The organism is Phytobacter sp. RSE-02, from assembly GCF_040578655.1.
GTDB classification, from domain to species: domain Bacteria; phylum Pseudomonadota; class Gammaproteobacteria; order Enterobacterales; family Enterobacteriaceae; genus Phytobacter; species Phytobacter diazotrophicus.
Window position 1 is genome coordinate 1 of sequence record NZ_JBEULY010000001.1, and the last position, 57,671, is coordinate 57,671.

At 53.5% G+C, this 57,671-nt stretch carries 49 protein-coding genes and 2 rRNA genes (1 of these 51 running past the window's edge); 31 read left to right on the top strand and 20 right to left on the bottom strand.

All coding sequences use genetic code 11. From position 1 onward, the window contains the following. From ABU190_RS00005 to ABU190_RS00020, 4 genes are all read left to right on the top strand, one after another. A 23S ribosomal RNA gene (locus ABU190_RS00005) occupies nt 1-239 on the top strand; the annotation flags it as partial. 189 nt (nt 240-428) lie between these two features. Beyond that, nucleotides 429-544: ribosomal RNA gene (gene rrf, locus ABU190_RS00010) — 5S ribosomal RNA — on the top strand. A 292-nt stretch (nt 545-836) separates the two neighbouring features. Further along, nucleotides 837-1,292 carry a DUF4385 domain-containing protein gene (locus tag ABU190_RS00015; RefSeq protein ID WP_354690047.1) on the top strand — a complete coding sequence of 152 codons (456 nt, stop codon included), beginning with the start codon at nt 837-839 and terminating at the stop codon, nt 1,290-1,292. A 123-nt stretch (nt 1,293-1,415) separates the two neighbouring features. Further along, nucleotides 1,416-2,717 carry an MFS family transporter gene (locus ABU190_RS00020; RefSeq protein WP_354690048.1) on the top strand — a complete coding sequence of 434 codons (1,302 nt, stop codon included), beginning with the start codon at nt 1,416-1,418 and terminating at the stop codon, nt 2,715-2,717. On the opposite strand, the gene ABU190_RS00025 is transcribed toward ABU190_RS00020, so the two are convergent. The 5 genes from ABU190_RS00025 to trxC all read right to left on the bottom strand — a co-directional run bounded on the left by ABU190_RS00025 (nt 2,714) and on the right by trxC (nt 8,434). Then, nucleotides 2,714-3,037: a YfiM family lipoprotein gene (locus tag ABU190_RS00025; RefSeq protein WP_039079773.1), complete on the bottom strand. Its 324-nt coding sequence runs from the start codon at nt 3,035-3,037 to the stop codon at nt 2,714-2,716. The two genes, ABU190_RS00020 and ABU190_RS00025, sit on opposite strands and share 4 nt — an antisense overlap. Before the next feature lie 48 nt (nt 3,038-3,085). Beyond that, complete coding sequence (gene pssA, locus ABU190_RS00030) at nt 3,086-4,441, bottom strand: CDP-diacylglycerol--serine O-phosphatidyltransferase (RefSeq protein WP_354690411.1); 1,356 nt, start codon at nt 4,439-4,441, stop codon at nt 3,086-3,088. 114 nt (nt 4,442-4,555) lie between these two features. Continuing rightward, a complete protein-coding gene (gene pat, locus ABU190_RS00035) occupies nt 4,556-7,216 on the bottom strand; it encodes a protein lysine acetyltransferase (protein ID WP_107224242.1) in 2,661 nt (886 codons plus the stop codon). Between the two features lie 32 nt (nt 7,217-7,248). After that, nucleotides 7,249-7,947 carry a tRNA-uridine aminocarboxypropyltransferase gene (locus ABU190_RS00040; protein ID WP_132439091.1) on the bottom strand — a complete coding sequence of 233 codons (699 nt, stop codon included), beginning with the start codon at nt 7,945-7,947 and terminating at the stop codon, nt 7,249-7,251. A 67-nt stretch (nt 7,948-8,014) separates the two neighbouring features. Next, nucleotides 8,015-8,434, bottom strand: coding sequence for a thioredoxin TrxC (gene trxC, locus ABU190_RS00045; RefSeq protein WP_296441657.1), 420 nt, complete (start codon nt 8,432-8,434; stop codon nt 8,015-8,017). Nucleotides 8,435-8,637: 203 nt separating this feature from the next. Between trxC and ABU190_RS00050 the strand changes: the two genes are divergently transcribed. Continuing rightward, the gene (locus tag ABU190_RS00050; protein ID WP_193794135.1) at nt 8,638-9,717 is read left to right on the top strand and encodes a tRNA/rRNA methyltransferase; all 1,080 of its coding nucleotides are present in this window, start codon (nt 8,638-8,640) and stop codon (nt 9,715-9,717) included. 85 nt (nt 9,718-9,802) lie between these two features. Here the strand turns inward: ABU190_RS00050 and ABU190_RS00055 are convergent, their stop codons facing one another. The 8 genes from ABU190_RS00055 to ABU190_RS00090 all read right to left on the bottom strand — a co-directional run bounded on the left by ABU190_RS00055 (nt 9,803) and on the right by ABU190_RS00090 (nt 17,947). After that, nucleotides 9,803-10,219, bottom strand: coding sequence for a desulfoferrodoxin family protein (locus tag ABU190_RS00055; protein ID WP_354690049.1), 417 nt, complete (start codon nt 10,217-10,219; stop codon nt 9,803-9,805). Between the two features lie 142 nt (nt 10,220-10,361). Next, nucleotides 10,362-12,032: a medium-chain fatty-acid--CoA ligase gene (gene fadK / locus ABU190_RS00060; RefSeq protein WP_354690050.1), complete on the bottom strand. Its 1,671-nt coding sequence runs from the start codon at nt 12,030-12,032 to the stop codon at nt 10,362-10,364. A 29-nt stretch (nt 12,033-12,061) separates the two neighbouring features. Beyond that, a complete protein-coding gene (locus tag ABU190_RS00065; RefSeq protein WP_354037210.1) occupies nt 12,062-13,393 on the bottom strand; it encodes an aromatic acid/H+ symport family MFS transporter in 1,332 nt (443 codons plus the stop codon). 62 nt (nt 13,394-13,455) lie between these two features. Continuing rightward, a complete protein-coding gene (locus ABU190_RS00070) occupies nt 13,456-13,740 on the bottom strand; it encodes a ferredoxin family protein (protein ID WP_079496138.1) in 285 nt (94 codons plus the stop codon). Further along, nucleotides 13,737-15,029 carry an FAD-dependent oxidoreductase gene (locus ABU190_RS00075; RefSeq protein WP_354690051.1) on the bottom strand — a complete coding sequence of 431 codons (1,293 nt, stop codon included), beginning with the start codon at nt 15,027-15,029 and terminating at the stop codon, nt 13,737-13,739. Before ABU190_RS00075 ends, ABU190_RS00070 begins: the two co-directional genes overlap by 4 nt. Before the next feature lie 42 nt (nt 15,030-15,071). Beyond that, a complete protein-coding gene (locus ABU190_RS00080; RefSeq protein ID WP_354690052.1) occupies nt 15,072-16,007 on the bottom strand; it encodes an FAD-binding protein in 936 nt (311 codons plus the stop codon). Nucleotides 16,008-16,025: 18 nt separating this feature from the next. After that, complete coding sequence (locus ABU190_RS00085; RefSeq protein WP_354690053.1) at nt 16,026-16,790, bottom strand: electron transfer flavoprotein; 765 nt, start codon at nt 16,788-16,790, stop codon at nt 16,026-16,028. A gap of 11 nt (nt 16,791-16,801) precedes the next feature. Next, nucleotides 16,802-17,947: an acyl-CoA dehydrogenase gene (locus ABU190_RS00090; RefSeq protein ID WP_354690054.1), complete on the bottom strand. Its 1,146-nt coding sequence runs from the start codon at nt 17,945-17,947 to the stop codon at nt 16,802-16,804. A gap of 494 nt (nt 17,948-18,441) precedes the next feature. Between ABU190_RS00090 and ABU190_RS00095 the strand changes: the two genes are divergently transcribed. From ABU190_RS00095 to ABU190_RS00110, 4 genes are all read left to right on the top strand, one after another. After that, entirely contained in the window at nt 18,442-19,608 is a 1,167-nt protein-coding gene (locus ABU190_RS00095; RefSeq protein WP_039079556.1) for an acyl-CoA dehydrogenase family protein, read from the top strand. A 124-nt stretch (nt 19,609-19,732) separates the two neighbouring features. Continuing rightward, nucleotides 19,733-21,091 (top strand): MFS transporter, encoded by a 1,359-nt coding sequence (locus tag ABU190_RS00100; protein ID WP_354690055.1) that lies wholly within the window; start codon nt 19,733-19,735, stop codon nt 21,089-21,091. Continuing rightward, nucleotides 21,088-22,302 (top strand): CaiB/BaiF CoA-transferase family protein, encoded by a 1,215-nt coding sequence (locus tag ABU190_RS00105; RefSeq protein WP_354690056.1) that lies wholly within the window; start codon nt 21,088-21,090, stop codon nt 22,300-22,302. The genes ABU190_RS00100 and ABU190_RS00105 overlap by 4 nt, the downstream gene beginning before the upstream one ends. A gap of 140 nt (nt 22,303-22,442) precedes the next feature. Continuing rightward, nucleotides 22,443-23,354 (top strand): helix-turn-helix domain-containing protein, encoded by a 912-nt coding sequence (locus ABU190_RS00110; RefSeq protein WP_354690057.1) that lies wholly within the window; start codon nt 22,443-22,445, stop codon nt 23,352-23,354. Nucleotides 23,355-23,402: 48 nt separating this feature from the next. Here ABU190_RS00110 and ung read toward each other — a convergent pair whose 3' ends face one another. After that, nucleotides 23,403-24,092, bottom strand: coding sequence for a uracil-DNA glycosylase (ung, locus tag ABU190_RS00115; RefSeq protein WP_071193442.1), 690 nt, complete (start codon nt 24,090-24,092; stop codon nt 23,403-23,405). Nucleotides 24,093-24,407: 315 nt separating this feature from the next. On the opposite strand from ung, the gene grcA reads away from it, so the two are divergent. Next, nucleotides 24,408-24,791: an autonomous glycyl radical cofactor GrcA gene (gene grcA, locus ABU190_RS00120; protein WP_039079560.1), complete on the top strand. Its 384-nt coding sequence runs from the start codon at nt 24,408-24,410 to the stop codon at nt 24,789-24,791. A 45-nt stretch (nt 24,792-24,836) separates the two neighbouring features. Here the strand turns inward: grcA and srmB are convergent, their stop codons facing one another. Next, on the bottom strand, nt 24,837-26,171 hold the full coding sequence (srmB, locus tag ABU190_RS00125; RefSeq protein WP_039079561.1) for an ATP-dependent RNA helicase SrmB: 1,335 nt from the start codon (nt 26,169-26,171) through the stop codon (nt 24,837-24,839). 130 nt (nt 26,172-26,301) lie between these two features. Here srmB and ABU190_RS00130 point away from each other — a divergent pair, with 130 nt between their 5' ends. Further along, nucleotides 26,302-27,039 carry a tRNA1(Val) (adenine(37)-N6)-methyltransferase gene (locus tag ABU190_RS00130; RefSeq protein WP_354690058.1) on the top strand — a complete coding sequence of 246 codons (738 nt, stop codon included), beginning with the start codon at nt 26,302-26,304 and terminating at the stop codon, nt 27,037-27,039. Here the strand turns inward: ABU190_RS00130 and nadB are convergent. Further along, nucleotides 27,024-28,643 (bottom strand): L-aspartate oxidase, encoded by a 1,620-nt coding sequence (gene nadB, locus ABU190_RS00135; RefSeq protein WP_039079563.1) that lies wholly within the window; start codon nt 28,641-28,643, stop codon nt 27,024-27,026. The genes ABU190_RS00130 and nadB overlap by 16 nt on opposite strands. A 426-nt stretch (nt 28,644-29,069) precedes the next feature. Here nadB and rpoE point away from each other — a divergent pair, with 426 nt between their 5' ends. The 6 genes from rpoE to lepB all read left to right on the top strand — a co-directional run bounded on the left by rpoE (nt 29,070) and on the right by lepB (nt 34,710). After that, nucleotides 29,070-29,645, top strand: a complete 576-nt coding sequence (rpoE, locus tag ABU190_RS00140) for an RNA polymerase sigma factor RpoE (RefSeq protein WP_000003307.1) — start codon at nt 29,070-29,072, stop codon at nt 29,643-29,645. Between the two features lie 31 nt (nt 29,646-29,676). After that, on the top strand, nt 29,677-30,327 hold the full coding sequence (rseA, locus tag ABU190_RS00145; RefSeq protein ID WP_039079564.1) for an anti-sigma-E factor RseA: 651 nt from the start codon (nt 29,677-29,679) through the stop codon (nt 30,325-30,327). Next, the gene (gene rseB / locus ABU190_RS00150) at nt 30,327-31,283 is read left to right on the top strand and encodes a sigma-E factor regulatory protein RseB (RefSeq protein WP_039079565.1); all 957 of its coding nucleotides are present in this window, start codon (nt 30,327-30,329) and stop codon (nt 31,281-31,283) included. Before rseA ends, rseB begins: the two co-directional genes overlap by 1 nt. Beyond that, nucleotides 31,280-31,750 (top strand): SoxR-reducing system protein RseC, encoded by a 471-nt coding sequence (rseC, locus tag ABU190_RS00155; protein ID WP_354690059.1) that lies wholly within the window; start codon nt 31,280-31,282, stop codon nt 31,748-31,750. The genes rseB and rseC overlap by 4 nt, the downstream gene beginning before the upstream one ends. A gap of 169 nt (nt 31,751-31,919) precedes the next feature. Then, the gene (gene lepA, locus ABU190_RS00160; protein ID WP_110294632.1) at nt 31,920-33,719 is read left to right on the top strand and encodes a translation elongation factor 4; all 1,800 of its coding nucleotides are present in this window, start codon (nt 31,920-31,922) and stop codon (nt 33,717-33,719) included. A gap of 16 nt (nt 33,720-33,735) precedes the next feature. After that, nucleotides 33,736-34,710 carry a signal peptidase I gene (gene lepB / locus ABU190_RS00165; protein WP_039079627.1) on the top strand — a complete coding sequence of 325 codons (975 nt, stop codon included), beginning with the start codon at nt 33,736-33,738 and terminating at the stop codon, nt 34,708-34,710. Between the two features lie 156 nt (nt 34,711-34,866). On the opposite strand, the gene ABU190_RS00170 is transcribed toward lepB, so the two are convergent. Then, the gene (locus tag ABU190_RS00170) at nt 34,867-35,034 is read right to left on the bottom strand and encodes a hypothetical protein (RefSeq protein WP_162303307.1); all 168 of its coding nucleotides are present in this window, start codon (nt 35,032-35,034) and stop codon (nt 34,867-34,869) included. Here ABU190_RS00170 and rnc point away from each other — a divergent pair. The 5 genes from rnc to acpS all read left to right on the top strand — a co-directional run bounded on the left by rnc (nt 34,978) and on the right by acpS (nt 38,618). Then, nucleotides 34,978-35,658: a ribonuclease III gene (rnc, locus tag ABU190_RS00175; protein ID WP_039079783.1), complete on the top strand. Its 681-nt coding sequence runs from the start codon at nt 34,978-34,980 to the stop codon at nt 35,656-35,658. The genes ABU190_RS00170 and rnc overlap by 57 nt on opposite strands. Further along, nucleotides 35,655-36,566, top strand: a complete 912-nt coding sequence (gene era / locus ABU190_RS00180; protein ID WP_039079628.1) for a GTPase Era — start codon at nt 35,655-35,657, stop codon at nt 36,564-36,566. Before rnc ends, era begins: the two co-directional genes overlap by 4 nt. A gap of 132 nt (nt 36,567-36,698) precedes the next feature. Then, nucleotides 36,699-37,406 carry a DNA repair protein RecO gene (gene recO / locus ABU190_RS00185; RefSeq protein ID WP_193796309.1) on the top strand — a complete coding sequence of 236 codons (708 nt, stop codon included), beginning with the start codon at nt 36,699-36,701 and terminating at the stop codon, nt 37,404-37,406. Between the two features lie 100 nt (nt 37,407-37,506). Beyond that, nucleotides 37,507-38,238 (top strand): pyridoxine 5'-phosphate synthase, encoded by a 732-nt coding sequence (gene pdxJ, locus ABU190_RS00190; protein WP_354690060.1) that lies wholly within the window; start codon nt 37,507-37,509, stop codon nt 38,236-38,238. After that, nucleotides 38,238-38,618 (top strand): holo-ACP synthase, encoded by a 381-nt coding sequence (acpS, locus tag ABU190_RS00195; protein ID WP_039079630.1) that lies wholly within the window; start codon nt 38,238-38,240, stop codon nt 38,616-38,618. The genes pdxJ and acpS overlap by 1 nt, the downstream gene beginning before the upstream one ends. 139 nt (nt 38,619-38,757) lie before the next feature. Here acpS and ABU190_RS00200 read toward each other — a convergent pair whose 3' ends face one another. Then, nucleotides 38,758-39,018: a YfhL family 4Fe-4S dicluster ferredoxin gene (locus ABU190_RS00200; protein WP_039079785.1), complete on the bottom strand. Its 261-nt coding sequence runs from the start codon at nt 39,016-39,018 to the stop codon at nt 38,758-38,760. 58 nt (nt 39,019-39,076) lie between these two features. After that, a complete protein-coding gene (locus tag ABU190_RS00205) occupies nt 39,077-39,925 on the bottom strand; it encodes a MurR/RpiR family transcriptional regulator (RefSeq protein WP_354690061.1) in 849 nt (282 codons plus the stop codon). A gap of 117 nt (nt 39,926-40,042) precedes the next feature. Here ABU190_RS00205 and murQ point away from each other — a divergent pair, with 117 nt between their 5' ends. The 4 genes from murQ to tadA all read left to right on the top strand — a co-directional run bounded on the left by murQ (nt 40,043) and on the right by tadA (nt 43,510). Then, nucleotides 40,043-40,936, top strand: a complete 894-nt coding sequence (gene murQ / locus ABU190_RS00210; RefSeq protein ID WP_354690062.1) for an N-acetylmuramic acid 6-phosphate etherase — start codon at nt 40,043-40,045, stop codon at nt 40,934-40,936. Between the two features lie 10 nt (nt 40,937-40,946). Further along, a complete protein-coding gene (locus tag ABU190_RS00215) occupies nt 40,947-42,305 on the top strand; it encodes a PTS transporter subunit EIIC (RefSeq protein WP_354690063.1) in 1,359 nt (452 codons plus the stop codon). Nucleotides 42,306-42,308: 3 nt separating this feature from the next. Then, nucleotides 42,309-42,944: a phosphatidylglycerophosphatase C gene (gene yfhb, locus ABU190_RS00220; protein WP_354690064.1), complete on the top strand. Its 636-nt coding sequence runs from the start codon at nt 42,309-42,311 to the stop codon at nt 42,942-42,944. A 62-nt stretch (nt 42,945-43,006) separates the two neighbouring features. Continuing rightward, entirely contained in the window at nt 43,007-43,510 is a 504-nt protein-coding gene (gene tadA, locus ABU190_RS00225) for a tRNA adenosine(34) deaminase TadA (protein WP_193794114.1), read from the top strand. Here the strand turns inward: tadA and mltF are convergent. Next, the gene (gene mltF / locus ABU190_RS00230; protein WP_079496144.1) at nt 43,503-45,062 is read right to left on the bottom strand and encodes a membrane-bound lytic murein transglycosylase MltF; all 1,560 of its coding nucleotides are present in this window, start codon (nt 45,060-45,062) and stop codon (nt 43,503-43,505) included. The genes tadA and mltF overlap by 8 nt on opposite strands. A gap of 256 nt (nt 45,063-45,318) precedes the next feature. Between mltF and purL the strand changes: the two genes are divergently transcribed. The 5 genes from purL to qseE form a co-directional block, all read left to right on the top strand. Continuing rightward, complete coding sequence (gene purL / locus ABU190_RS00235; protein WP_271849571.1) at nt 45,319-49,206, top strand: phosphoribosylformylglycinamidine synthase; 3,888 nt, start codon at nt 45,319-45,321, stop codon at nt 49,204-49,206. Nucleotides 49,207-49,330: 124 nt separating this feature from the next. Further along, on the top strand, nt 49,331-52,345 hold the full coding sequence (locus ABU190_RS00240; protein ID WP_354690065.1) for a hypothetical protein: 3,015 nt from the start codon (nt 49,331-49,333) through the stop codon (nt 52,343-52,345). Then, nucleotides 52,335-53,957, top strand: coding sequence for a hypothetical protein (locus tag ABU190_RS00245; RefSeq protein ID WP_354690066.1), 1,623 nt, complete (start codon nt 52,335-52,337; stop codon nt 53,955-53,957). The genes ABU190_RS00240 and ABU190_RS00245 overlap by 11 nt, the downstream gene beginning before the upstream one ends. A 318-nt stretch (nt 53,958-54,275) precedes the next feature. Continuing rightward, the gene (locus tag ABU190_RS00250; RefSeq protein WP_354690067.1) at nt 54,276-55,976 is read left to right on the top strand and encodes a reverse transcriptase family protein; all 1,701 of its coding nucleotides are present in this window, start codon (nt 54,276-54,278) and stop codon (nt 55,974-55,976) included. Nucleotides 55,977-56,482: 506 nt separating this feature from the next. Beyond that, nucleotides 56,483-57,671, top strand: partial view of a two component system sensor histidine kinase QseE/GlrK gene (qseE, locus tag ABU190_RS00255; RefSeq protein WP_193794108.1) — the 5' portion only. The gene runs 248 nt beyond the window's last position; the window shows 1,189 of its 1,437 coding nt (coding positions 1-1,189); it begins with the start codon at nt 56,483-56,485; its stop codon lies off the right edge, out of view.

A 57,671-nucleotide genomic window follows, 5' to 3' on the forward strand; every position in this document is an offset into this window, starting at 1 on the left:
CCGGAGTGGACGCATCACTGGTGTTCGGGTTGTCATGCCAATGGCACTGCCCGGTAGCTACATGCGGAAGAGATAAGTGCTGAAAGCATCTAAGCACGAAACTTGCCCCGAGATGAGTTCTCCCTTGGACTTTAAGTCCACTAAAGGAACGTTAAAGACGATGACGTTGATAGGCCGGGTGTGTAAGCGCAGCGATGCGTTGAGCTAACCGGTACTAATGAACCGTGAGGCTTAACCTTACAACGCCGAAGATGTTTTGGCGGATTGAGACGATTTTCAGCTTGGATTCAGAGTCCGAAGGATTTTGCGCTGAGACAAGGCGGCAAACGAGGCGATGGAAGGAGCATACAAAAGTATGTGACTGACACTCGCGAGAGCAGCCAACGCAGTATGAGCGCAAAAGACACAGGACGAGCACAAAGAATTTGCCTGGCGGCTTTAGCGCGGTGGTCCCACCTGACCCCATGCCGAACTCAGAAGTGAAACGCCGTAGCGCCGATGGTAGTGTGGGGTCTCCCCATGTGAGAGTAGGGAACTGCCAGGCATCAAATTAAAAGACCTGCACCAGTCTTCGGGGCAGTTCGCTACTCGACAGAGAGTAGGACAAAAGCGAGAGCTTTTGAACGTTGCGCAGCAACGGCCCGAAGGGTGAATCACAACGTGATTCATAAACTGCCAGGCATCAAATAAGTAAGAAGCTCATCCTCACGGATGGGCTTTTTGCGTTTTTATCCCCTGAAAACGATTTCCGATAATTTTCCTTCTCTGCAGCCTGTATAGCATTGCCTTTTAAATAGCCTATCCTTATCCATTCGAGATGTTTAAGGAGACGATAGTTGACCAGCCATTCCTTCAATTACCAGCAAGATTTCGCCAGCATTAATTTTCGTGATCATCCTGAGTGCTATCAGGTGGGACGTGGTGAACAAGGCGTTTTGTTGGTTGAGCCCTATAAGAGTGAAATCCTTCCCTGGTGGCGTTACAAAGATCCTGAATCCGCCACAACATCAGCTGAAAAAATTTACCAATTATTCGAAACCTATCGAGAGCAAAATGACTTTGTTGGCATGGATATGGCCCGCAAATTTATACAAATGGGGTATACCCGCGCCCGGCGTTACGCCAACTATAAAGGGGGTAAAAAGTATGCTGAGGACGGTAGCATTCAGCAAAGAGAAAATGACCCGGTAAAAGCAGCCGCAGCGGCGATCTTTAAAAAATGGTGGGATAAGATCCGCCAGGATAAAGATTATCTCCGACGCAAGCGCGAACATATCACACGCTGGGGTTAAGCGCATTCTTAGGCTAACATTCTGAAATGATAGCAGGCAAATCATTAACACTGTATTAACTTTTTACCCCGGCGTAATCTGATTTATATAAAAAATCGAAGATGTCCAATCAAAGGGGGAAATATGGCAGATGTCACCACTCGTCCTGAGCATAAAACAACCGATTTGACCGATGTACGTCGCAGAGTGTGGGCAATCGTTGGTGCGTCATCGGGAAATCTGGTGGAGTGGTTTGATTTCTATGTTTATTCATTCTGTTCGCTCTACTTTGCTCACATCTTTTTCCCTGCCGGAAATACAACGACCCAGCTACTTCAGACGGCAGGCATTTTCGCCGCCGGATTTCTCATGCGTCCGATTGGCGGCTGGCTGTTCGGGCGTATTGCTGATAGGCATGGGCGCAAAAAGTCGATGTTGATATCAGTATGCATGATGTGTCTGGGATCTCTGGTGATCGCTTGCTTACCGGGCTATGAAAGCATTGGTACGTGGGCCCCGGCATTGTTATTACTGGCAAGACTGTTCCAGGGGTTATCCGTGGGTGGCGAATACGGCACCAGTGCAACTTATATGAGTGAGATTGCCGTTGAAGGACGTAAAGGGTTTTATGCTTCTTTCCAGTACGTAACTTTGATTGGGGGTCAATTGCTGGCGCTTCTCGTGGTCGTTGTTCTTCAGCAGATCCTTGATGATGCTGAGTTACGTGCATGGGGCTGGCGTATTCCCTTTGCAATTGGCGCCGCACTGGCTGTAGTCGCGCTCTGGTTGCGTCGTCAACTGGATGAAACATCGAAAAAAGAGGTACGAGTATTAAAAGAGGCTGGGTCGCTTAAAGGGTTATGGCGTAATCGCCGGGCGTTTGTGATGGTGCTCGGCTTTACCGCAGGCGGTTCACTGAGCTTCTACACCTTCACGACATATATGCAAAAATATCTGGTTAACACGACCGGTATGCATGCCAATGTGGCCAGCATTGTGATGACCGTGGCGTTATTTGTTTTTATACTTATTCAGCCCCTGATAGGTGCCTTATCCGATCGCATTGGTCGCCGTGCTTCCATGCTCTGTTTTGGTGGGCTGGGGACGCTCTTCACGCTACCTATTTTAAGTGCGCTACAGTATGTCTCATCACCCTATGCCGCCTTTGCATTAGTGATGACGGCACTGCTCATCGTGAGTTTCTATACATCAATAAGCGGTATCCTGAAAGCCGAAATGTTCCCGGCACAGGTCCGTGCGCTGGGCGTGGGCTTATCTTACGCCGTTGCCAATGCGTTATTCGGCGGGTCGGCTGAGTACGTTGCGCTGTCGCTGAAATCGGCAGGTATCGAGACGGCCTTCTTTTGGTATGTCACTGCGTTTTGCGCACTGGCATTTATCGTTTCGTTGATGCTACACCGGAAAGGTAAAGGTATTCGTCTTTAGTGATTGGCTAGCTGCCAGACGGCGTAACCCGTGGTAGCGCCTGCAACATCCCAGGCAAAATCTTTCCAGCTCCAGCCGCTTCCTGCCGGGCGGCTGTCCCAAAACTCTTTTGATGCGCCAAGGCTAACAGAAAACATCAGGCCATAAACGGCACTGCGATCGCGACTAATTCCCTGATGTTGTGCATACTCGTTGCCCGCAGCGGAGAGCATGGCAGAAGCAATAAAATGCTGTGCTTTATCCTGCCCGCTCCATTGGTCATTTGCCATGTGCGCGCATCCGGTTAAACACAGTACACTCGTCAATATTAAGCATCGCATCATAGAGGAACCTGAAAAAAAAGCCCCATCAAATGACGGGGCCGGGTGTTACAGAATGCGGCTGATAAGTTTATCGATACGAATTCGACGTAAGCGGCGAATGAGCTTGCGTACTTTTACCGGATAGTCGGCGATACTTTGCAGATCGCGATAATGGTTAACTACCGTGGTATGGGTACGGATAAGATCCAGCTCTTTGTCACGCTGAGCCGCTAATTGATGTTTCGGGTCGTGGATCAGAATGGCATTTTCCAGATCCAGGCGCCAGGCACGCGGATTAAGGTTATTCCCCGTCAGCAGCACCCATTCGTCATCAACCCACATCCCTTTCAAGTGATAGCTGTTGTCGTCGTCTTTCCACAAGCGCACGACCAATTGATCGGTATTGACGTAATACTGCAGACGGCTCAGGAAACGGCGCAGGTTAATTTCATACAAATAAGGCAGGGCGCCAATAATTTTAAACGGTTGATCTTCTGGAATAAAAAAGTCATTAGCCGTTTTATCGCCAACGATAATTTCGACTTTTTTGCCTTCACGCAGGAGCTGAATAATATTGCGTACCAGCACAGCTGGCAGGTTGAAATAAGGTGTGCAGATAACCAGCTTCTCTTCCGCACAGGGCATCAAATGGAAAATGGTCTTATTCAGCAGGCTGGTTTTTCCAAGTCCAACTAATGGCGTAACCGAAAGCTGATCGTTATCGGCATCGCCCTCAAAATGATAGGCCGCGTCGCGTAATTCCTGACGATACAGACGAATATCATTTTTGATTTCAGGGCTTTTAGGACGTTGCGCGTTGTCGAGACGATTTACGCCGCGCCCTTCAATCAGGTTTTGTTTGACCCAGCCCAGCATGATATCGGCCATTTTGGGATTGCGGATAAGCTGGTAGCGGTCGTAGCGGTATTTATCGTGTTGGTGGAGATAGACATCGTTCAGGCTCGCGCCGCTATACAGCACGCTATCGTCGATAATGAAGCCTTTAAAATGCAGTACGCCAAGCGCTTCACGGGTATTGACTGGCACGCCGTAAACGGGAATATCAATGCCTGGGTTTTCCTGCGCCATACGGCAATACCAGTCGGCATTGGTGTTGGATGCTGCCGCGCCAATACGACCACGCTGTGCCCGGTGCCAGTCGACGAGCACGCAGATTTCAAGCTCAGGGCGCTGACGTTTGGCGTCATAGAGGGCGTTCAGGATACCTTTACCGCCATCATCCTGCTCAAGATAAAGAGCGATGATGCAGATACGGCGTGTTGCGCTGGCAATTTTTTCCAGCAATGTCTCCCTGAAAATAGCGGGAGAGTAGAAAAACTCTACATCATCAACTGATTGGGAAAGCTTGGGTAGTTGGGCAAGGTGTTGTTGATGTTTATTACGCTTAAATTTTGACAACATCACAGTGCGTTTCTTCTCTGTTTATTGAAAGGGCTTCTGTCCGATAACCCCGACAGAAGCGGACAATGATAACACCAGTACCTGTGAAAGTGGTCAACATTTCCAGTACCTTACTCAGGATTCACCGGTCTGCTTCAGATTCAGGGACAATCCAACGATCCCGTCCTCAAGCTGAATGTCGACCTCGAATCCCAGTTTACGCGCCAGAGTCACCATGCCGCGATTGTTTGGCATAGTAATACCATTCAAACGCTTAAGTCCGTGATCCCGAGTGTAACTGATGAGCTTTTCCAGTAACCGTCGCCCAAGACCCAATCCTTTCAAATCGGAACGAACCAACACAGCGAATTCGGCATCAATGTTATCCGGGTCAGAGATGGCGCGGGTTACGCCAAGGATCTCATCCTTTCCTTCTACCTGACGCACTGCAACAAATGCCATTTCCCGATCGTAGTCGATCTGCGTCATATTCGCTAAATCATCATGGGTAAATTCGTTGATCTCGCTGAAATAGCGGTAGTACAAATCTTCCTTTGTTACCCTGGCGATGAACGCCTGTAGCTGCGGTTCATCCTCAGGAAGAATAGGGCGGAAAAGCGTGGTCTCGCCGTTTTTTAGCTCAACGGTCTCTTCTAGCTGCTGCGGATAGGGGCGAACCGCGAGACGACTTTCACCGTTGCCGCTAAACGCCCCGACCGTGAGGGTGACATCAAGTGCGGTGAATTCATTGCCGGAGGCAAGCAGAGGATGAATGTCCAGGCGCTGAATTTCCGGACAGTGCACAATAAGGTTTGAGACCTGCACCAGGAATTGACTTAGCCCGGCGATATCCAGTGTGCGCAGTGCGCTACGCCCGCGGATCTTCTTATTTTTAATGGCCTGGATAACCAGATAACGCGCCAGATTCATATTCAGCGGTGGTAGCGCAACGGCGGCCTGCTCTTGCGCGCGCCACTCGACGCCGCCTTCTCCCAACATGATAAGCGGACCGAACACCGGATCGGATTCGACGACCACACGAAGTTCCTGTGCGCCGGCACGGTTTGCCATGCTTTGTACCTGCAAGCCGTGAACACGCGCCTGCGGCCAGTTCATTTTGACGCGGTCGATAATCGCATCTGCAGCCTGTTGGACCTCTGCCGCGGTGCGCAGGTAAAGCATAACCCCCTGGACCTCAGATTTATGCGGAATATCCGGCGAGCGTAATTTTAGCGCTACGGGGTAACCAATCTGTTCGGCAATATGTACCGCTTCGGCGCTATCACCAGCAATCCATGTCGGCAGTGTCTGGATACCCCAGGCGCTGAGTATCGGCTGCACTTCATGAGTATCAAGCGTGGTTGCCCCTTCTGTTATCGCCTGTTGCAGTAACTGATGGGCTTCGGCCGTATTGGCCGTCAGGTGAGTAGGTAAGGCGGGTGTTTCACGTAATTGCTTCTGGTTACGCCGGTACTCGACCATATGCATAAATGCGGTGATCGTCCCTTCGGGCGTACGGTAGGTCGGCAGGCTCGCTTCGCTGAATAACCGTCGCGCTTCCTGGGAAGAATACTCGCCACACCAGTTTGTCAGCACCGTAACGTATTTACCGCGCGGATGTTTTTTCAGCGCCTCAATGAGCGCCAGCGCGCTCTCTCTGCCGGGGGCGGCGGCGCTCGGAGAATGAATAACCATCAGCGCATCAAAATCCTGGCTGTCGAGCAGGATCTCAAGCGCGGTGGTGTAGCGATCATTGCTGGCATCATCGCGTAAATCCAGCGGATTACCCACATTGACATAATCGGGTAATCCATTGCGAAGCCTTGCCAGCGTATCGTCACTCAACTTTGCCAGTTTGCCATTACGTGACCACAGCTGATCGAGCGCCAGTGCGGCAGGGGCGGCACCGTTACTGATGATCATCAGCCGGTCGCCGCGAAGCGGACGCATGTGACTGAGCGTTTCGACGGCGGAAAACAGTTCGTGGGTATCTTGCACACGCAGCAGACCGGCACGCTGAATGGCGGCATCCCACGCCGGATCCAGCCCGGCACGGGTTTGTAAAAGCCGCTGGGCTTCGGGGCTACGGCCACTCTTGATAACCAGAATGGGTTTATTGCGTGACGCGCTGCGAGCCGCCGAGACGAACCGGCGCGCGTCGCTTAAATGTTCGAGATAGAGCAGAATGGCGCTGGTTTTGGTATCACGTGCCAGGAAGTCCAGCAGTTCATCGACGTCGATATCCAGGCTGTCACCCAGCGCAATAAAATAGGAAAACCCCATCTCACGTTGCTGAGCCCAGTCCAGGATGGTGTTGGAGACGGCGGCGGATTGCGAAATAAATGCAAGCTTGCCACGGGTAATCGGTACCGGGGAAAAGCTGGCATTAAGACCCTGCCAGGGCGCGAGTAACCCCATACTGTTTGGCCCGAGCAGGCGCATCTGGTAACGCCCTGCACAGTTCAGCAGTTCGGCGTGTTGCTCAGGGGTGGCAGAAAGAATAATGCAAGTTTTACAGCCCTTCTTGCCAAGCTCTTCCAGCAAAGGCAGATTACGTTTTGCATTGGTACAGAGCACGGCGAGGTCCGGCACATAGGGCAGGCTGGCGATATCGGGCCAGGCCAGTACACCAAGTACGGCTTTGTACGCGGGTGTCACGGGTAAAACCGGCCCGGCAAAACCGCCAGCCAGAAGATTGCGCATCATCAGGAAACCGGCGCGATCCGGTTTCATTGATGCCCCGATCACGGCGATCGACTTGGGACGTAACAACGCTTCCAGCCCACGTTGGCTCATACCGGCCTCCAGTAAAGAGTGACCTGATGATTTTAAACGTTTTCTGCTTCTTTTGCTGTGACGCTACGCTGATGATTCGCTTTACCCGCCAGGTAACGTTCGCGAAAGAGGGAAAAATGGGCGCCCAGACTTTTCGCGGCAGCTTGATCGCCTGCTAAATCGAGAAGCGCAATCGCGACTTCGGCGGTGCAGTACTGATCGTCGGCATGCGACTCGCGCAGACGATAGGCTGAAATCCGTGACAGATCGACAGAGATAACCGGCAGGGCGTCCAGATAGGGACTTTTGCGAAACATTTTGCGTGCTTCGGTCCAGGTCCCATCCAGCATGATAAATAGCGGCGGTTTTCCACAGGGCGGTGCGGATAATACCTGCCGTTCGTTTCCTGCATAGGATGCGGGAAAGACGACCATCGGCTGATAGTCTTCGCTGTTGCATAAATCAATAAGCGCCTGGGGTGGCTCAGTACGTGACCAGAGAAACGCCGTTGTGTCAGGCAGAATATCGGCGATAAGTCTGCCAGTATTGCTGGGCTTCATGGGTTCCGTATCGAACATCACCAGGCAGAACCGGCTGCGGGCCGTACTGGGTTGCAAGGTGTCGCACAGGCACTGTTGTTTTGGCAGCAGGCAGCGCTGGCAGCGAATAACGCGATTGCCTCGGGCGAGGAAAGGGCGAGTGGAACGAGCAATACGCATTGCCCGGAGCGTGAGTACGGCGTTATCAGTCATGAGAATCGCGTGAAAAACGCCATTGTCGCAGAGCTGAAAACGGGGCACAAGATGTGCCCCGCCAGGATTAGAGAGATTCGTTAAGCCAGCTATTAAAAGGGGCTTTGGGAACGGCGCCGCTTAAGATGTCGACAACCTCGCCATTTTTGAACAACATAATGGTTGGGATGCTGCGGATACGAAAGCGTGCGCTGAGTTCGCGTTCGGCTTCGGTGTTCACTTTGATGAAGCGAACTTTGCCGCTACGCTCTTCCGCCACGTCTTCAAAAATCGGCGCGAAGCTACGGCACGGACCACACCAGGGTGCCCAGAAATCGACAACGACCGGCAGGTCATCTTTCAGCAGTTTATCCAGTGTTTCGCCAGTGGCGTTAATCACATCGCCGTCGAACAGCTCATGTCCACAGCGTCCGCATTTTGCGACATCGCTAATGCGCGCTTCGGGGATGCGGTTAAGCGCCTGGCAGCTTGCACATACGGTATTCATAACTAACCTCGGGAGAGCAGTGGTACAGAGTGGCACAAGGCCGATATGTTTCTAATATGTTACATATTATTGATGAAGTGGTTTTAAACGACAACGCGTTTTATTCAATGAGTACAATAGTCGATAGCTTTTGAACGAATTAATGGCTAAGCGCCGACACATCAGGTAATCTGCGCGCTCGCGCAGCGCTGGTGGAGAAAAGCATGAACGATGAACTGAAAAACAAAAGCGGCAAAGTCAAAGTGATGTATGTCCGCAGTGATGATGATTCCGATAAACGCAGCCAAAACCCGCGTACCGGGAAAGGGCCTGCTCGTAGCGGATCGTCTCGTGCCGATGCTGGCCGTCGCCCCGCTCGCGAAGAGAAAAACAGTGGCCGCCGTCCTGCTCGCGAAGAGCGAAGCAATGATCGTGGTCGCGACCGTGACCGTCCACAGAGTGATTCCCCGTGGCGTACCGTTTCCCGCGCGCCGGGTGACGAGACGCCAACAAAGCCGGATCACGGCGGTATCAGCGGTAAAAGCTTTATCGATCCGGAAGTACTGCGTCGTCAGCGTGCGGAAGAGACCCGCGTTTATGGCGAGAATGCCTGTCAGGCACTGTTTGCCAGCCGTCCTGACTGCATCGTGCGCGCCTGGTTTGTTCAGAGCGTAACCCCGCGCTTTAAAGAAGCACTGCGCTGGATGGCGGCTAACCGCAAAGCCTACCATGTGGTTGATGAGGCTGAGCTGGCAAAAGCGTCCGGTACTGAACATCACGGTGGCGTTTGCTTCCTGATCAAAAAACGTAACGGTACCAGTGTTGAGCAGTGGGTGGCACAGGCCGGCGCCGAAGATTGCGTTCTGGCGCTGGAAGATGTGGGTAACCCGCATAACCTGGGTGCGATGATGCGCAGTTGCGCGCATTTCGGCGTGAAAGGCGTTCTGTTGCAGGATGCGGCCGTTATCGAATCCGGGGCGGCAGTTCGTACGGCGGAAGGCGGTGCGGAGCACGTGCAGGCCATTACGGGTGATAGCGTTCTCGAGGCGCTGGATGCTTTCCGCAAAGCCGGTTATGCCATTGTGACCACTTCCAGCCATAAAGGTACGCCGTTGTTTAGCGCCACGTTGCCGAAGAAAATGGTGCTGGTGCTGGGTCAGGAGCGTGACGGTCTTTCCGATGCTGCGCTAGATAACGCGGATCTGAGCATCTCGATTAACGGCACCAACAACGTTGAGAGTCTCAACGTGTCTGTAGCAACGGGTGTGTTGCTGGCAGAATGGTGGCGTCAAAACAAAGCCTGATAAAACCACGATCAGCATGCCTTCACGGCATGCTGATTTCTTCTCTCCTCTGTCTGTTCGCTTTATCCCCAGAGCAGATGCATCATCAAAATGAATGCTTCCATAACCCATGCTGATTGCACCAACTGTATGCGGTGAATCCTCGTTTACAGTTAAATTTGCATCGGCTGCCTTTACAGACCGGACGATCGCAGTAGACGTACGCATCGTTTTCGGCCAGTGCGAAGGTGGCTTCTGGCAGATCGCCAGGCCTGAGGAATTTAAACTGGCCACCCTGAAAGGTATAAACGTAGATCCACAGCAGGCGGTGATCGTCTGTCATCGGATGTGGCGTTATACCGATATTCACCGTCAGGGTATTTGATTCAAAGCCGCCGGAAATCGTCATCTGCGGCAGGTGGTCTTCTGCCAGTGCATCGTTTGTATTCTGCGGGGTTAATGCACTCAGCGTTTCGTCACAACAGCGTAGTTGTGTCTCGCCGCCGTTGTTATTAATGGTCACAAGAAATTGTCCGCACCGGGGACAGTGATAAAACGTAGGCTCCCCCTGGATAAAAGACGGCTTGGTGCTGTTTTTTATTCGTGTCGATGTTTTCGGCTGTGTTCTGCCGGAAAGGTTATTGTTAATAAGCACATTGGTATCCTTATTTGGATATGGCCTCGTCGAGTGCCGGGGATGCGTTTTCTCGGGAGGCAAGGGCCAGGCGCTGAACGATATCTTTGCGTAACATGAACTTTTTGACTTTCCCGGAGGCCGTTCGCGGTAAATTGTCGACCACCACCAGGTGCTCCGGATATTTATATTTAGCGATGCGTTTATGAGTAAAGAAACGGATGATGTCAGCCAGTACCAGAGGTTGTTCTTTATGGGTCAGTACTACATAGGCACATGAACGTTCTCCCAGCCGCTGATCTGGCATCGCGACGACGGCGGCGTCTCGAATATCTGGATGTTGCAACAGAATATCTTCCACTTCCCGGCTACTGATATTTTCACCGCCGCGAACAATAATGTCTTTTTTTCGCCCGGTAATTTTAAGATACCCTGCCTTGTCGACCCGGCAATAATCCCCGCTGTAATACCAGCCTTCATCATCAAGTGCCTGTGCCGTTAATTCCGGTTCATCGAAATAGCCGACAAACACATTGGGGCCGCGAGAAGCCTCTTCACCTTCGGTATATTCCGGCAGAGTGTTTCTCTTTTTATCGACGACTCTGATCTCCACTCCGTTCACCGCCGCTCCGTCCGTATTCACCTGGCGAATAAGCGAGTCTTCGGGACGGACGATGGCATGTGGCGCACTCTCCGTACTGCCATATACCCCCAGCAATGGAACTCCGGCTTTGTGGTAATCACGCACCAGTTTGCCCGGAATGGTGGTTCCGCCGCACAGAAAAAAGCGCAAAGAAGAGATATCGCACTGGCGGGCCTGCATCGCCTTAAGCAGGTCGCACGCAAACGGTGTTGCCCCCATAATGCAGGTGCATTTTTCCCGTTCAATGATCTCAAGGCACTGCTCCGGATTAAAAATATCCAGCAATACGCTGCGGGCACCCATCATAAACGGGGCGGTTACCCCATGCATAAAACCCGTGGCGTGGGCGAGTGGTGCTGGCATCAGCATAATATCCGTGCTGTTCAAATTAAGCGTTGCGCAGTAGGCCCGTTCGCTGGCGATGATATTATTGTGCGTCAGCATTACCCCTTTAGGGTGGCCCTCTGTACCGGAAGTGAACAGCAGTGCGGCCAGGTCATCGCTTTTTGTCGCAATGGCCTGAGCTAATGGTGGCGTGTTTGCCAGTATCTGGTTCAAAGACAATTCGTGCCGGGCGGGCTCGAGCTTATCGACCGCAATCACCTTCTCCAGCCAGGGAAGCAGCGGGCGCAGCGCGGGCAGCATTTGAATGGGACGAACATTTTTAAAGCGCGTTGCGGTAAAGAGAATACGAGCCTGACATTTGTTCATGATCCATGCCAGTTCAGACTCCCGAAATGCCGGGAGCAGCGGCACGACGACGGCGCCACATTTGAGACAGGCAAGATAGATAACGGTAAACTCACACCAGCCGGGAAGTTGCAGGGCGACCCGATCACCCGGCTGGATACCGTTTTCCACAAGCCACGTCGCCAGTGCGCCTGCTGCGTTATCGAGTTCACGGTAGGTATATGCTGTGCCGTGGTTGTCGCTGACGGCGATTTTATCCGCCGACGCCTTTGCCGACAGATGCCAGTAATCCGCCAGCGTCGCGTCACCCCAGTATCCTTGCTGTCGATAACGCATTTTCAGCGCCTCGTTGATTTTCATGGTTGTCATTCCGTCGTTGTCCCTGGACATAACCTGGCCTAATGAGTTTTGGCGATAGCCCTTCGTTGCTTTTTGCAATACAGCGCCAGCGCACCTGCCACCAGAGGAAGCGGCAGAAACATAAAGACTTCACTGAATGTCCAGCCCGCCGCCAGCATGGCTGAACCCGCGCCTGCGCTGGTTATGGCACCCAGACGGCCAACTCCCGTCGCCCAGCTCACGCCGGTGGCCCGAATGGACGTTGGGTAAAAATGGGCGGCCAGCGCATAACAACCGGGACTGATACCATTGACGGTAAACCCGAGCATCAGAACCAGAACACATAGCACCGGCAGTGACGGGATATGCATCCCCAGAATCAGTGCACTGCAGGCGCCCCCCAGCAGGGTCAGAATGATGGCGCAATGTCTGCCCCAGCGGTCCATTTCAATGCCGATGCAGAAATTGCCCATCATGCCGCCAATCTGAAATACAGAACCCATGATGACGGCCTGTGACAGCGTCATCCCGGTGTCCCTGACCATCAGCGGCAGCCAGCTTGATAACAGATAGACACAGAACAAACCGGCAAACAGTGTTAGCCACAGCGCGAGGGTGCCAAAGGTGTATGGCGGATGCAGAAGCGATCTGGCAGTACTGGCATGTGCTTTTTGCGGCTCAGAGGTATAAAAATGGGTCTTTTCGTCGGCAATGCCGGGGACGAATTTATTCAGCAAGTGCGTCAGACGCTGTTTATTCGCGGGGTCTTGAACCAGATATTGCATCGATTCCGGCAGGTAACGTATCAGGATCAGCGCGAATATTAATGGTAATACTCCGCCGGTAATTAAGACGGAACGCCAGCCAAAGGTACCGAGTAATTGCTGGCTGAGCAGACCGCCCAATGCCGCACCGGTATTAAAACCGCAGTGGATCACGGTTGCCAGGCGCGAGCGATAACGCCAGGGGGCATACTCTGCCACCAGCGTGGTGATATTGGGCATCGCAGCCCCCAGCCCCAGGCCGGTAATAAAGCGAAAAAAGGTCAGGCTGGATAAATTCCACGACCACGCAGAAAGCAGGCTGCTTGCACCAAAAAATATGACAGAGCCAATGATGAGTTTTTTACGCCCATAGTGGTCAGCCAGCGGCCCGGAAATAAGTGAACCGGCAGCCAAACCAAATAAGCCGCTCATCATCACCGGACCTAACATATGGCGGGATATCTGCCAGTCATCGATCAAGGCCGGAGCAATAAAACCTATTGCGGTAACATCAAAGCCATCAATACCTAATACAAAGAACCCTAAAAAAACTATCAGCCACTGGCGTCGGCTAATCGGGTGCTTATCCAGAACGGTACTGATATCAATTTTTTCCTGAGTTGACATAAATCCTCCCCGCACGGGAGAGTGACGTTCACCACAAAGGGTGACGCGAGCGAAAGAGGGGATCAGCCAAAACGAAATTCAACGCCGAAGTTCCCCTGCGGATATTCCCATTTCTCTAATATTGTCCCTTCGCACAACACACGACATGTGCCACATTCCAGACAGCCGGCATAATCAAAATGGATATTTCCTGCCTCATCCTCGCGATATAGCCCGGCAGGGCAGGCAGTGATCAATTTACGAAATTGCGCTTTGTCAGGGTCGGCCACAAGAATAATATGTGGGTTAGTTTCATCCACTCTGAATTTGTTGACGCCCAGTTTCACATCGACATTTACGGTGCTCATAATGCGCGCCCTCCAGCGATGCCGTCTTTTAATAAATTCATTAACCCGACGCGTTTTCCCTGTTTCAATATCGTCTTCCAGAAGGGCGTCGGTTTGGCGCCATCCACAGTGAAAAGTTCGGACATGATATTGGCCGCCATCTGTGGGTATTGCGTAAAGAGGCGCGGGTTTTCCATCAGGCCAGGCAACTTGCGATAGTGCCGCATATCCTGCAAGACGCAGCTTTTCTCCAGCGCCTGCGCGTATTTTTCAAGTCGGGTATAGCTGAAATCATTACTCTCTTTTGCGGCAATGATGGTTTGCGCTGCGATATTCGCGGCCTCAATCGCCAGATCCATACCCCGCACGGTAAAGCCGAGGTTCAGGCACATCCCGGCGGCATCGCCCACGACCAGCACGCCATCGCCCGCCAGTTTTGGCAGCATCTCGATTCCGCCTTCTGGTACCAGATGAGCGGAATACTCGAGCAGCGTTCCCCCTTCGATAAGGGGGCGAACCGCAGGGTGCTGTTTAAAATCCTCCAGCATCTGCGGAACCGATTTTTGCGCTTTTTCAATGCCCCCCAGGCCGCACACCAGACCCAGTGAAATGGATTCACGGTTGGTATAGAGAAACCCTCCGCCCATTAAGCCATCCGACGGGGAACCGGCAAACAGCCAGGCCGCGCCTTCGTCACCCGTTACGCCAAAGCGGTCCTGAATGGTTTGGGCTGGCAGCGAAATGAGCTCTTTAACCCCGACGGCGTAATGATGAGGGTTCGATTTTTGTACCAGTCCAATTGAACGACCTAACAGTGAATTTACCCCGTCGGCCAGCACCACCACGTTTGCCTCAAGGACATCCTCCCCGGCCTGAACTCCGGTTATCCGCCCCTGCTGGCGGATTAACGCATCCACCCGCACGCCTGTGATGAACTGTGCGCCAACCGCTTCGGCTTGTTCCATCAACCAGCTATCGAATCCATGACGCAGAACTGTCCAGGACGCTTGTTCTGGGTTCGCATCGCGAGACGGCGCCTGATAATCCAGCGTGACGGCGCTGTCATTGGTCAGAAAAGAGATCTTCTCTTTGGTGATTTTTCGTTCAATGGGGGCACTTTGCGCAAAACCGGGGATGATCTTTTCCAGACTGTGGGCATAGAGCCGCCCACCTGTCATATTTTTACTGCCTGCGGTATCCCCCCGCTCAATGACCAGTACGTCCAGCCCGGCTTTCGCCATCACATACGCGGCGGTGCATCCCGCCACTCCGGCCCCCACGATAATCGCGTCAAATTTTTCGTCCGCCATACTTTTACTCCATTGCCGCCATAAAGACTGGCGGCTTGCGTCTTATCGTTTTAATAATTCCGTTAACAGGGGGACGACCTTATAGATATCGCCCACCAGACCATAATCGGCGTACTGGAAAATCGGCGCGTTTTTATCTTTGTTAACGGCGATAATGGTTTTGGCGCCATTGCCACCGACCATATGCTGGATCTGCCCGGAAATGCCCAGGGCGAGATAGATATCGGATTTCAGCAGCACGCCGGAAACGCCAACGTAACGTTCGCGATCCATCCAGTGTTCGCCTTCGGCAATCGGACGCGAACAGCCCACTTCGGCATCCAGCACAGAGGCCAGATCCCAGACCATTTGCAGATCCTCTTTCGCCAGTAGGCCACGGCCAATACCGATGACACGGCGCGCTTTGCCAAGGTCGACGTTACTGGCCGTTTTTGACCGCCGTTCACGACAGAGAATTTCATTGGCGGGTGGGATGTAATCCACCTGAGTGAGTGGGGGAGTAGCGGCGTTTACTTCGGCCAACGGCTCATAAACACCGCTCGCCAGCGTGATGACGGCGACAGGGGTATTCACTTTTTCACGCCCAAATGCCAGCCCGCCATACATGCGATGTTCGGCGTACAGGTCGTCGCCGTTGCGTTCCAGCAGGGTCACGTCATTCACCAGCGCGGATTGCAGCAGCACGCTGAGTTTTGCCGCCAGGCCTTTGCCACGGCGTGTCGCGGCCAGCAGGATCAGCGTTTTGCCGTCTTCTTTTCTGATAAGAGAGGCGAATGTTTCCGCATAGTTTTCGACGCGCTGCTTATCGGTTTTGCCACACAGCAAACAGACCGCGTCTGCCTGTTTAACCTCAGTGACATCGCGCTCATCCCATATCACTGCGTTAACGTGTTCACCCAGTTGCCGTGCGCCAGCGAGCAGATCTGCATAGCGATCGGCACTGTCGCTGAATACCCAAACATTATTGATTTTGCCCATGATGCTTCTCCGCTGCCCTTAGCTCAACGCGTTGGTCAGATAATCACGCAGGCGAGAGACCTCTTCCTGCCCGTCGCCTTCAATGATGATGTGTTTGCGTTCTGTCTGTTGCGGCGCGTAGACGCCAGCTAATTCAGTCCGCGCTGAATCCGGTGCCCAGTCAATGTCACCCGCGCTCCATTGGGTGACGCTTTTCTTCCCGGCGCCGAGGATGGCTTTCATCGAGGGGATGCGTGGCAGGTTGATATCCGATGAGACGCACAGTACCGCCGGGAGTGGCACATCCAGCACTTCTATTTCATTTTCCAGCGTGCGCTCAACGGTGACGAAGCCCTCTTTGAGTTCAATTTTGCTGACGCCGTTCACCGCCGGGAGCTGCAATATTGCACCGACCAGCAGCCCGGTTTGCTGGGCGTACATATCGCCGGAACCTTCGCCACAGATCAGCAGGTCGAAGGCGATTTTCTGGCTCGCGGCAGCAATAGCGCGTGCGGTGTCATAGGGCAGGGAACTGGCCAGACGATCATCGCGAACCAGGTAAAGCGCATTGGGACCACGTGAAAGGGCGTCTTTACGCAATTTGGCGTTATCGAGCGCTTTTCCCCCTACGCTCAGGGCTACCACTTCATGGTTTTCCCCCGCGAGCTGAACGGCGGCCTCAATCGCATTGAGATCAAAGGGGCTGATTTTTTCCCCGGCCTTGTCTGTCGCCAGGGTTCTGTCAGCCGTGATAACGATATCCTGTTCCTCAGGAACCAGTTTGTAGCAGGCAATAAATCTCATGGCATATCCTATTATTTTTCATACTGTTTCAGGATCTGGCGAGCGGAGATGTAAACCATAATCTCGTCGGTGCCGCCGCCAATGCGGTTTACGCGGGTGTCGCGCCAGAAGCGGGATACGCGGCTGTCATCGGTGTAGCCGAGCCCGCCCAGAATTTGCATCGCATCGTCAATCACCTCGCAGGCCGACTGAGCGCAGTACAACTTGCACATCGGGGCGGACAGACGCATCGATAAATCGTTGTCGCACTCCCAGGCGGTGCGGTAGACCATGTTTTTCATGTTCTGAATTTTGACGGCCATTTGGGTCAACTTGAGCTGTATCATCTGGAACTGGCCAATGTTTTGGCCGAACTGAATGCGCTGATTGGCGTAGCGCGCAGCATCTTCGAAGGCGCATTCCGCCACCCCCAGCGAGTGAGCGGCAATGACCAGGCGTTCGATATCGAAGTTTTGCATCATATGGATAAAGCCATAACCTTCCCGGCCCACCATGTCGCTCTCTTCTAACTCAACGTTATCCAGAAAGACTTCGCAGTTGCTGACCATATGCCAGCCGACTTTATGCAGATTGTTGCGTTTGACGCCGGGGGAATTGGGATCCAGCCACCATAAGGTGAAACAGCGCTTAGGATCTTCCGGCTCGGGATTGCGTGCCAGCACCAGCATATAGGGGTAATCTTTTGCACCGGTGATAAAGGTCTTTTGACCATTCAGATACACTTTGCCGTTCTTACGGGTGTAGGTGGTGGCGATGCGATTGTTGTCTGAACCGGCCTGGGGTTCGGTAAATGCCAGAGAGTAGGCGGGGATCCCCGTCAGGCCCACCTCTGCGGTTTTGGCCAGTTGCTCTGCGTTACCAAACCGCTGCATGTTATGGATGCATTGCCCCTCGGTCATGATGTAGGCCGGGGCGCCCATGCGGGCAATCTCTTCGAGCACCAGTACCTGGGTCATCATATCGGCGGGCACGCCGCCCAGCTCTTCCGGAATGCCCAATAAACCAATGCCGCTTTCGGCTAAGGCATTGAAGAACTCGCGCGGGAAAGTCCGTGTCTCATCGCATCTTTTGAAATACTCTTCGGGAAAATCACGGGTAATCAACTCCCGAATACTTGCTAATAGTAATTCCTGTTCTTCGGTCAGGCTAAAGTCCATGACACATCCTCTTGATAGGTTCTCTGGTGGGGATTTATAAAATAAAGCACTCCCCGGCATTATTTATCGCCAATTATTCTGTCCGGTTCGCCAGCTTTTATAATTACTGGTGCGAATGTTGTTTTATCTTGGATAATAATTACAGGTGTTGTGATGATATATAGACATATCTCACTTGATCCTGGACAAAACGAACATTAAAGCCCGTTTTGTGATGCGTGTTGGTAATTTTTAAATTTTTTATCGCCTGATTATTTTATTTATCTGTTTGTTTTTATTGTTGTTTTGTGTGTTCTTGCTACATCATGTATGTTCGATTTGTCCAATGATTGGTCGGATATGTCAATATCAAGCCTTTGCGCCACTTTTTATAATCCCGGTGTCAGTTCGTGAAGAAAGACGAAAAGGGGCCCAGGATTTATTGCAACTTACATTGGTATCGTCTGAATTCTTCAATGGTTATTTAATCATTTAATATGAAGTGGGGTTGGTATATGGCTATATTATCTCAACAGCAACTGGAAGCACTGAAACAAAAAGTCAGAAAAGTCACGGAAACAGAGTTGGAGGAAATCCAACTGGTGGTTGAGCGAACTAATGTCTTCCCGGACTCCTATTACGATGTATGTCGCAAAAATGATTTATTTCGCCTGGCCATTCCTGAAGAGTTTGGCGGTCTGGGACTGAACTGCGAGCAATTCTTTTCCGTCATGGAGGAGTTCTGCCGTGGCCCTGGCGGTATGCGTATGAACCTGCACCATGCTAACGGCCTGAACTGGCGCATCATGTATGACCATGGCGCCCCCGACCTTCGCGCTAAATGGCTGCCGTTACTGGCCAATAAAGATGCTTACATCAACTTTGCACTGACCGAAGCAGAGTGTGGTTCCGGGGCGGATATTCGGACAACCGCAGTGAGGAAAGGGGATAAATACATTCTCAATGGTACCAAGACCCTGATCTCCCATACGGATATTTCTGACGGTAGCTACGTTATTGCGGTAACGGATGAAAGCAAACGCAAAAAAGGGGGATTAACCGCTTTCTTTATCGAAACCAACACGCCGGGTTATTACATCGATCCGATGCCACACATGATGGGCTGCCGTGGCGCGGGCCATGCATATCTGCGTTTTGAAAACTGCGAAGTGCCTGCGCACAACATTATGGGCAAAGAGGGCGATGGTCTGGATATCTTCATGGATGCGTTGGCGCACTCCAGAGCGATGATTGCTGTCACCTGCCTGGGCATGTCGCAGCGCTTCCTGGAACTGGCAATTGCCCGTGCGAAGGATCGTGTGACGTTCGGTAAGCCACTGGTAGCGCGTCAGGCCATTCAGCAAACGCTGGCTGACATGGGCACTCAGGTTCATGCCCTACGCGTAATGCTGCGTGATTGCGCGCAGAAATTCGATCGCGGCGAAGACATCGAGATGGTTTCGGCGATGTGCAAACTGCACGGTATTGATACGGTGCGAACCGTGTCGGATAGCTGCCTGGAAATCTTCGGTGGGATTGGTTACTTCGAAGATAACCCGTATGGCCCGGTGGAAAGAATGTATCGCGATGCACGCGCGCTGTGGTTTGAAGAAGGCCCACGTACCGTTCAGCGCCTGACGATTGCACGTCCGCTGATTGCCGCCGCGGGTGAAATTCGCTAACCCGCCTGAGCCCATGCAACGAAGGGATATCACGGGGTGTTATTCCGTTATATCCCGCCTGTGATCGCACACTGCGCGTGATTTCGTGGGTGCGATCATTCTTATTTTCTCGCGAGAGTGACCTATGAGTACATCACCTGGGAATAGACGTTGGGGCATTATTGTTCTGCTGATTATTGATTATTTCGTTATGTTTGTTGCCCGTAGCAGTATGTCGATGTGCGGGCCGGCACTGATGCATGAATATGGCTGGACCGCCATTCAGTTTGGCTGGGTCTCCACCGCATTTTTTATTGGTTACGCGATAACAATGTTGCCGGCAGGGCTGCTGGCTGACCGCTTTGGCGGTGGGATTGTGCTGGTAACCGGTACCTTGTGGTGGGTCGTTTTTACCTTCTTAACACCGCTAGGTTCCACGCTCGGCATCATGATGCTTCTGCGTATTCTGGTTGGCGTCGGGCAGGGTCTGCTGGTTCCGGCGAACTTTTCGCTGGCGGCCAGATGGGTGCCTAAAAGTGAATCCGGTAAAGCGACCGGCTTACTACAGGTTGGTTGTCCTGCGGGGATCGCCTTTGCCATGGTGCTGGCGGCCTGGATTATTCAAACCTGGGGCTGGAAATCCGTTTTTTACATCGTCTCTGTGCCGGGGTTAGTGTGGTGCCTGCTGTGGTGGTGGCTGGGTAACAGTCGCCCGCAAATGGATAATCGCATCAACCGTCAGGAGCTTGCGTATATTCAGGCGGGGCAGGCCGTTGCTAACGCGGAACATTCCGCTCAGAAAGAGACGGCAGGGGGCGATCTGACGAAAGCCGATATCCTGTCAACGCCCTCCATCTGGGCCTGCGCGTTGTGTTACTTCTGTACGAATTATCTGTTTTTTCTCTTTATGACCTGGCTGCCGACCTATTTCGCGATGGGACGCGGTATCGATCTTAAACAAAGCGCGATTTACTCCATGCTCCCGTATCTGGTGGCCATTCTGGCCTACCCGCTCGGCGGTCTGGTCACGGATGCGGCCTGTCGGCGCTTTGGGCAAAATATCGGGCGTAAGCTCTCTCCGGTTGCCGGATTGCTGCTGGCCGGGGTGTTTCTGATTCTGGGGACGCGAGCAAATAGCCTCTGGAGCGCGGCTACGCTCATCTCCGCCTCGAATTTTTTCCTCTGTTTCACCATGGCTGCGCATTTCTCCATTCCGATTATTTTCTCCCAGAAAAACACCGGCATGCTGGTGGGGTTGAACGGCGTATTTGGCACGCTGGCGGGTATTCTTTCGCCGGTGCTGGCGGGATGGGTTATTGATGTTTCCGGACAGTATGAGTACGCGCTCTATCTGGGGGCAAGCATCGCCATTCTGGGCGCATTCTTCATGCTTATCGCCCGGATTAAACCCATTGAAAAGAAAGGATTGCACGGGAATTTGCGCGGCGCGGGCGGACTGGCGGGGCGACAGGGTTTTTCCAAAATGAAGGAGCATGACTTATGAGGCCATTAGAAGGCATTAAAGTAGTGGATTTAACGTCATTCCTGGCAGCACCCACAGTGGCACGTATTCTGGGTGACTGGGGGGCGGATGTGATCAAAATCGAACCGCCGTCTGGCGATCCGGGACGTACTCAGGCTTCTGTGTTCAACATGCCTTACGAGGATGACGAAAACCCGGCATTTGATATCTCTAATGCTAATAAACGATTCCTGTGCCTGAACCTGAAAAAAGAGAGCGCGAAAGCTATTGCGTACCGCATTCTCTCGACGGCAGATGTCGTTGTGACCAGCTATCGCACAAAAGCGCTTGAACGGCTTGGGTTTTCCTGGGAAGAGTTGCACTTGCGCTTTCCACGCTTAATCTTCGCGCAGATCCTGGGGTATGGCGAAAAAGGGCCGGAAAAAGACACCGCCGGGTTTGATGCGACGGCTTACGTTTGTCGCGGCGGGATCCTTGGGTCAACCAATGAGCGCGGCGAAACCCCGATCAACTCGGTAAACGGCTTTGGTGATTTTCAGGCGTCCATGTGCCTGGTGTCGGGTATTTGCGCTGCGCTGTACGGGCGTACGCTTTCGGGAACGGGCGAGAAGGTGACGGTTAGCCTGCACCATACGGCGCTGTTTATGATGAGCATTGCCGTGACCTCAGCACAGTACGGCAACGTCTATCCGAAGTCGCGCTGTGAAGTCTCCAACCCGTTCAACAACACCTATAAAACCCTTGATGGGCGATGGATGGTCATTTGTATTCCTGAATACGATCGCTTCTTCAATAAGTTTATGGTGCTTCTTGGTCGTGAGGATCTGGTCGACAGTCCGGAATTTTGCCGTATTGCCGATGTGAACCAGTTTGGCCGTAATCGGGACATTATCAATATTATCAGTGAGCAGGTTGCCAAACGTCCGCTTAGCGAGATGATGCGGCTCTTAAAAGAAAACGATTTTGCCCATGAGAAGGGATATACCCCGGATGAGATTCTGGAAGATGATCAGGCATGGGCGACCGACTGCCTGCGTAACGTTGAGTACCCCACGGGAAATAAACGGGTGCTGGTGACGCCGCCTGTTACCATCCACGGCATGGGAGAAGCGCAGATCAAACCGTCCCGGCGACTGGGATATCACTCACAACAAATTCTGAGTGAATATGGATACTCAGCTAAAGATATCGAGTTGTTACGTCAGGAGGGCGCAGTCATTTTACCCGCCTGACGATCTCGTTTTTTAAATCGTTTGCTGCGCTGGTCTTCGAGTGCTGAATGCAGATATTGCGGAATAAGTCCGCTGTTTTCACTGTTCCCGACAGACCAGCCAGGCCGTGCAGCAGCACTGAGAAGAGTAGAGGAGCATTGATGGCAACCACTATTCCTACTTATGCATTATACGGTGAGCAGTCTGGGCTAAGCTGGGAGAATTTTTTCAATGTCGAGATGATCTCCTTGCGATCAAAGGATCTGAACTGGCGGGCAAGCCCGCATGTACATGACTCGCTGATTCAGGTGCTATTCATCCAGCGAGGGCAGGTCGAAGTACTGATGAACTGCACGCGACAACTGGCCAAAGCCCCTTGCCTTATTCTGGTCCCCGCGCAGACTGTTCACGGTTTTCACTACACGCCAGATACCGAAGGACTCACCATCACGGCTTCGCAGCGACCGCTTGAGTCGGTCATTGGCGTGCTGGCACCCGATATCCTCAAGCTGGTGCATAAACCGTGCATTATTTCGCTGGAGTATTTCCCCGACGAGAAGGATGCCATCTGGGCATTTTATTACTCTATGTTGAATGAATTACGCGTGCCCATGATTAACCAGACAGCAATGTGCGCGTCGCTGTTTATCTCTATGTTTGTTCATCTATCGCGGATTACCGAGCCTGGTCTCGTCGATCAGCAGATGGATAACTCGTCGCGCAAGGCATCGCAGATCAACAAATTCCTCGCCATCGTTGACCAGAAATTTCGCCAGCGGCTGACGGTGAATGATTACTCCTGTGAAATGGGAATGTCGCCCGGACATCTCTCGCGTCTGTGCCGTTTAACGCTGGGCATGTCGAGTCTGGATGTGATTAATATGCGGGTGATTCAGGAAGCGCAGCGCGAGCTGGTTTATACCTCAAAGACCATCAAACAACTGGCTGCTTTTCTGGGATTTAACGATGAGGCTTATTTCACCCGTTTCTTTCACAAACATACGGGCGTGAGTCCCAGTCAGTTCCGGGAACGGGCCGTGCGGGAAATTGCGGCGGGAGAAGAGTACCTGTAAATGCGTCCAACACATCCCGCCGTTGCTGCGGGATGTGAGCTGCGATATTTATTCACTTTCCGCCGGTAACACAGGCATCCAGTCGATCGGTGTCTGGCCGTGTTTTTCCAGCCATTCATTTGCCAGAACAAAGTGCTTACACCCGAAGAAGCCCCTATGTGCGGATAACGGTGACGGGTGGGGCGCTTTCAATACATGGTGGCGTTTACCGTCAATAATTGCCCCTTTCTTCTGCGCATGCGATCCCCAAAGTAAAAACACCACACCTTCACGGTGTTCATTGATGAGACTGATTACTTTATCGGTAAAGGTCTCCCAGCCAAGACTGGCATGGGAGTGCGCCTGCCCGGCGCGCACCGTTAAGACAGTATTGAGAAGCAGCACGCCCTGATGCGCCCAGCTTTCCAGATAACCATGCGTCGGGCGAACGAACCCGGGTACCGACTGTTCGAGCTCTTTATACATATTCAGTAATGATGGTGGGATGGCGATACCGGGACGCACCGAAAATGCCAGCCCATGAGCCTGACCGGGGCCGTGATAGGGATCCTGACCGAGGATCACGACTTTGACATCGCCCAGTTCAGTAAAACGGAACGCATTGAAGACATCTTTTTGCGGCGGATAGATGGTGACACCGGACTGCCGTTCTGTCGCTACCGCGCTGAGGGTATTGATAAAGTAAGGCTGTTGTTTCTCTTCTGCCAGCACATCGTGCCATGTTAATGAGGTGGTCATCCCGCTCTCCTGCCAATTTCAGTGACTGTAGCTTAACTGCTTCTTCCGCTGGCGCAAAATCGACACGTAAAACAGAACGTTAGAAGCTTAAAAAAATTTGAAAATTTACAAAAATTTTAAGGGCTGGAAAGTTGCTAACTTGATGTAAAACAATAAATTCCGCCTATCACCTTTTTAGTGGTGTGGTTTTTATTGATTTTAATCAAAGAATCAGGGGTGTGTGGAGGGTATATATACACTCAAGCAACAATGGTTTTACCAATTGGCCGCCACAAGGCCGATCAAATCAAAAATAATGCCTAAGGGAGGCACATCATGATTACGGGTATCCAAATTACTAAAGCGGCAAACGATGATCTGTTGAACTCTTTCTGGTTGCTCGACAGCGAAAAAGGCGAAGCGCGCTGTGTTTGTGCAAAAGCCGGTTATTCCGAAGATGAAGTCGTTGCTGTGAGCAAACTGGGTGACATTGAATACCGTGAAATTCCGATGGAAGTGAAACCGGAAGTTCGTGTAGAAGGCGGTCAGCATCTGAACGTAAACGTGCTGCGTCGCGAAACGCTTCTGGATGCTGTAGAACATCCGGAAAAATACCCACAGCTGACCATCCGTGTTTCTGGCTATGCCGTACGTTTCAATTCTCTGACGCCGGAACAGCAGCGCGACGTTATCGCTCGTACCTTTACTGAAAGCCTGTAATCCGCAGGCTGCAGAAATAAAAACGCCGGGCTATCCCGGCGTTTTTTATTCTTCGTTATTTTGTTGTTCTGTCGCGGCGGCGCTTGGCTTACGGCGCTTACCAATATTTTTGGTATCGCGATGGCGCTGTTTAACGCGCGGCTTCTCTTTTTCTTTCTCTTTTTTCTTCTCTGCACGCTTAGCCAGCACTTTCTTCGACGGCTTGCCGGTCATTTTTTCGCTCGGCGCGCGCGTAGTGGGGCGCAGTTCATCAATCACGCGGATTTTCAGCGGTTCTTCAACGTAGCGACCAATCTTCTGCAATAGCAGATGATCGTGGGTTTCGACCAGTGAAATCGCGGTCCCTTTGCGTCCCGCGCGACCGGTACGGCCGATTCGGTGCAGATAGGTGTCACCACTGCGCGGCATATCGAAGTTAAACACATGGCTCACGTCAGGAATATCGATACCACGGGCGGCGACATCGGTGGCAACCAGCACATTAACGCGACCGTCGGTCAGGCGTTTGATGCCTTCAACGCGTTTCGCCTGTGCCATCTCGCCTTCGAGATAGCAGTTGTTGATACCCGCTGCACGCAACTGCTCCGCCAGTTCATGGACACGCTCGCGTTTACGCACGAAGACGATTGAACGGGTCACGCCGTCTTGCTTGAGCAAATGCTTGAGCAGTTCCAGCTTGTGTTCGTAATTGTCCGCGCGGTAGTACCACTGGTGGATCTTTTTACGCTCGCGGGTGGACGGAGTTGCAGAAACTTCAACCGGATCTTCCAGCAGACGCTCGGCGAAGTCTTTGATCGCTTCACCTTCCAGCGTTGCGGAAAACAGCATGGTCTGTTTGCGCCAGCGTGTTTCGCCAGAAATATGCTCGATGTCCTGCGCAAAGCCCAGATCCAGCATGCGATCCGCTTCGTCGAGGATCAATGTTTCGACCGCACGGCAGTCAAAATTCTCTTCTTTAATGTATTGCAGCAGTCGGCCTGTGGTTGCGACCACGATATCCTGGTTTTCGCTGAACACTTCGGCGTGGTTCATATAGGCCACACCGCCGGTGATGGTGGCAATATCCAGGTGGGTATTTTTTGCCAGCTCGCGGGCGTGGTCGGCAACCTGCATCGCCAGTTCACGAGTCGGCGTCAGGATGAGAATGCGCGGCGGGCCGGATTTCTTACGTGGGAAGTCCAGCAGGTGCTGCAACGCTGGCAGCAAATATGCCGCCGTTTTACCCGTACCGGTCGGCGCTGAGCCAAGTACATCACGCCCTTCAAGCGCAGGCGGAATGGCGGCGGCCTGGATGGCGGTCGGGCGTGTGAAACCTTTCTCCTGGAGCGCGTCCAGTAGGCTGTCGTCGAGTTCGAGTTCGGAAAAAGTCGTTACAGTCATGATCTACCTCTGTGTGGGGCGCTGATTATAGACGTTACGGCTGCAATCTTCATCTGTTTGTAAGCTTATTACTTTTCCGGCGCTTTGCTTTCACCTATGCTACGTCTGTTTCCGTATAGAGGTTGTAAAGATGCCCCACCAGAAGGCGCAGTTGCGCCGCGATGGTTTCACATTTAAAGCGTTTTTTGTTGCACACGATCGTTGCGCCATGAAAGTCGGCACCGACGGCATCTTACTCGGTGCGTGGTCGCCTGTTTCGCGGGCGAAAAGGGTGCTGGATATTGGCACGGGCAGCGGGCTGGTGGCGCTAATGTTGGCGCAGAGAACAACCGATGCGGTTGTCATCGATGCAGTAGAACTCGATGAGCAAGCAGCAGCACAGGCTCAGGAGAATGGGCAGGCGACACCCTGGGCTGCGCGTTTTCATGTCCATCATGCGGATATTCGCGATTGGTGTGCGGGGCAAACGGCACGTTACGATCTGATTGTCAGTAACCCGCCTTTTTTTGCGCAGGGCGTGCAGTGTGCGACCCCGGAGCGGGAACAGGCGCGCTATACCACGACGCTGGATCACGCAATGTTGCTGGACTGTGCGGCGTCGCTTATCACCGAAGACGGTTTCTTCTGCGTGATCCTCCCGGTGGACGTGAGTGAAGCCTTTGCCCAAAAAGCGCAGGGTATAGGCTGGCACTTACGGTTACGTACGGATGTGGCGGAGTATGAAAATCGCCCGCCGCATCGCGTATTAATGGCCTTTTCGCCAACACCGGGGGAATGCTTTACCGACTGGCTGGCGATCCGCGGTGCCGATCAGCATTATTCTGAAAGTTACACCGCGCTCACTCAGGCTTTCTATTTATTCATGTAAGTGCGTGGCGACAACACCGTTGGGCCGGATTCAGGCAACTGATCCGGATAATCCAGCGTATAGTGCAAACCGCGGCTTTCCTTACGTTCCATAGCGCAGCGCACGATAAGCTCTGCCACCTGTACTAGGTTACGTAGTTCCAGCAAATTGTTCGACACGCGGAAATTGGCGTAGTACTCGTCAATTTCCTGCTGGAGCAAAGTAATACGTCGTAAGGCGCGCTCCAGACGTTTGGTGGTACGCACAATGCCAACGTAATCCCACATAAACAAGCGCAGCTCATGCCAGTTATGCTGGAGAATCACACGTTCATCGGCATCGTCGACGCGGCTTTCATCCCAGGCGGGAAGCGTGGGGGCAGGGCGGGTCATGCCGATCCGACGATCAATATCCTCTGCCGCCGACCAGCCGTAAACCAGACATTCGAGCAGCGAGTTAGACGCCATGCGGTTGGCGCCATGCAGGCCCGTATAGCTCACTTCGCCAATCGCATACAATCCATCGACATCGGCCCGACCATGTTCGTCCACCATGACACCGCCGCAGGTGTAATGCGCGGCAGGCACGATAGGAACCTGATCTTTGGTTAAATCGATCCCCAGCCCCAGCAGTTTTTCATAAATCATCGGGAAATGCTGGCGGACAAAATCCTCAGGCTTATGGCTGATGTCGAGATACATACAATCAACCCCCAGACGTTTCATCTCGTGATCGATGGCACGAGCCACAACATCGCGCGGTGCCAGTTCGCCGCGAGGGTCAAAATCGGGCATGAAACGGGTGCCGTCCGGACGTTTAAGATGCGCCCCTTCACCGCGCAGGGCTTCGGTGAGCAGGAAATTGCGCGCCTGTGGGTGGAACAGGGCCGTTGGATGAAACTGATTGAACTCCAGGTTTGCCACGCGACATCCGGCACGCCAGGCCATGGCGATACCGTCGCCGGATGAGATATCCGGGTTGGTGGTGTACTGGTACACTTTTGATGCGCCGCCCGTCGCCAGCACGACGGCTTTTGCATGGCAGGTTTCCACAATCTCTTTATTACGGTTCCAGATCCATGCGCCTACGACGCGACGCGTGCCGGGCAGGCCGATTTTATCGGAAACAATCAAATCCACCGCGTTGCTGCGTTCAATGATATGAATGTTTGGGTGATTCAACGCCTTGCTGACCAGGGTGTTTTCAACCTCTTTTCCGGTGGCATCGGCGGCATGCAGAATGCGGCGGTGGCTGTGGCCGCCTTCGCGGGTCAGGTGATAGCTTTCGCTTCCTTGTGCATCCACCTGCATATCGAACGCGACGCCCTGATCGATCAGCCACTGCACGCACTGACGGGCGTTACTGGCAACAAACTCTGCTGCCTGACGTTCAACAATGCCAGCCCCGGCAATCAGCGTATCTTCGACATGAGACTCAACGCTGTCGGTTTCATCAAACACAGCGGCAATACCGCCCTGTGCGTAAAAAGTTGAGCCTTCACTCACCGGCCCTTTGCTTAACACGATAACGTTGTGGCGTTCAGCGAGGCGCAGAGCAACAGACAGGCCCGCGGCACCGCTGCCGATGACCAGCACATCGCACGAAAGTTCGGGGGTTGTTTTCATGATGGTGTGTTTAATTTACTAAACAAGGTTCGGGCAGCATAGCACCGTATTCCGCCCTGGCGTAGCCATTTTTTAATGATTTGTACTAACGGCTAAACATGCGAGGGCGGCATAAATGCGATGCCCGCAAGAAAATCGTTATCTGGCAGATTGTTAGCTGATATGGATTAGGTGATGAAAAAAAGGCTGTGTTGCGTTACTCTCTGGCGGTCTTCGGGTCTTTTCATAATCAACATACCCGATACAGAGTTTGTGGACTTATAATGAGTCATAATGAAAAGTCTGCAGAACGATTCACAAAAACAAAGGCGTAACGGAACTTTTTACTGAACCTTCGCTCTAAATGGCTGCTTGCTCATATAGTGCAGTTTTGGAGTGGCGTTTCATTTACGCGTGGAAATAGGTTTTGGGGAGATTTTACCTCGGATGAGCGAGCAGTTAACGGATCAGGTCCTTGTTGAGAGGGTCCAGAAAGGAGATCAGAAGGCGTTCAACTTACTGGTAGTGCGCTACCAGCATAAAGTGGCGAGTCTGGTTTCCCGCTATGTGCCTTCTGGCGATGTGCCTGATGTCGTACAAGAGTCATTTATTAAGGCTTATCGCGCGCTGGACTCGTTCCGGGGAGATAGTGCTTTTTATACCTGGCTATACCGTATCGCTGTGAATACAGCAAAAAATTATCTGGTTGCTCAGGGACGCAGGCCGCCATCAAGTGATGTCGACGCGATTGAAGCAGAAAACTTCGAAAGTGGCGGAGCGCTGAAAGAAATTTCGAACCCTGAGAACTTAATGTTGTCAGAAGAACTGAGACAAATAGTTTTCCGTACTATTGAGTCGCTCCCGGAAGATTTACGCATGGCAATTACGTTACGGGAGTTGGATGGTCTGAGCTATGAAGAGATAGCCGCTATCATGGATTGCCCGGTAGGTACAGTGCGTTCACGTATCTTCCGAGCGCGGGAAGCTATTGATAATAAAGTTCAACCGCTTATCAGGCGTTGACGATAGCGGGATACTGGAAAAGGTATTAGGCATGCAGAAAGAACAACTTTCCGCTTTAATGGACGGTGAAACGCTGGATAGGGAGCTGCTCTCTGAGCTGTCTCGCGATCCTGAAATGCAGAAAACCTGGGAGAGCTACCATCTCATTCGCGACGCAATGCGCGGTGATACGGCTGATGTTCTCCACTTCGATATCTCAGCCCAAGTTATGGCCGCGATTGAAAATGAGTCTGTTCAACCGACGACACCATTAATCCCTGAGGCTCAGCCTGCGCCGCACCAGTGGCAGAAAATGCCATTCTGGACAAAAGTCCGTCCATGGGCCAGTCAATTGACGCAAATGGGCGTGGCTGCATGCGTATCGCTTGCAGTTATTGTGGGTGTCCAGCACTATAATGGCCAGTCTGAATCCACCCAGCAGCCAGAAGCGCCAGTGTTTAATACACTGCCGATGATGGGCAAAGCCAGCCCGGTAAGTCTGGGTGTTCCGGCTGATGCAACGGCGGATGTCGGTCAGCAACAGCAGGTGCAGGAACAGCGTCGCCGTATTAACGCCATGTTGCAGGATTACGAACTGCAACGTCGTCTGCACTCCGAACAGCTTAAGTTTGAGCAGGCACAAACGCAGCAGGCTGCTGTGCAAGTGCCAGGAAATCAAACGTTAGGAACCCAATCGCAGTAATGAAGCAACTTTGGTGTGCCATGTCTTTTGTGGCAGCAGGCCTGTTCTTCTCAAGCAACGCCTCGGCAGATACCTCGTCCGGGGCGTTGTTGCAGCAGATGAACGTGGCGAGCCAGTCACTCAACTATGAACTGTCCTTTATCAGCATTAACAAGCAAGGGGTAGAGTCTCTGCGTTACCGCCACGCGCGCGTAAACAATCAGCCTCTCGCTCAGCTTTTGCAAATGGACGGCCCCCGCCGGGAAGTGGTACAGCGCGGCAATGAGATAAGCTACTTTGAGCCGGGTCTTGAGCCCTTTACGCTGAATGGCGACTACATTGTCGATTCGCTCCCTTCGCTGGTATATACCGATTTCAAACGCCTTGCGCCTTATTACGATTTTATTTCTGTCGGACGTACGCGTATTGCCGATCGCTTGTGTGAAGTGATCCGGGTTGTTGCCCGTGACGGAACGCGTTATAGCTACATTGTCTGGATGGATGCGGAAACGCGCCTGCCAATGCGCGTGGATCTGCTCGACAGAGATGGCGAAACGTTGGAACAGTTCCGCGTGATTGCCTACACCGTAAACGGGCAACAGATCGCCAGCAGTATGCAGACCCTGGCAAACGCCAACTTGCCGCCGTTGCTGTCCGTTCCGCAGGGCGACAGCGTTGCCTTTAACTGGTTGCCTTCCTGGTTACCGCAAGGTTTTAGTGAAGTCTCCAGCAGTCGTCGCCAGCTTCCTACCATAGACATGCCTGTCGAATCCCGTCTTTATTCCGATGGCCTGTTTAGTTTCTCGGTGAACGTCAATCGTGCTAATCAGAACAGTGCCGATCAGATGTTGCGTACCGGACGCCGGACCGTGAGTACAACCATCCGTGATAACGCTGAAATTACTATTGTGGGTGAATTACCTCCACAAACGGCCAAGCGTATTGCGGACAGCATCAAATTCAGGGCAGCACAATGATCAAAGAGTGGGCGACCGTCGTCTCATGGAAAAACGGTGAAGCGCTGGTGGAGTGCGATGTTAAAGCCTCCTGCAGCAGTTGTGCTTCACGAAGTGGATGCGGGAGCCGCGTACTGAACAAACTTGGGCCGCAAATGACCCATACCTTGTCCGTACCGTGCGCTCAGCCGCTGGTTGCCGGGCAAAAAGTGGAGCTGGGGATTGGCGAAGCCAGTTTATTGACGTCAGCGCTGCTGGTGTATATGTCTCCGCTGGTTGGTCTTTTCCTGTTGTCGGCGCTCTTCCAGACCTTGTTTAATCAGGATTTGGCCACGTTGTGCGGCGCCATATTGGGTGGGGTTGGCGGTTTTTTACTGGCGCGGAGTTTTTCGCCAAAACTGGCGAATCGTTCCGAATGGCAGCCGGTGATTATCAGCGTTGGCCTCCCTCCCGACCTGGTGCGCATCGACAATTCACCTGCCGAATAATGCCAGTGATTTTCCTGTCTTACCGGGGGGAATACGCGGCCTGGTTTGTTGCCAGTATGAGCATTTCCCCGCATTGTGGTTGTAGTGTAGAATGCGGCGTTTCAGACTTTTGACGTCAGGCTCCGAACCGCGGCCTCTTAGTTATTCGTAAGGCAAAAAATCTCCCTATATGAAGAATATACGTAACTTTTCGATCATTGCTCACATCGACCACGGTAAGTCGACGCTGTCTGACCGCATTATCCAAATTTGTGGCGGCTTGTCCGATCGCGAAATGGAAGCTCAGGTTCTTGATTCTATGGATCTCGAACGTGAACGCGGTATTACCATCAAGGCGCAGAGCGTTACGCTGGACTTTAAAGCGTCCGATGGCGAAACCTATCAACTGAACTTTATCGATACTCCTGGTCACGTTGACTTCTCCTACGAAGTTTCCCGTTCGCTGGCCGCCTGTGAAGGTGCGTTGCTGGTGGTGGATGCCGGCCAGGGGGTAGAGGCGCAGACGCTGGCAAACTGCTATACCGCCATGGAAATGGATCTGGAAGTGGTGCCGGTACTGAATAAAATCGACCTGCCTGCAGCCGATCCGGAACGTGTTGCGGAAGAAATTGAAGATATCGTTGGTATCGATGCCACCGACGCGGTGCGTTGCTCTGCAAAAACCGGTGTGGGTGTTGTTGATGTCCTCGAACGCCTGGTGCGCGAAATTCCGGCACCTCAAGGTGATCCGGATGCACCGTTACAGGCACTGATTATTGACTCCTGGTTCGATAACTACCTGGGCGTCGTGTCGTTGATCCGTGTGAAAAACGGTACGCTGCGTAAAGGCGATAAAGTTAAAGTGATGAGTACTGGCCAGGTCTATAACGCTGACCGTCTGGGCATCTTCACACCGAAACAGGTTGACCGTACTGAACTGAATTGCGGCGAAGTAGGCTGGCTGGTTTGCGCCATTAAAGACATTATGGGCGCGCCGGTGGGCGATACCCTGACGCTGGCGCGAAATGCGGCTGACAAAGCGCTGCCGGGCTTTAAAAAGGTGAAGCCGCAGGTTTATGCCGGTCTGTTCCCGGTAAGCTCCGACGATTATGAGAACTTCCGTGATGCGCTCGGCAAGCTGAGCCTGAACGATGCATCGCTGTTCTACGAACCGGAAAGTTCTACCGCGCTGGGCTTTGGTTTCCGCTGCGGCTTCCTTGGTCTGCTGCATATGGAGATCATTCAGGAGCGTCTGGAGCGTGAATACGATCTGGATCTGATCACCACCGCACCAACGGTAGTCTACGAAGTTGAGACCACCTCGAAAGAGGTTATCTACGTCGACAGCCCGTCCAAGCTGCCACCGCTGAACAATATTTATGAGCTGCGTGAGCCGATTGCCGAGTGTCATATGCTGCTGCCACAGGAGTTCCTGGGCAACGTGATCACGCTCTGTATCGAGAAACGTGGCGTGCAGACCAACATGGTTTACCACGGTAACCAGGTGGCGCTGACCTATGAAATCCCGATGGCGGAAGTGGTGCTCGACTTCTTCGACCGTCTGAAGTCAACCTCCCGTGGCTATGCGTCACTGGATTACAACTTCAAACGCTTCCAGGCTTCCAACATGGTACGTGTGGACGTGCTGATCAACGGTGAGCGTGTTGATGCGCTGGCGCTGATCACCCACAACGACAACGCACCATACCGCGGGCGCGAGCTGGTTGAGAAGATGAAAGAGCTCATCCCGCGTCAACAGTTTGATATTGCCATTCAGGCGGCCATTGGTAACCACATCATTGCCCGTTCGACGGTAAAACAACTGCGTAAAAACGTTCTGGCAAAATGCTATGGCGGTGACGTTAGCCGTAAGAAAAAGCTGCTGCAGAAACAGAAAGAAGGTAAGAAACGCATGAAGCAGGTCGGTAACGTCGAACTGCCGCAGGAAGCGTTCCTCGCCATTCTGCATGTCGGTAAAGACGGCAAATAACCCTTAAGGAGTTGGCATGGCGAACATGTTTGCCCTGATCCTGGTCGTTGCGACCCTGGCGACGGGATTTCTATGGTGCCTTGATAAGTTTATTTTTGCACCCAAACGCCGTGAGCGTCAGGCTGTTGCCCAACTGGCAACAGGTGATGCCCTCGATAACAAAACGCTGAAAAAAGTCGGCCCGAAACCGGGCTGGCTGGAAACTGGCGCATCGGTTTTCCCGGTGCTGGCGATTGTTCTGGTCGTGCGTTCATTTATTTATGAACCCTTCCAGATCCCGTCAGGTTCGATGATGCCAACGCTGCTGATTGGTGATTTTATTCTGGTTGAGAAGTTCGCCTATGGCATTAAAGATCCGATTTACCAGAAAACCCTGATCGAAACCGGTCATCCGAAACGGGGTGACATCGCGGTATTTAAATATCCGGACGATCCGCGTCTTGATTACATCAAACGTGTTGTCGGCTTGCCGGGCGATAAAGTGAGTTACGATCCGGTCGCCAAAGAGGTTACCGTACAGCCAAAATGCAGCTCCGGCCAGGCTTGTGATAACGCGCTGCCAATCACCTACAGTAATGTTGAACCGAGTGATTTCGTGCAGACCTTCGGGCGCCGCACGGGCGGGGAAGCCAGCAGTGGTTTCTTCCAGTTGCCGAAAGGCGAGAACCGTGATGATGGTATTCGTCTGGGTGAGCGCAAAGAGACGCTGGGGGATGTCACCCACCGTATTCTGACCGTGCCGGTCGCGCAGGATCAACTGGGCATGTATTACAAACAGCAGGGCCAGCCGCTGGCGACGTGGATTGTTCCGCCGGGTCATTACTTCATGATGGGCGATAACCGCGATAACAGCGCTGACAGCCGTTATTGGGGCTTTGTACCAGAAGCCAATCTGGTGGGCAGAGCTACCGCGATCTGGATGAGTTTTGAAAAACAAGAAGGTGAATGGCCAACCGGCGTGCGCTTAAGTCGCATTGGTGGCATTCATTAATTCAACGGGGTGCGGACAGAATATCCGCACCCCGAATTATTTCCGCGATAAATCCGTTCAGACTAACGACATCCCATGTCGTTGCGTATAGAATGTTCCCCCGAAGTTTCAGGCTGGCTCCTCAGGGCGCCACAGCACACGAAACCGCGTTGGTTCTTACACTTCATCATGCGCGCCATCGATTAAAAGAGGCTGCCAATCGATGATATGTACTTTCAGGTCGGTTTCGTGTGCTGCATTGTTGACGCATTCATCTATTGGTATCGCATGAACCCCATCGTAATAAATCGGCTTCAGCGGAAGCTGGGCTACACTTTTCATCATCAGGAGCTGTTGCAGCAGGCATTAACGCATCGCAGTGCCAGCAGCAAGCATAACGAGCGTCTCGAATTTTTAGGCGACTCCATTTTAAGTTTTGTGATTGCCAATGCGCTATATCACCGTTTCCCGCGTGTGGACGAAGGTGATATGAGCCGTATGCGCGCAACGCTGGTTCGCGGAAACACACTGGCGGAAATCGCCCGTGAGTTTGAACTGGGTGAATGTCTGCGCTTAGGGCCTGGTGAACTGAAAAGCGGTGGTTTTCGTCGTGAATCTATTCTGGCCGATACCGTAGAAGCGTTGATCGGTGGGGTATTCCTCGACAGCGATATTCAGACTGTCGAGAAACTGATCCTGAACTGGTATCAAACACGTCTGGACGAAATCAGTCCGGGTGATAAACAAAAAGATCCAAAAACCCGTTTGCAGGAATTTTTGCAGGGTCGCCATCTCCCACTGCCGTCTTATCTGGTGGTGCAGGTGCGTGGCGAAGCACACGATCAGGAATTCACTATCCACTGCCAGGTCAGTGGCCTGAAAGAACCGGTAGTAGGCACAGGTTCAAGCCGCCGTAAGGCAGAGCAGGCCGCAGCCGAACAGGCGCTGAAAAAACTGGAGCTGGAATGAGCACTGAAACTGAAAAAACATATTGTGGGTTTATCGCCATCGTCGGCCGCCCTAACGTGGGTAAATCCACGCTGTTGAATAATCTGCTCGGGCAGAAGATTTCCATTACCTCGCGCAAAGCGCAGACCACCCGTCACCGCATCGTGGGTATTCACACCGAAGGGGCTTACCAGGCCATCTACGTGGACACCCCCGGCTTGCACATGGAAGAGAAACGTGCGATTAACCGCCTGATGAACAAGGCGGCGAGCAGCTCGATAGGTGATGTTGAACTGGTCATTTTCGTCGTGGAAGGCACCCGCTGGACGCCGGACGATGAAATGGTGCTCAACAAACTGCGTGAAGGGAAAGCGCCGGTTATCCTGGCTATCAACAAAGTCGATAACGTGCAGGAAAAGGCCGATTTGCTGCCGCATCTGCAGTTCCTGGGTAGCCAGATGAACTTCCTCGATATCGTCCCAATCTCTGCTGAGACCGGCTTTAACGTTGATACTATTGCCAGCATTGTGCGCAAGCATCTGCCGGAAGCGGTTCACCATTTCCCGGAAGATTATATTACCGACCGCTCTCAGCGTTTTATGGCGTCCGAGATCATTCGTGAAAAACTGATGCGTTTTCTGGGCGCTGAATTGCCGTATTCTGTTACCGTCGAAATTGAGCGTTTCATTACCAATGAACGTGGTGGTTACGATATCAACGGGTTGATCCTCGTTGAACGCGAAGGGCAGAAGAAGATGGTGATTGGCAACAAAGGGGCCAAAATTAAAACCATCGGTATCGAAGCCCGTAAAGACATGCAGGAGATGTTCGAAGCCCCGGTTCACCTGGAACTGTGGGTGAAAGTGAAATCGGGCTGGGCCGACGACGAGCGTGCACTGCGTAGTCTCGGCTACGTTGATGATCTTTAAGAGTTGATACTCTATGGATTTCGAGTTGCAGGAAGGCGGCAAGACCGTGAATCCCCTGGAGCTTACATCGGTAAGTGACTGGGGGGAGCTGGCGCAGCTAACGCGCCTGCAGCTTGAAAGACGACGAGTATGATGGAGGGCTGGCAGCGCGCATTCGTACTGCATAGTCGCCCCTGGAGCGAAACCAGCTTAATGCTGGACGTCTTCACGGAAGAGTCGGGTCGCGTGCGCCTGGTCGCTAAAGGCGCACGTTCAAAACGTTCCAACCTGAAAGGCGCGTTACAGCCTTTTACCCCCTTGCTGGTACGCTTTGGCGGACGCGGCGAAGTCAAAACGCTGCGCAGCGCTGAAGCCGTCTCTCTGGCACTTCCCCTTTCCGGGATTACGCTTTACAGCGGTCTGTATGTCAACGAGCTCCTGTCACGGGTTCTTGAACATGAGACTCGCTTCTCTGAACTTTTCTTCGATTATCTGCACTGTATCCAGGCACTGGCTGGCGCAATCGGTACGCCCGAACCGGTTTTACGTCGTTTTGAACTCGCGTTGCTGGGGCACCTCGGATATGGCGTGGATTTTCTGCACTGTGCTGGCAGTGGTGAACCTGTTGACGACACCATGACCTACCGTTATCGCGAAGAGAAGGGATTTATTGCCAGCGTGGTGGTGGATAACAGCACCTTTACCGGGCGGCATTTGCGAGCGCTTGCCGAACGCGAATTTCCCGATATGGATACGCTCAGGGCGGCGAAACGCTTTACCCGCATAGCGTTAAAGCCGTATCTTGGGGGCAAACCGCTCAAGAGCCGGGAACTGTTTCGCCAGTTTATGCCGAAACGTTAACGGAGCCGAATTTCCGACTCGCTTTCGCCTGTGCGCATGTGAGCAGAAGGGCGGGGTGAGTAGAACGTAAAGACGAACGAAAAAGAAAACGAGGATTGTGATGGCTGAATTACTGTTAGGCGTCAACATTGACCACATTGCCACCCTGCGCAATGCGCGCGGCACGGCGTATCCGGACCCGGTACAGGCGGCATTTATTGCGGAACAGGCCGGTGCGGACGGTATTACCGTGCATTTGCGTGAAGATCGTCGCCATATCACTGACCGCGATGTTCGCGTACTGCGCCAGACCCTGGACACGCGAATGAACCTTGAAATGGCCGTCACAGAAGAGATGCTGGGGATTGCGGTCGAAACGAAGCCGCATTTCTGCTGCCTGGTGCCGGAGAAACGCCAGGAAGTGACCACCGAAGGTGGTCTGGATGTGGCCGGGCAACGTGACAAAATGCGTGATGCCTGCAAGCGTCTGGCGGATGCCGGTATCCTGGTCTCGCTGTTTATTGATGCCGATGTTGAGCAGATCAAAGCGGCTGCCGATGTTGGCGCGCCGTACATCGAAATTCACACCGGTTGTTATGCCGACGCGAAAGACGAAGCAGAACAGGCAAAAGAGCTGGATCGCATCGCTAAAGCGGCGACCTATGCGGCAAGCCTCGGGCTGAAAGTCAATGCCGGCCACGGCCTCTCCTACCATAACGTGCAGGCTATCGCACGCCTGCCGGAAATGCATGAACTGAACATTGGCCATGCCATTATTGGTCGTGCTGTCATGAGCGGTCTGAAAGAGGCGGTCGCGGAAATGAAACGCCTGATGGTGGAAGCACGTAAGTAATGGCTATTCTTGGCATTGGAACGGATATTGTCGAAATTGAGCGTATTGAAGCGGTGATTGCCCGTAGCGGCGATCGCCTGGCAAAGCGCGTGTTAAGCGACAATGAATGGGCCATCTGGGAGAGGCATCAGCAACCGGTGCGTTTTCTCGCCAAACGCTTTGCCGTCAAAGAAGCGGCGGCAAAAGCGTTTGGAACGGGTATCCGCAACGGGCTTGCGTTTAACCAGTTTGAAGTATTTAACGACGAGCTGGGCAAGCCCTGTCTGCGACTGTGGGGGGAAGCGTTAGCGCTTGCGGAAAAACTGGGCGTGGCGCACATGCATGTCACGCTGGCAGATGAGCGCCGCTATGCCTGCGCGACGGTGATTATCGAGAGTTAAGGACCTTATTTCAGGGCGTCATTGGCGATATCAGTTTGAACTCGGACAGCGCGGAGAAACCGGAACGTACTCAGGTACGTGAGGATTGCGAGCACTGCCCAGGTTTAAAATGACAAGTAAAATAGCCCTGAGTCAGGTTCTAGATTTTATCCGCGTGGTGCATTTGTACAAACTTGTCCCACAACTGCTCTTCGCTTTCGACATGTGCCGGATCTTTCAAAATGGTATTGGGGATCGGGCACACTTTCTGGCAGGTCGGTGTTTCGTAGTGTCCAATACATTCCGTGCAGCGATCGCTGTTAATCTCATAAATGCTCTCGCCCATCGAAATGGCCTCATTAGGGCATTCGGGCTCGCACATATCGCAATTGATGCATTTTTTGGTGATTAACAGCGCCATCAGGAAAATCTCAGAAACCTCACACAAACAGGGCGGGCATTATACGATCATTCCCTGTTCAAACCAGTTTTTTTACCAGCTCCTCGCTGTGACGAATACGCTCCGGCGCATGTTCCAGATCGCGCTGAACCAGGGCCATAAATAACAGATCGGTGAGCATCGTTTGGGCGCTGGTCGATGAGATAGCCGCGCTGCGGGTCGCCTGCTCTTCGGCAATCGTGTACAGACAGTGGCTGGCGCGCTGCTGCAGGGCGTTAGGAGTGAAACCGGTAATCGCCAGAATGCGTCCACCGGCACGCAACATTTCATCGGCGGCCATATTGATCTCGCGGCGCTCACCGGAATACGAGATCGGTAACAACAGATCTTGTGGATCCATCGCCTGCACCGTGGCCAGCAGGGCGTGCATATCCTGCTCGACTACGGCATTCAGGCCAATTTTCATCAGCTTCCAGCCAAAATTACGCGCCACCAGACCAGACGCGCCAATCCCGGTCAACACAATGCGTCTTGCCGTGCGCAGCATCTCCACGCTTTGCTGTAGCTTCTCTTCGCTGTTCACATCCAGGGTGGCGCGCATGGCGCTCAGATTCTCATTGATAAGCTTTTCGCCAACCACGCGCAGCGTATCGTCACCGAGAATCTGATTGTGTACGGTGATGGAGAGGGGATCCGGGCTACTGGCGAGTACTTCGCTGATCGCCAGTTTCAGTGCCGGAAAGCCTTTGAACCCCAGCTTCTGGGCAAATTTCACCACGCTCGACTGACTCACCCCCGCCTCCAGCGCCAGTTGCTGAGAGCTTAAATGACGAGCGCGATCGGGCTCGGCCAGCAAGAAATCCGCCAGCTTCTTATCGCTCTGTGCAAATCCGGCATAACGCTGGCGAATACTAAGTAAACAGTTCATCACGTCTCCTGAGGCAAAATGTGACCACAATTACAAATACGCATTTGACGCAGGCAAATGAATTTTATATTCCATATCTTGCTATTATTATGAATAAAAAATTCTTTAGGAGCAAAAATGAATCTTGGCGCACTGGTTTCCGAGACACGCAATCCAGAAACTATGGATTTAGACGCATTAACGACCATCGAATTAGTTAACCGTTTTAACCAACAGGATACGCTGGTCGCTCAGGCAGTAAAAGCCACCCTACCGGAAGTTGCCAGGGCGGTGGATGCGGCGGCGCTGGCGTTGAAAGCGGGCGGCAGAATTATTTATATGGGCGCCGGTACCAGTGGGCGACTTGGGGTGCTGGATGCTTCTGAGTGCCCGCCGACCTTTGGCGTGCCACACGGTCTGGTGGTCGGGCTGATTGCCGGTGGACCTGGGGCACTGCTCAAAGCCGTTGAAGGGGCGGAAGACAATGCACAGCTCGGCGAGGACGATTTGAAAGCCCTCTCACTGAACGCTGCGGATCTGGTGGTGGGGCTGGCAGCGTCCGGGCGCACGCCCTATGTCATCGGCGGCCTGAAATATGCCAATGCCGTGGGCTGCACCACCGTGGCGATCTCCTGTAACCCGGATTCCCCTATTGCCCATGAAGCGGATATTGCCATTTCACCGGTGGTTGGCCCGGAGGCGCTCACTGGCTCCACGCGTCTGAAATCGGGCACTGCGCAGAAATTGGTACTCAATATGATTTCCACCGGGGCGATGGTGAAATTTGGCAAGGTTTATCAAAACCTGATGGTCGATATGAAAGCGACCAATATCAAGCTGGTGGACCGTGCCTGTCGCATGGTAGTAGAGGCAACAGGCGTCACGCGCGATGTCGCGCAAAGCGTACTGAAACAGACTGATTTCGACGTCAAACCGGCCATTTTGATGGTGTTGACCGGGCTTGATGCGCCTTCGGCACGCGCGAAACTGACGGCGCATCAGGGCTTTTTACGGGCGGCGTTAGAAAACTAAAGAGGCGTGTATGGACAAAACAGCAGCGCTCGCCAGCGCCATCCTCAACGGGGTGGGCGGGCAGGGTAACATTCAGCGTCTTGAAAACTGCATGACCCGCGTGCGTGTCGAACTTTTCGATGACGCGAAGCTGGACCAGGCGGCCACAAAACAGTTGCCAGGGGTGAGCGGCTATGTCAAACAGGGCCAGCAGCATCAGTTTATTGTCGGGCCGGGTAAGGCGGCGCAGGTGGTGGATGCGATGCGATCACAAATGAGCGGGGCGGACGCGGCGCTAGATAATGTCGAGCGTAACAAGGCGCAGGCGAAAGCCAAATACAAAGCCCCGATGAGTGATGCGCTGCGTAAGCTGGCAAACGTCTTTATTCCGCTGATCCCGGCGTTTATCGCCTCGGGGCTGATCACGGGTATTATCAATATCCTCAAACGTCCGGACATCGTCGGCGATTTTGCAACACAATACCCCAATATGCTCGGTTTGCTGGCCATTTTTGGCAGCGCCGTGTTTGCCATCATGAATATTCTGGTGGGGGTAAATACCGCGAAGGTATTTGGCGGCTCGCAGGCGCTGGGCGGGGTGATGGCCGGGATCCTCTCCAGCCCACAACTGGCGCAAATTACCCTGTTTGGCGAGGCGCTGCAGCCGGGCCGCGGTGGGGTTATCGCGGTGTTACTGGTCGTGGCCTTAATGTGCTGGATTGAGAAAAAATTTCGCGACATTCTGCCCGGCTCGATCGAGCTTATCCTTAACCCGTTGCTGACCACGCTTATCGCAGGGACTGTGGCGATTATTGCGCTACAACCCTTGGGCGGCGTGATTTCCGAGGGCATCGCGCACGGGGCTTCCTGGGCTATTGATCGCGGCGGCCTGCTGGTGGGGGCTATCCTTGCAGGCGCATTTCTACCGCTCGTGCTTACCGGGCTTCATCAGGGGCTGGTGCCCATCCACGTAGAGCTGGTACAGGCGCACGGTTACAACGCCCTGTTCCCGATTCTGGCGATGGCGGGTGTCGGGCAGGTGGGGGCGGCGATTGCGGTGCTCATGAAAACCCGTAATGCCCGCCTGAAAAAGATGATTAAAGGTGCACTCCCGGTGGGATTACTGGGAATTGGCGAGCCGCTGATTTTCGGTGTCACCCTGCCGCTGGGGAAACCTTTTCTCGGCGCGTGTTTAGGCGGCGCCGTTGGCGGTGCGCTGATAAGCTACTGGAAAGTGGCGACGGTTATCACCTTCGGCATCTCCGGATTACCGCTTGCGTTAACCATTGTTACCGGAAAAGTGATGCTCTATCTGTTAGGCTATTTGGTAGCAGTGATTGCCGGGTTCCTGTTTACCTGGCTGTTGGGTTTCACCGATCCTGAGGAGTAACATTTGGCTACCAGCGAGCGTCGCATTGTCTTTTTTGATCTTGATGGCACTTTACATCAGCAGGATATGTTCGGCACATTCCTGCGCTACACGTTGCGCCATCACCCTCTGAATGTCTTGCTGGTTCTGCCTTTACTGCCCGTCATTGGCGTCGCCCTGTTAGTCAAAGGGCGCGCCGCGCGCTGGCCAATGAGTCTGCTGTTATGGGCATGTACTTTCGGTCACGGCGAAACGCATCTTAAGCGGCTTGAGCAGAAATTTGCCACCTGGTTTCGCGGGCATGTCACGGCATTTCCGGTGGTGCAGGAACGACTCACCAACTATCTTCTGGCCTCCGATGCAGATATCTGGCTTATCACCGGTTCGCCGCAGCCGCTGGTGGAACAGGTCTATTTTGATACCCCCTGGCTGCCGCGAGTGAATATTATCGCCAGCCAGATTGAGCGCCGCTACGGTGGGTGGGTGCTTACATTACGCTGTCTGGGGCATGAAAAAGTTGCTCAGCTTGAGCGCAAAATCGGCACGCCGCTGCGTCTGTACAGTGGCTATAGCGACAGTAAACAGGACAACCCACTGCTCTATTTTTGCCAGCATCGCTGGCGGGTGACGCCGCGTGGACAGCTCCAGCAACTGGAATGAGCGTGTGCAACACATAACGGCTGTGTATAATGCGCCCCGCTTGTTAACTGGAGTGACCCCCTTTGTCCAACCCTGAACTTAACCACGACTACTGGATGCGCCATGCGTTAGCGCTGGCAAAACGCGCGTGGGAAGAAGGCGAAGTGCCGGTTGGCGCGGTGCTGGTCCACAATAATCAGGTTATTGGTGAAGGCTGGAACCGTCCCATTGGCCGCCACGATCCCACCGCACATGCGGAAATCATGGCGCTGCGCCAGGGCGGGATGGTGTTGCAAAACTACCGTCTGATTGATACCACGCTGTACGTTACGCTTGAACCCTGTGTGATGTGTGCCGGGGCGATGGTGCATAGCCGTATCGGCCAGCTTGTCTTCGGTGCGCGTGATGCGAAAACCGGTGCGGCAGGCTCGCTGATGGATGTGCTGCACCACCCGGGCATGAACCATCGGGTTGAGATTGTCGAAGGGGTTTTGCGCGATGAGTGCGCCGGAATGCTAAGCGATTTTTTCCGTCAGCGTCGGCTGGAGAAGAAAGCGCAGAAAAAAGGGCCGGAGCCGCTTATTTAGCCGCGCCTGGCACTTGCACCACCAGTTTGTCCGGTACAGTCAGCGGATTGCGCGGGAAGGCCTCGCCTGGCGTAAAAGCGCTAAAGGGCATGATACCGTAAGGCGCACGATTGAACTCCTCCGCCGCCACCGCCGGATACCCTTGCGCCAGTTGTGATTTCTTCGCCGCCTCTTTCTCTTTTTCCAGCAAATACCCCACCAGGCTGATTTCGTATTTACGGATGTTTTCCACGTAGGCGTAAGCTTCATGCCCACGCGCATACCCATAGGTGAGTTTGCTGTAATAGGGTTTCTGACTCAGCAGCGGCAGGCGCTGTTTTACGTCCGCCCAGCTATCCGGGTTGCCTTTTGTTTTCACCGTGAGCGACCGGGCGTCGAGCATGTGCGCATAGCCCATATTGTAGGCTGCCAGCGCAAACCAGATACGCTCGTCGCGAGGGACGCTGTCAGGTACTTTATCCATCATATCCTGCAGGTAGCGCGCACCGCCGCTGATGCTTTGCTCGGCATCCGTGCGGTCGCTCAGCCCCAGGCTTTGCGCGGTATTGCGGGTAAGCATCATCAGGCCGCGTACGCCGGTGGGGGAGGTCGCCTGGGTATCCCAGTGGGACTCCTGATATGAAATCGCGGCCAGCAGACGCCAGTCAATATCCTGCGCGTATTTCGTAAACAGCGGCTGGAGATCGGGCAGAACGCTGTCCACCGCACGTAAGAAGGTGCGCGTGTCGACGTAATCAAAATCATCGCCATGACCGAGGTATTTCTCTTCCAGGCGCGCCAGGGTCCCGTCTTCATTAATGTTATTAAAGAAGTCGAGCATCGCCGCCGACAGGGTATTGTCGTCATCGCGGCGGCTAAACCAGGTGACCGGCTGCTCATCGCTGATATCGAGAGCGACGGCCAGTTCCGGATGGACGCGCTGGAACAGACTCACGGCGACCGAATCCGCTACGGTATAGCTGAGTTTGCCGTTCACCACGTCTTCAAGCAGATTGTTGGTGCCTGCTTTATCGTCCACCTTCCAGCTCAGATCCGGGAACGTTTTCTCTTTAAGTTCACGTAAATCGTTGATCGCCACATGGCCTGGGGCGATGGTGAGTTGGGTGTCATTGACGGTAGCCAGGCTGCGGGGGCGGTAGCTGCCAACGCGGTAAACCAGTTGCTGCGAAACCCAATAGTAAACCGGGCCCGGCTGGTAGTTTTCGAGGCGCTCATTGTTATAGACCAGCCCGGCTGCCAGCATATCGGCCTTGCCGTGGTCGAGATCATCAAAAAGCTGGCTGATATTCTGGCGTACGGTCACTTTCAGTTTAACGCCAAGATAGCTGGCGAACTGTTGGGCGAGCTCGTAATCAAGCCCGTAAGGTTTATTATCTACACTGGCATACGTCAAAGGGGACGCGATAGTGCTTATGCGAAGCTCGCCCCGCGCCTTGATGGCCGCAACGCGGTTGTCGGCTTTGCCGAACCAGGGGATAGAAGGCCACAGGGCCGCTGCCAGCAGCAGGGTGACGATGCCGATAAGCAGATAATTAATCTTAAATTTTTTCAATTAGTTAATTCTCTGCGCCGTGCGATGCCTCAATAAATAGCCGCCATGAATACAAGGATGTTTATCGGTCGTTGAGCGGCATTTTGCGCAACAATACGCCAGTTGGCAACTAATTAGCGAAGCCGCTACGGTTTGCTGCCAAATGCCACTCATGATTTTATTTCGACGCAAACGGTTTCGTCACCGCTCAGGATTCTCTATAATGACGCCCGTTTTCCCCCTGATGCACACTTAAAGCTTCGAAGACGAGAGACTTATGATGGAAATTCTGCGTGGTTCGCCTGCACTGTCCGCATTTCGTATCAACAAACTGCTGGCGCGTTTTCAGGCAGCCCGGCTCCCGGTGAGCAATATTTACGCTGAGTATGTCCATTTTGCCGATGTGAACGATCGGCTGAACGAGGAAGAGCTCACGCGGCTGCAACGCCTGCTGAAATATGGTCCGAACTTGAGCAGCCATACCCCAACCGGAAAATTACTTCTCGTTACGCCCCGTCCTGGCACCATCTCCCCCTGGTCTTCTAAAGCAACGGATATCGCGCACAACTGCGACCTTGGCAAAATCAATCGCCTTGAGCGCGGCGTGGCCTACTATGTTGAGGCCTCAACGCTGACCGAAGCGCAATGGGCAAGCGTAGCGGCTGAACTGCATGACCGCATGATGGAGACCGTATTTACCGCCGAAGCGGATGCGGCACGCCTGTTTGAACATCATCAGCCTGCGCCGGTGCAAAGTGTGGATTTATTGGGTGAAGGGCGTCAGGCGCTGATCGACGCTAACGTGCGTCTCGGTCTGGCACTGGCGGAAGACGAAATTGATTATCTGCAGGATGCGTTTAGCCGCCTTGGCCGCAACCCGAATGATATCGAACTCTACATGTTCGCGCAGGCGAACTCTGAACACTGCCGTCATAAAATTTTCAATGCCGACTGGGTGATTGACGGCGAACAGCAGCCAAAATCGCTGTTCAAAATGATTAAAAACACCTTCGAGAAAACCCCGGACTATGTGCTGTCTGCCTATAAAGACAACGCCGCGGTGATGGAAGGTTCTGAGGTCGGGCGTTTCTTCGCTGACCACGAGAATGGTCGTTATGACTTCCACCAGGAAGCGGCGCACATTCTGATGAAAGTGGAAACCCACAACCACCCGACGGCGATTTCTCCGTGGCCGGGCGCGGCAACCGGTTCTGGTGGTGAAATTCGTGACGAAGGGGCGACCGGACGTGGCGCGAAGCCGAAAGCGGGTCTGGTGGGCTTCTCCGTTTCTAACCTGCGTATTCCGGGTTTTGAACAGCCGTGGGAAGAAGATTTCGGTAAGCCGGAACGTATCGTTTCCGCACTGGATATCATGACCGAAGGCCCACTCGGTGGCGCGGCATTTAACAACGAATTTGGCCGTCCGGCGCTGACCGGCTACTTCCGTACTTACGAAGAGAAAGTGAACAGCCACAACGGCGAAGAGCTGCGTGGCTATCACAAACCGATCATGCTGGCAGGCGGTATCGGCAACATTCGCGCCGATCACGTACAAAAAGGTGAGATCACCGTTGGCGCGAAACTGATCGTCCTCGGCGGCCCGGCGATGAACATCGGTCTGGGCGGCGGCGCTGCCTCCTCCATGGCCTCCGGCCAGTCTGACGCGGACCTGGATTTTGCTTCCGTGCAGCGTGACAACCCGGAAATGGAGCGTCGTTGCCAGGAAGTGATTGACCGCTGCTGGCAACTGGGTGATGCCAACCCGATCCAGTTTATCCATGACGTGGGGGCGGGCGGTCTGTCGAACGCCATGCCGGAACTGGTAAGCGATGGTGGGCGCGGTGGTAAATTCCAGTTGCGCGACATCCTTAGCGACGAACCGGGGATGAGCCCGCTGGAAATCTGGTGTAACGAATCCCAGGAGCGTTATGTCCTGTCCGTTGCGGCCGATCAGTTACCGCTGTTTGATGAACTTTGCCGCCGCGAACGCGCCCCGTACGCAGTGATTGGTGAAGCCGTGGCAGAGCAACATCTGACCATGAGCGACAGCCACTTCGACAACCAGCCGATCGATTTGCCGCTGGATGTGCTGCTGGGTAAAACCCCAAAAATGACCCGCGACGTGCAGACACGTAAAGCGGCCGGTGAAGCCATCGATTCACGTGACATTTCTATTGCGGACGCGGTAAACCGTGTGCTGCATCTGCCTGCCGTCGCCGAGAAAACCTTCCTGGTGACCATCGGCGACCGTACCGTCACCGGTATGGTGTCGCGCGATCAGATGGTTGGCCCGTGGCAGGTGCCTGTCGCTAACTGTGCGGTGACCACCGCCAGCCTGGACAGCTACTACGGCGAAGCGATGTCCATCGGTGAACGTGCGCCGGTTGCACTGCTGGACTTCGCGGCCTCTGCCCGTCTGGCTGTCGGTGAGTCCCTGACCAACATGGCGGCCACGCAAATCGGTGAACTCAACCGCATTAAGCTCTCGGCAAACTGGATGTCCGCAGCCGGTCATCCGGGTGAAGACGCCGGGTTGTACGACGCGGTAAAAGCCGTGGGTGAGGAACTCTGCCCGGCGCTGGGCCTGACCATTCCGGTGGGTAAAGACTCTATGTCGATGAAAACCCGCTGGCAGGAAGGTCACGAGCAGCGCGAGATGACCTCGCCGCTGTCGCTGGTGATCACCGCTTTTGCCCGCGTCGAAGATGTGCGTCGTACCGTGACGCCGCAACTTTCTACCGAAGACAACGCCCTGCTGTTGATTGATCTGGGTAAAGGCCACAATGCGCTGGGCGCAACCGCGCTGGCTCAGGTTTACCGTCAACTGGGCGATAAAACTGCCGATGTGCGTGATGTCCAGCAACTGAAAGGTTTCTGGAATGCAATGCAGGCGCTGGTGGCAGAGGGCAAACTGCTGGCCTGGCATGACCGTTCCGACGGTGGTCTGCTGGTGACGCTGGCCGAAATGGCGTTTGCCGGTCACTGCGGTGTGAATGTGGATATCGCCGCACTGGGCCAGGATCATCTGGCGGCGCTGTTTAACGAAGAACTGGGTGGCGTCATTCAGGTTCGTGCAGCGGACCGCGAAGCGGTAGAAGCGCTGCTGGCGGCAAACGGTCTGGCGGATTGTGTTCACTACCTGGGTCAGGCCACGGCGAGCGATCGGTTTGTTATCGAGGCGGCAGGTCAGGCTGTGTTCAGCGAAAGTCGTACCACCCTGCGTATGTGGTGGGCAGAGACCACCTGGCAGATGCAGCGCCTGCGTGACAACCCGGAATGCGCTGACGAAGAGCATCAGGCGAAAGCTAACGATAGCGATCCGGGCCTGAACGTGAAGCTCTCTTTCGATATTAACGAAGACATTGCGGCACCGTATATTGCGACCGGCGCGCGCCCGAAAGTGGCGGTACTGCGTGAGCAGGGCGTTAACTCCCATGTGGAGATGGCGGCAGCGTTTTACCGTGCGGGCTTTGATGCCATCGACGTCCACATGAGCGACCTGCTGGCCGGGCGTACCGGGCTTGAAGATTTCCAGGCGCTGGTGGCCTGCGGCGGCTTCTCTTACGGTGACGTACTGGGCGCGGGTGAAGGCTGGGCGAAATCGATTCTGTTCAACAACCGCGTGCGCGATGAGTTCGAGACCTTCTTCCACCGTCCGCAGACGCTGGCGCTGGGCGTCTGTAACGGCTGCCAGATGATGTCTAACCTGCGTGAACTGGTGCCGGGCAGTGAGTTGTGGCCACGCTTTGTGCGTAACCACTCTGACCGCTTCGAAGCGCGTTTCAGCCTGGTCGAAGTGACGCAAAGTCCGTCGCTGCTGCTGCAGGGTATGGTCGGTTCACAAATGCCTATCGCGGTTTCCCACGGTGAAGGCCGCGTGGAAGTGCGTGATGATGCCCATCTGGCTCAGCTTGAAAGCAAAGGTCTGGTGGCGCTGCGCTTTGTCGATAACTTCGGTAAAGTGACCCAAACCTACCCGGCTAACCCGAACGGTTCGCCAAACGGTATTACCGCGGTTACCAACGAAAGTGGTCGCGTGACGCTGATGATGCCGCATCCGGAGCGTGTGTTCCGTACGGTTTCTAACTCCTGGCACCCGGAAAACTGGGGCGAGGACAGCCCGTGGATGCGTATCTTCCGCAATGCGCGTAAGCAGTTAGGTTAACCCCATCCAGCACGCCCGGCCCACATGGTCGGGCGTGCTTCCTCTTTCCGGTTGCTTATCTAAAAGACAGAACTGACGATATTGAGTACAATCGTTTCCGGCGCTAACAGGGAAGGGAACGGTTATGAAGCTGATTAAAAAGGTAAAATTAACCTTTACGCAGGGAGCCTCAGACAAGGTCTATGAGGTGGATCTCTGTGAACAGCCAGGCAACGAGGTGAATCGTTACTGGGTTAATTTTCGCTACGGACGGCGTGGCGGCACGTTACGGGAAGGGACAAAAACGCCTGCCCCCGTTGATTTCACCAATGCCGAGGCTATTTTCGCAAGCGTGGTGGTTGCCAAAACCAACAAAGGCTACGTTGAGGCCGGTTCACTTTCCCCCTTCGCTGTCAGCACTTTCTCTTCTTCGTTACACACCTTAATACGCCAAATCGATCGCATTAAAGAGAGCGAACAACGAGCCAGAAGCATATGGCGACTCCCTCAGCAGCCGAACGCTATGCTGGCAGACTGGCTGGAAAAGGGGCTTAACGAGGAACATCACTGGCTGGAAAATTACGCCCGTCTCTGGACGCTGGGGCGCACGGGGAATCAGCACAACCTGGCGCGTGTGAGACCCTTTCTTGAAAGCCCATATCCGCCATTAAACAACCTTGCTTATGAAGTGTATCTGCGTCTGGGTGACGATGACGATATCGCTGGGCTGCGGCAAAACTTGCTGGCCTCATTACCGTCAGAGCTGTCCCAGGCATTAGCTGTTGGCGATATTGAGGCAATCGATGCACAACTTCAGCGCCACATTAATGAACAGAATCCCAACGCGAGTACATTACTCAAAACGCTCTATCGGGTGGCGCTGGACAACCCGCTATTGCATCAAGGCCTGATTCGTCTGCTATACATTCTGCCTCTGCGCCCTCATCTGTTTAAAGGTGTGCGCTACCTGTTCAAAATGGCCGAGTTCCGCCTGGATGCGCCGATGTTTGCCCTGCTGGCCTGGCGTTTTGATACTACGCGGGAATTTTATTCTGCCCAGTGGGACGGCGTCTGGGTGAACGGCGTGGGCTATCTCAAACCCAGTCAGGAACTTCTGCGCGACGATAGCAGGCTGGCCTATTCGCGCAAAACGCGCGACTACCTGCGGCGCCGTAGCTGGCGTGCCTTGCGGCGTCTCGGTGCCCGTGGCGACGCTCGCTATGTCGATATGGCCTGCGCGCTTCTGCTCCAGTATAAGAAAGAATACCTGGTTGCAGAAAAGCAGAGTGATTCAGGCGTTTTCGCCAGCGATGCGCATCTTTTCGCGTGGAACGCCATTTTGCGTTTACAACATCCTCACTATCAGCGCCACAGGCAGAGAGCGTTATGGATTCGGGTCAGCGATGAAAAGGATGAACGCCGCGTCGAGGCATTTCCACAACTCTGGGATCAGCGCCCTGATGCACTGCTGACGTTATTGTGCCTGAGCGAGAGTGAAGCCGTTTGCACGTTTGCGCTCAGGGCAATGAAAGATAATGTCTCCTTCTGCCAGGCCCTCACCGATAGCCAACTGGTGCAGTTGCTGGCTCGTCCGTTCCCGCTCATTGCCGATTTTGTGCTCTCGCTTCTTACTGCGCGTTCGCTCACTCCTGAGCTGCTGCTGGGGCTGATTAACAGTGTCCACCCGCAAGCGCGCAGCCTGGCGCTGACCCATTTAAACAGCATTAGCGCACTGTTTGATGAAACCGAACTGGTTACCGCGCTTTTGCTGGCTGACGATGCGCAGATCAGCGCGTGGTTAGAAGAGCGTTTTTCCCGGCAGCCTCTGACCACCTCGCAACAGCAGACGTTAAGGCGGGCGCTTTTGCTGCGGCTTACCGACGCGCAGACCACCTTTTCTGAGCAACATGCCCTCTGGTTGTCGATGTGCCTGGTGAGCCATCTGCCTGCCATGGTCCCGTCGCTGACGATTGAGAATTTCAGCGAGCTACTCGCCCATCCCGATACGGGTGTGCAGCTTTTAGCCGCCCGGTTGTTGGTGAGTTCCGATTTGACGCAGAGCCCGCTTTCGCAAGCCCTGCTGGTTCAGATTCACAACTCGCCTGTCGCGGCTATCCGCGCCGCTGGCATCGCGCTGTTAGGCAAACAAAGTCCGGAATTAGTCTTGCTGCAGTTACCGCAGTTAATTGATCTGCTCCAGTGCGGGGAGGCAGAAGAGCGGCAAGCCTGTTACATGCTACTGGGGCAACTGGCAGAGCAGCATGCTGCTGAGGTCTTTGCGGGATTATTCCCATTAGCCTTTCAAAAAGAAGCCTACGAGGGCGCACATCAGGCGCTGTTAACGTTCTTCACGCACAAGCTTAATGCCTGCCTGATGTCCCTGGACAAAGACACCATCTGGCGGCTGATTAATGCCAGATCGCTGGCAGCACAAAGCCTGGGGCGTGAATGTCTTCTGACCCGTTCTCCGCTGGCGTGGAGTGTGAATCAATGGGTGGCGTTGGCAAATCACCCTGATCATCATATTCGTGATTATGCGTTGAAGGCCTTCACCTCACATGTAGATGTTGTCCGCGAACAGAGCAGTGCTGCGCTGGAGTTACTGGAAAGTGACTGGCCCGCAACCCAAGAATTTGGTTTTGCGTATTTCCGCCAGAATTACACCTCTCCAGGCTGGACCCCGGAACTGATCGTCAAGGTCTGCGACAGCAACCGCGACGATGTGCAGGCTTATGGTCGGGAACTGTTACAAACGTTCTTCCAGCGCGAGCAGGGGGAAGCGTACCTGTTAAAGCTGAGCCAGCATCCATCATTGACGGTACAGACCTTTGTGACCCATTTTTTTGAAGAGTATGCCGCCGGAAAGCCCGACGTCATCCTGGCGCTGAAACCTTGCTTCCTGACAATCCTTTCCCAGGTTAACCGTGGGCGTGTCGCTAAAGACAGGACGCTTGCTTTTCTTACGCAGCAGGCGGCTGCCAGCCCGTTGGTGCTTGAGATGGTGGCGACATTGCTGACTCGCCTGTCGCTGACAGTTGTGCAAAAAGACAAAGCGCCGCTGATCAAGGCCATGCTTCAACTGCAAAGACAGTATCCCCATTTGAATTTGCCGCTGGAAATTATTGCCCGACCCGAACAAGGAGCGCCTCATGCAGGTTAGTTATCGTTATCAGGGAAAGAGTCAGGCCTCGGAAGCTGGTTTGACGTTCTCGCCAGATAGTCTTCGCCCACCGGCGTTCTTCGTCGGTGAGCTCAGGCAGAAACTGGCGTTTCGCGAGGCCATCTCCGCGCTGCATAACGTGGTGGTATCGGACATGCGTTTTCAGCCGAAAGATAAAACCGACTATCGGCGCTGGCTGGCAGGAGAGGAACAGCGGTTATTAGCGGAATTTATTGCGCAGAAAAGCCAGCTTGAGCAAGAAGCGAATGAGATTAGCGGGCGATTACATGTGCTGAACAAAGAGGCTGCAACATTGCTTGCACCTTATCATCAGGCGCAAAAAGCCTATTTCGATTATCTCTATAAAAACGATATTGACGCCTGGTATGTATTGGATCCGGTGATCACCGTACATCCCGACGAAGTCTTTTTTGAATGTTTTTCTGAGGATGAATCAAGCTACGGCAAACTGAGTTGTCAGTACGATGTTTTTGACAACATCAGCGAGCGTGCCTTTGGGACCACTAACATCGACTATTCCGAAGGGCTCTACCAGGCCTTTCAGAAAATCCGTGATTATCACCCGACGCAGTTGAAAATTGATCCGGACGGCTTCGCCATTCAGACGGACGGCAGCGAGTGTGAAGAGAAGAAAATCGATCTGCCGGACAGTTGGGTGCGCGGTTTTTTACAAGTCAGCTCGGCGATGACCCTGCCGATGGTGAAATTCTCGCTTGCGCCCATGGATATGCACAATATTTGCTTCCGGCTCAGGCGTAAAAAAGAGCGTAGCGGGCCGCGCTCGCTGCGTTTTGAGCTGACGCCGGGGCAGCCCGTCAAAGTGATTTTTGAGCCGTGGAATGAAACGCTGGTCTGCCCACGTTCGCTCTACAAGGGCGACCAGCCGCGTTCCATACGTGTCTGGGGACGGCGCAGACTGCATATCCTCGAACGTCTGATCCCGATAGCTGAAAAATTCGATGTCTGCCTTCTTGACGATGGTATGCCTTCATTCTGGACCGCAGATTTAGGGGCGATGAGTTTTACGCTCGGCCTGTCCGGCTGGAGCGCGAATGACTGGTCGGCTCAGGGCAATTTTGATTTGCTCGCGCCACGCCAGACAGTCGATACCCTGACGCTGGAGCGGGTTTATCAGGCACTGAGCAAGCACCATATGGCTTCATGCGCCTCTCTTGCCACCGAACTGGGGCTGGACGAAAGCATAGTAAAAGCGACGCTGGCAGCCTACAGCCAGCATGGTCAGGTGCTCTATGACCTTAACAAAGATCTCTATCGTATTCGCGCGCTTTGCCGCGAGCCGATCCCACTGGAACAACTGCGCTTTAGTAACGAACGGGAAGAGAAGGCTATCAACTTCGTCAACGCCGGCCTGGTGCAGGTAGAAAGCGCCCTGAGTAATGCCACCGGAACGCAAATGCGCGGTCAGGTTCTGGATAATGCCGTACGGTACAACGTTTCCCTTATGCTGGATACAGACCAGCGGCTGACGGTGGGTGAGTGCAATTGTCACTATTTCCATCAGAACCGACTGCGTCGTGGTCCGTGTGAACATATGCTGGCATTGCGGCTGGCAGTAAAGGTAAAAGCATGATGAAAAGGACTTTTTCTGCTGTTATACTCGACGTTAATAGCGGCGTGGCAAGGAAACCTTGCATCCCGGATGGTGGATCGCCATTCAGGTTTTATGACTGCCCACGCGTCACTGATGCCATCTTCACTGGGCAGAGTGTGAGTACCTGTCACTATTGCAGTATGGCTTCAACGAAGCCAATGAGTGACAGGTACTCCACTCTGCGTCGAGTGGATAACCTCAGTACCAGGAACGCTTCGAAGGCCTTATTCGCCACGCCGCTATCCCTCCCGGTCATCCCCGTATTCTCTTGTCTAACACGGCCAGGGAGCGTTCGTTATGTCTGAATCTGCAAAGCTGACCCGCCAGCAAATTTACGAGCGCATCCGCGAAACCAGTAAAGAGGAGTACATCCTCGCTGAAATGATCCGTCTGGGTTTCTGGGATGAAACGCAGGATAAACCCGCTCTCACCGCAGAATTTATCGCTCAACGTGCGGCGTTACAGAAACAGCTTGCGGAGCTGGGGCAGAAACAACGGCTTTATGATGACCCGCAAAAAGCATTGCGGGAATTGCACAAGACGCGCAAAAAAGCGGCCCTGGAGAAACGCGAGCAAACCCGCATTGCCCGTAACGAAGCGCGCTATGCGCGAGCATTGCAATGGCATCAAAAGCAGCAAGCAGAGATAACCTGGCTGGGGGAGGGGTTTTCATTTGGCCTCGCCGACACCGCGCACAACGAAGCCCGATTACAAGCGCAGAAGCTGCCCGAACTTGCGGACAGCCAGGCACTGGCATCTGCAATGGGCATCACGATCAATGAGCTGCGTTTTCTTTGCTTCCAGAAAAATGTCTCCCGAGTAAACCATTACCGGCGTTTTTCCCTCGCCAAAAAAAATGGCGGTGAGCGACTGATTTCGGCGCCTATGCCACGCATGAAGCGCGCGCAGTACTGGATTCTGGAAAACATTCTGAATCGTGTGAAGTTACACGAAGCAGCCCACGGTTTTGTTACCGGGCGCAGCATTTTGAGTAATGCGCTGCCGCATGTGAATCAGGCAATAGTGGTCAATCTGGATATGGAAAACTTCTTCCCGACGGTGAGTTACCGCCGGGTAAAAGGTTTATTTCGCCAGTTAGGTTATGCCGAGCAACTGGCCACTGAACTGGCTTTGTTAACTACGGAACCTGAGGTTACGCAGGTGGCACTGGATGGCGAGACCTGGTTTGTGCAGGAAGACGCCCGTTTCCTGCCGCAGGGCGCGCCAACCAGTCCGGCGATTTCCAACATCATCTGCCGTCGTCTCGACAGCCGTTTGCAGGCAATGGCACAGAAGCTTGGCTTTGTTTACACCCGTTATGCTGACGATATGACCTTTTCCAGTGCGCAGCCGTCCGCCAACGTGCAACAGCTATTATGGCGCTGCAAGCAGATTGTTAAGGATGAAGGTTTTAAGATCCACCCTGAGAAAACCCGGGTAATGCGCAAGCCGCAAAAGCAGGAAGTCACCGGTATTGTGGTGAATGAAAAACCCTCCGTGGATCGCAAAACACTAAAACGCTTTCGCGCATTGCTGTTTCAGATTGCAAAAGATGGACTGGAAGGAAAGCGCTGGGGATCGGGCGAGCTGATGGCGACCCTTGAAGGCTATGCTAATTTCGTGGCAATGGTTACCCCTGAGAAGGGCATTGTTTTGCAAAAGCAGGTCACCGACCTGAAAAGACAATATGGATACACAACCCAGCCGGGGCGAATTACAGCGCTGAACAAGAGGTTATTCCGGGCAAAAGCCGCCCGTGGGGAATCGCCACGTGAAAACTGGTGGCAGGCACAAGAAGCCCCGCCACCCGTTCTGGAACAAACCGCGCAGCAGCAGGCAACGCAAAAGGCGACATCATCAGCGACAGAGGAGCTGCATTTCGACGCGCAGCCTGATGTTCATGTCGGTCAGGTGCCTGATAATTCTCGTTCCCCATTACGCTTTTTCTGGGTGCTTATCATTGTGCTGCTGATTATGATTCTGGCGCGGATGTTTTAAATGTTATCTGTGTCATGTTGCAGTGTCGGGAAACCGCGACAAAGCCATTGTTCTGATGTCTCCAAAAGGAGACATTTAAGTGTTTGATTTATATGGTTGATGAGTTTGAGGTGCAAGGGTGTTGCTGATCGGAGACAGTTAGCGTGAAAATCATTCAACCGCTATTTAACGCCAGAATGTTGTTAACTTCTTATATTTCAGTTGGTTAATATTTTGTTTTGCGTTTTGGCATAAGTGTTGCATAATAATAACCAGTGGCTCATTCACCTCCTTATGTCAGCCCCTTCGGGACGTGCTACATAAACTTCGAATGACGCACTTAAAGGTGCCTGCCGTCCAACTGCTGATAAAAGTTCGCTTTTTCAGATATCGGGCGAAACGTCGAGTTAGGCACCGCCTAATTTCTAAGCAAAGCCGGGTTTATACCCGGCTTTGCTTTTTCTGGCTTCCCCGTAGCACATTACTCAGCTAGCATCCTGTTAAACCTGATTTGCGAGAGTATTGCGTTGAAACGCTGGCCCATTTTTCCCCGCTCCCTACGCCAGGTCGTTATGATGGCGTTCTTACTGATCTTATTGCCTTTGTTGGTGCTTGCCTGGCAGGCATGGCAAAGCCTGAATGCCCTGAGCGCCCAGGCGGCACAAACGAATCGCACCACGCTTATCGATGCCCGACGCAGCGAGGCGATGACCAATGCCGCGCTGGAAATGGAACGCAGTTACCGTCAGTACTGTGTGCTGGACGACGCAACCCTGTCAAAGGTGTATCAGAGCCAACGTAAACGCTACAGCGAGATGCTGGATGCCCATGCAGGCGTGTTACCGGACGAAAAACTCTACCAGGCGCTGCGTCAGGATTTGAACGATCTCGCTCAGTTACAGTGCAAAAGCAGTGGCCCAACCGCAGAGGCGTCCGCAAGACTCGAAGCCTTTGCGGCGGCGAATACCGAGATGGTGCAGTCAACGCGGCAGGTGGTGTTCTCCCGTGGACAGCAGTTGCAGCAGGAAATTGCCGAGCGCGGTCAGTTCTTCGGCTGGCAGGCACTGGTGCTGTTTCTGGTTAGCCTCGCGATGGTGCTGCTGTTTACACGGATGATTATTGGCCCGGTGAAGGGCATTGAACGGATGATCAACCGGTTGGGGGAAGGGCGCTCCCTTGGGCATACGGTAGTCTTTAAAGGCCCGCGTGAGTTGCGCTACGTGGGGGAACGCATCATCTGGCTAAGTGAACGCCTTTCCTGGCTTGAATCACAGCGTCATCAATTTTTACGTCATATCTCTCATGAACTGAAAACCCCGCTTGCCAGCATGCGTGAAGGGACCGAACTGCTTGCCGATCAGGTCGTCGGGCCGTTAACAGTGGAGCAGGAAGAGGTGGTGGCTATCCTCGATGACAGCAGCCGTAATCTGCAAAAACTGATTGAACAATTACTCGACTACAACCGGAAACTGGCGGATGGTGCGGTTGAGCTGGAAGACGTTGAGATCGAGCCGCTGGTGGATATGGTTCTTACGGCTCATAGTTTGCCCGCGCGAGCTAAAATGATGCATACCGAGGTTGTGCTGGATGCGGCTTCATGCTGGTCTGAGCCGATGTTGCTGATGAGCGTGCTGGATAATCTTTATTCGAACGCGGTGCACTATGGGGCTGAATCCGGTAACATTTATATTCACAGCTATCTTGCAGGCTCGCGGC

What these genes read in the sequence shown, in the direction of transcription:
- ABU190_RS00020 (WP_354690048.1), top strand. Translation starts at nt 1,416, where the DNA reads ATGGCAGATGTCACCACTCGTCCTGAGCATAAAACAACCGATTTGACC.
- ABU190_RS00025 (WP_039079773.1), bottom strand. Translation starts at nt 3,037, where the DNA reads ATGCGATGCTTAATATTGACGAGTGTACTGTGTTTAACCGGATGCGCG.
- pssA (WP_354690411.1), bottom strand. Translation starts at nt 4,441, where the DNA reads ATGTTGTCAAAATTTAAGCGTAATAAACATCAACAACACCTTGCCCAA.
- pat (WP_107224242.1), bottom strand. Translation starts at nt 7,216, where the DNA reads ATGAGCCAACGTGGGCTGGAAGCGTTGTTACGTCCCAAGTCGATCGCC.
- ABU190_RS00040 (WP_132439091.1), bottom strand. Translation starts at nt 7,947, where the DNA reads ATGACTGATAACGCCGTACTCACGCTCCGGGCAATGCGTATTGCTCGT.
- trxC (WP_296441657.1), bottom strand. Translation starts at nt 8,434, where the DNA reads ATGAATACCGTATGTGCAAGCTGCCAGGCGCTTAACCGCATCCCCGAA.
- ABU190_RS00050 (WP_193794135.1), top strand. Translation starts at nt 8,638, where the DNA reads ATGAACGATGAACTGAAAAACAAAAGCGGCAAAGTCAAAGTGATGTAT.
- fadK (WP_354690050.1), bottom strand. Translation starts at nt 12,032, where the DNA reads ATGACAACCATGAAAATCAACGAGGCGCTGAAAATGCGTTATCGACAG.
- ABU190_RS00065 (WP_354037210.1), bottom strand. Translation starts at nt 13,393, where the DNA reads ATGTCAACTCAGGAAAAAATTGATATCAGTACCGTTCTGGATAAGCAC.
- ABU190_RS00070 (WP_079496138.1), bottom strand. Translation starts at nt 13,740, where the DNA reads ATGAGCACCGTAAATGTCGATGTGAAACTGGGCGTCAACAAATTCAGA.
- ABU190_RS00075 (WP_354690051.1), bottom strand. Translation starts at nt 15,029, where the DNA reads ATGGCGGACGAAAAATTTGACGCGATTATCGTGGGGGCCGGAGTGGCG.
- ABU190_RS00080 (WP_354690052.1), bottom strand. Translation starts at nt 16,007, where the DNA reads ATGGGCAAAATCAATAATGTTTGGGTATTCAGCGACAGTGCCGATCGC.
- ABU190_RS00085 (WP_354690053.1), bottom strand. Translation starts at nt 16,790, where the DNA reads ATGAGATTTATTGCCTGCTACAAACTGGTTCCTGAGGAACAGGATATC.
- ABU190_RS00090 (WP_354690054.1), bottom strand. Translation starts at nt 17,947, where the DNA reads ATGGACTTTAGCCTGACCGAAGAACAGGAATTACTATTAGCAAGTATT.
- ABU190_RS00095 (WP_039079556.1), top strand. Translation starts at nt 18,442, where the DNA reads ATGGCTATATTATCTCAACAGCAACTGGAAGCACTGAAACAAAAAGTC.
- ABU190_RS00100 (WP_354690055.1), top strand. Translation starts at nt 19,733, where the DNA reads ATGAGTACATCACCTGGGAATAGACGTTGGGGCATTATTGTTCTGCTG.
- ABU190_RS00105 (WP_354690056.1), top strand. Translation starts at nt 21,088, where the DNA reads ATGAGGCCATTAGAAGGCATTAAAGTAGTGGATTTAACGTCATTCCTG.
- ABU190_RS00110 (WP_354690057.1), top strand. Translation starts at nt 22,443, where the DNA reads ATGGCAACCACTATTCCTACTTATGCATTATACGGTGAGCAGTCTGGG.
- ung (WP_071193442.1), bottom strand. Translation starts at nt 24,092, where the DNA reads ATGACCACCTCATTAACATGGCACGATGTGCTGGCAGAAGAGAAACAA.
- grcA (WP_039079560.1), top strand. Translation starts at nt 24,408, where the DNA reads ATGATTACGGGTATCCAAATTACTAAAGCGGCAAACGATGATCTGTTG.
- srmB (WP_039079561.1), bottom strand. Translation starts at nt 26,171, where the DNA reads ATGACTGTAACGACTTTTTCCGAACTCGAACTCGACGACAGCCTACTG.
- ABU190_RS00130 (WP_354690058.1), top strand. Translation starts at nt 26,302, where the DNA reads ATGCCCCACCAGAAGGCGCAGTTGCGCCGCGATGGTTTCACATTTAAA.
- nadB (WP_039079563.1), bottom strand. Translation starts at nt 28,643, where the DNA reads ATGAAAACAACCCCCGAACTTTCGTGCGATGTGCTGGTCATCGGCAGC.
- rpoE (WP_000003307.1), top strand. Translation starts at nt 29,070, where the DNA reads ATGAGCGAGCAGTTAACGGATCAGGTCCTTGTTGAGAGGGTCCAGAAA.
- rseA (WP_039079564.1), top strand. Translation starts at nt 29,677, where the DNA reads ATGCAGAAAGAACAACTTTCCGCTTTAATGGACGGTGAAACGCTGGAT.
- rseB (WP_039079565.1), top strand. Translation starts at nt 30,327, where the DNA reads ATGAAGCAACTTTGGTGTGCCATGTCTTTTGTGGCAGCAGGCCTGTTC.
- rseC (WP_354690059.1), top strand. Translation starts at nt 31,280, where the DNA reads ATGATCAAAGAGTGGGCGACCGTCGTCTCATGGAAAAACGGTGAAGCG.
- lepA (WP_110294632.1), top strand. Translation starts at nt 31,920, where the DNA reads ATGAAGAATATACGTAACTTTTCGATCATTGCTCACATCGACCACGGT.
- lepB (WP_039079627.1), top strand. Translation starts at nt 33,736, where the DNA reads ATGGCGAACATGTTTGCCCTGATCCTGGTCGTTGCGACCCTGGCGACG.
- rnc (WP_039079783.1), top strand. Translation starts at nt 34,978, where the DNA reads ATGAACCCCATCGTAATAAATCGGCTTCAGCGGAAGCTGGGCTACACT.
- ABU190_RS00170 (WP_162303307.1), bottom strand. Translation starts at nt 35,034, where the DNA reads ATGATGAAAAGTGTAGCCCAGCTTCCGCTGAAGCCGATTTATTACGAT.
- era (WP_039079628.1), top strand. Translation starts at nt 35,655, where the DNA reads ATGAGCACTGAAACTGAAAAAACATATTGTGGGTTTATCGCCATCGTC.
- recO (WP_193796309.1), top strand. Translation starts at nt 36,699, where the DNA reads ATGGAGGGCTGGCAGCGCGCATTCGTACTGCATAGTCGCCCCTGGAGC.
- pdxJ (WP_354690060.1), top strand. Translation starts at nt 37,507, where the DNA reads ATGGCTGAATTACTGTTAGGCGTCAACATTGACCACATTGCCACCCTG.
- acpS (WP_039079630.1), top strand. Translation starts at nt 38,238, where the DNA reads ATGGCTATTCTTGGCATTGGAACGGATATTGTCGAAATTGAGCGTATT.
- ABU190_RS00200 (WP_039079785.1), bottom strand. Translation starts at nt 39,018, where the DNA reads ATGGCGCTGTTAATCACCAAAAAATGCATCAATTGCGATATGTGCGAG.
- ABU190_RS00205 (WP_354690061.1), bottom strand. Translation starts at nt 39,925, where the DNA reads ATGAACTGTTTACTTAGTATTCGCCAGCGTTATGCCGGATTTGCACAG.
- murQ (WP_354690062.1), top strand. Translation starts at nt 40,043, where the DNA reads ATGAATCTTGGCGCACTGGTTTCCGAGACACGCAATCCAGAAACTATG.
- ABU190_RS00215 (WP_354690063.1), top strand. Translation starts at nt 40,947, where the DNA reads ATGGACAAAACAGCAGCGCTCGCCAGCGCCATCCTCAACGGGGTGGGC.
- purL (WP_271849571.1), top strand. Translation starts at nt 45,319, where the DNA reads ATGATGGAAATTCTGCGTGGTTCGCCTGCACTGTCCGCATTTCGTATC.
- ABU190_RS00240 (WP_354690065.1), top strand. Translation starts at nt 49,331, where the DNA reads ATGAAGCTGATTAAAAAGGTAAAATTAACCTTTACGCAGGGAGCCTCA.
- ABU190_RS00245 (WP_354690066.1), top strand. Translation starts at nt 52,335, where the DNA reads ATGCAGGTTAGTTATCGTTATCAGGGAAAGAGTCAGGCCTCGGAAGCT.
- ABU190_RS00250 (WP_354690067.1), top strand. Translation starts at nt 54,276, where the DNA reads ATGTCTGAATCTGCAAAGCTGACCCGCCAGCAAATTTACGAGCGCATC.